The sequence below is a fragment of the Mycobacterium sp. NGS49 genome, from assembly GCF_059812565.1.
Genome location: NZ_JCALCX010000035.1, coordinates 1 through 54,909, shown reverse-complemented (window position 1 = coordinate 54,909; position 54,909 = coordinate 1). Strand labels below are relative to the sequence as shown.

Below are 54,909 nucleotides of genomic sequence, written 5' to 3'. Positions count from 1 at the left end.
TTGGTGCCGCGGCCGGGCGCGGGCCGGTCGGAGTAGTCCGTCAGAACCGTCTGCCGGTGCACGGCGGAGTCGAACCACAACATGCCACCCAGCACACCGGCGGTGGCCAGCAGCAGCAGGATCACCAGGCTCAGCGCCGTCGTGCGTACCCAGCGGCGCTTACGTCGGTTGCGGCGCAGTTTGGGCGGGGCCGGCGGCGGCGGGGCGACCGTGCGGGGCGCCGGCGCCGGCGGGGCGAGCGGTGGCTGTGGCGGATGGCCGGCACGGCGAATGACCGGCGAGGGTTCCCCTCGGCCGGGCTGCGCCGGTTGCGGTGGTGCCGGCCTGCGCAATCGGGGTGGTTCCGGTGGTCGATCGCCGTTCACCCGGCTAACTTACGTCGCGGGACCCCGCTATCGGCGTGCGCGCAACCCGTTGACGAATGGGCATCCCATCAGAATGCGGATCGCTTGGCGCAACCCGTTCATGTCGTCGACCGGCTTGTGGAACGGCAGCCGGATGTCGCGGTCGCCGTCATCGCCTTCAACGCGGAACCGCACGCCGTAGCGGTCCAGCCCGAGGGGGCGCACCTGGCCGCGGCGCAGCGCTGCCGGCAGCCGGGACACCAGGCGGGCAAGGACGTCGTCGTGTGCGGTGCTCAGGTGCCACAGCAACGTCGACTCGATTTCGCAGAAGGGGTCGGGCCGGGCTGCCAGCAGGTCTGCGACGCTGACTGGCTCGGCGCCGGTCGGGTCGGTCACCACCACGGAGTCGATCGCGAGGCGCAGCAGGGTGTAGCGGATGTCATCCTCGACCGACGGGCTCGAACTGGGTGTATCGATCTGTAGCAGCACCGGGTTCGGGTCCTCGGTGGCGATCAGATCGAGGATCTTGACCACCGCGCCAGGCGGGATCCGGTGCAACCGACCGCGCACCCACACCAGTGAGCGGACGGGCTCACGTACCGGTAGCGGCGCAGAGTCGGTGAGTTCCAGCAACGCTTGCGCGGCGCATTCCAGGCCGTCGGCGCCGGTTCGGGGAACCGCGACGGCGAAGGTGCCGTCGTGCAGCAGGTGGTGCACGGGGGTGGCCAGCGGGTCCCGGCCCTCGATCGCCAGCAGGGCGCCCGCGGGCCGCGAGCACGCGCTGCGAATCCGTTCGGCAGTCGTAGGTGTCGGATATGCGGCGGGTAGCACCGTTACCTCCCTTTGTTAGGTAAGCCTAAGATAACCTAGGGCCCGGCGGTCGAGCAAGGGCCGGTGCGGTGAGGCTGCGCCGTTAGGGTTGTGGTCGTGGCGCGCATCGCATACCTCGGCCCGGCGGGGACCTTTACCGAGGCTGCGCTGCGGGCCCTGACGGCCGACGGCCTGGTTCCCGGCCATGAGCCCCACACGCTTCAGCCGTTGCCGGTGGAAAGCACTCCCGCCGCGTTGGACGCCGTGCGGGAGGGCGTCGCGGACTACGCCTGCGCGCCGATCGAGAACTCGATCGACGGGTCACTGGCACCGACGCTGGACAGCCTGGCGCTCGGTTCGCCGCTGCAGATCTACGCCGAGACCACCCTGGACGTGGCGTTCAGCATCGTCGCCGCGCCGGGTCGCGGCCTCGCGGAGGTGCGCACACTGGCCGCCTTCCCGGTGGCCGCGGCGCAGGTGCGCCGGTGGCTGACCGCCAATCTGCCCGCCGTCGACCTGAAACCGGCGTACTCCAACGCCGACGCCGCGCAGCAGGTGGCCGACGGGCGGGTGGACGCCGCGGTCACGTCTCCGTTGGCCGCGGCACACCGGGGCCTGGCGGTGCTGGCCGACGGCGTGGTCGACGAATCCAATGCGCGCACCCGATTCGTGCTGATCGGTCGTCCCGGTCCGCCGCCGGCGCGCACCGGGGCAGACCGCACCTCGGCGGTGCTGCGGATCGAGAACCTTCCCGGCGCGCTGCTGCAGGCCCTGACCGAGTTCGGGATGCGCGGCATTGACCTGACCCGCATCGAATCCCGGCCCACCCGTACCGGGCTGGGCACCTACATGTTCTTCGTCGACTGTGTCGGCCATCTCGAGGACGACGCCGTCGCCGAGGCACTGATGGCGCTGCGCCGTCGTTGTGCCGATGTGCGGTATTTGGGTTCTTGGCCGACGGGTCAGGCTGCGGGGGTGGCGCCGCCGGCGTCGGATGAGGCGAAGAACTGGCTGGCGGGTCTGCGGAACGGGGAGATACCACGATGAGCGGCCGGTTGGTGTTGGTGCGGCACGGGCAGTCGTTCGGCAATGTCGAACGCCGGCTGGACACCCTGCCGCCCGGAGCGGCCCTGACCCCGCGGGGCCGGGACCAGGCGCGGGCATTCGCCCGCAGCGGGCATGCCCGTCCGGCCATCCTGACGCACTCGGTGGCCGTCCGCGCCTCGCAGACGGCGGGGGTGATCGGCGCGGAGCTCGCGCTGGTGCCTCAGGAGGTGACCGGCATTCACGAGGTGCAGGTCGGCGCGCTGGAAAGCCGTAACGACGACGAGGCGATCGCCGAGTTCAACGCCATCTACAAGCGGTGGCATCTGGGTGAATTGGATGTCGCGCTGCCCGGCGGCGAGACCGCCAACGACGTCCTGCAGCGGTACGTCCCCGTGCTCACCGAGCTGCGAATGCGCTACCTGGACGACCACCGCTGGGATGGCGACATCGTGGTGGTGAGCCACGGCGCGGCGATCCGGCTGGCGGCGGCGGTCCTCGCGGGTGTGGAGGGCACCTTTGTGCTCGACAACCCGCTGGACAACGCCGAATCCGTGGTGCTGGCGCCCATCACCGACGGGCGGTGGAGTTGTGTGCGCTGGGGCGCCCTGACGCCGCCGTTCTACCCGGAGGAAGCCGGCACCGCGTCGGCGCAGGACGATGCCGTCTCGTCAAGCACCGATCCCATGGGCTGACCCGGCCAGATCGGCGGACGATTGCGCGCAGGCGCAACCCACCACGTCGCAGTCGACGACGAACACATGAGTGAACAACTCGGGAGCGACGCAGTCCGGCTCAGTGCATTCCGGCCGGCCCAGCAAGTGAAGAATGACGGTGCCGTGGCAGTGATCTAAGCCTGCCCGGCACGCGCGGCAGCCTGTGCTCATAAGCCGTTCATAGCACCGGGCGCCGACAGAACCCGGCTGCCGCGCCCGAGGGCAGGTCATCAATCAGGCCCAGCCGAGCTCGTCGAGCCGCTCGTCGTCGATGCCGAAATGGTGCGCGATCTCGTGAATCACCGTGATCGCGACCTGGTCGACCACCTCGGTGTCCGAATCGCAGATGTCGAGCAGCGCTTCGCGATAGATCGTGATGGTGTCCGGCAGTGCGCCGGCGTAGTCGGTGTCACGCTCGGTCAACGCCACCCCCTCGTACAGGCCGAGCAGGTCCGGCTCCTGGGAATGGCGGTCGGCCACCAGCACCACGACGTTGTCCATGGCGGCGGTCAACTCGGCCGGGATCAGGTCGAGTGCGTCGGAGACCAATTCTTCGAACCGCTGCGGGTCCATCCGCACGGTCACCGGGTCAACTGGGCGGGGGCTCGTTGCCCGGCGCGTTGTCGGGTGCCTGCGCCGGTGGCGGCGCACCGCCGTCAGCCGGTGGCGGTGCCTGGGTGCTGGGCGGCGCCTGGGTCGCCGGGGACGAGGGCGCCCGGGTGGGCGTCACCACCGGCTGCTGGTTGGGCAGATGCTGGTTTCCGGGCGGGGCGGTGGGCTGCTGCTGCTGGGTCGGCGCCGATGGCTGCTGGGTCGGGAGCTGCACGGGGATCTGCGGGAGGGTGAGCCGCTCCTGGGGGATGTCCGGCGGCGGCACCGGCGGCTGGCCGTTGATCAGCAACGGTCCCTTGGCGCTGTTGACCAGCGTGGCCCAGCCCCCGTTGCCCAGCGTCGCGCCGATGCTGCAAGCGACCTCGCGGCTGCCCGCCGACCAGCTGGGCAGCGACACCGTGGGGTAGATCAGCGTCAGCGTGGTGGTGCGCAGCTTGATGGGCGCGAGGTAGGCGTCCGTCATCTTCGTGCAGGCGTCCTTGATGAAGCCGTCCTGCTCGGGTTCGGGCGGCATTGCGTTGGGGAACTTCTCCGCCAGGTTGACGGTGCCGGTGACCTCCATCGCGTGCGGCGCCGCACAGTCGACCGGAACGTCGACCGGCTGGTTGGTGGCCGGGTCGATGCCGAGGCAGGTGCCGGCGGGCCAGACCTTCGACTGGTCGATGTCGGCGATCTTGCCCTTGAAGGCGACCTGCTCGTTGTTCGGGCCAGGCAGCTGCAGGCCGCACAGCATGCGCCGCTCGCCGGTCTGCCGCCACGCGCGGTCACCCGACCACAGCATGCTGACGGTGAACTTGCTGTTGGGGTCGAACTTGGCGCCCAGGTACCGGCGCACGGCCGGATCGCATTGTTCGGCGTTGATCTGCTGGATGCGGGCCGCTGACGGGGGTGCGGCATTCGGGCCGTACTCAGAGCCGGGAAAGGTGCGCATGTCGACGGACTCGGCGACCTCGAACCGGTGGTCGTCGGCGCAGCTGACGATGGTGGCCGACTCGGGAGTGCCGTCCGGCCAGTTCAGGCAGTCGCCGCTGGTGGCGCGGGCGAACGCGGCGTTGCCTTTGGAACCGGTGCTGGGCACCGGGTTGCTGTCGATGTATCCGGCCAGTCGTCCCGGGATGGTGCCCACGGGCAGCGCGGTGACCAGTCCGGCGATCAGCAAGCCGCCCAGCGCTGTGAGCAGCAGGGTGCGCCGGGTCGCCGATGCCTGCAGGCCGCGCGGCCAGCGGAGCCCGCCCGACGACTCGCGCGGTTCCGTGACGCCGGCCGGCGGCTCCGGTTCACTAGACGGCTCGACGGCCTCGCCGGTGGCGGGGTCGTCGGGTACCGGTTGCTTCTCGGGCGCGTCCAACATCGGCTCCCATTCTGACAGGGCCGCCTGAGAGGCGTGAAAATCGTTGCGCATGTGAGATCCGGGCGAGACCCGCGAAGTAGTGTTGCGGCCGTGATCGACCTCAAGCTCCTCCGGGAAGAGCCCGACACCGTACGGCGCTCTCAGCAAAGCCGTGGTGAGGATCCGGACCTGGTAGACGCCCTGTTGAGCGCGGACACCGCGCGTCGCGCGGCGATCTCGGCCGCCGATTCGCTCCGCGCCGAACAGAAGGCGGCCAGCAAGAGCGTCGGTGCCGCGTCAGCGCAGGACCGTCCGGCGCTGTTGCAGCGTGCCAAGGATCTCGCAGAGCAGGTCAAGGCCGCCGAGGCGGAGCAGGGCGCCGCCGAAGCGGCGTTCACCGCCGCGCACATGGCCATCTCCAACGTCGTCGTCGACGGGGTCCCGCCCGGCGGCGAGGACGACTATGCGGTGCTCGAGGTCGTGGGTGAACCCCCGGTCCTGCCGGAGCCGAAGGATCACCTGGAGCTCGGCGAGTCGTTGGGTTTGATCGACATGCAACGCGGCGCCAAGGTCTCGGGATCGCGGTTCTACTTCCTGACCGGCCGGGGCGCGCTGCTGCAGCTTGGCCTGCTGCAACTGGCTCTGCGCGTGGCGGTGGAGAACGGGTTCATTCCGATGATCCCGCCGGTGCTGGTACGACCCGAGGTGATGGCCGGCACCGGATTCCTGGGTGCCCATGCCGACGAGGTGTACCGGCTGGAGGCCGACGACCTGTACCTGGTGGGAACTTCCGAGGTGCCGCTGGCGGGCTACCACTCCGGGGAGATTCTGGACCTGGCCGCCGGGCCGCTGCGGTACGCCGGGTGGTCGTCGTGCTTCCGCCGCGAGGCCGGCAGCTACGGCAAGGACACCCGCGGCATCATCCGGGTGCACCAGTTCGACAAGGTCGAAGGATTCGTCTACTGCCGGCCCGAGGAGGCCGAGGCCGAACACCAGCGGCTGCTGGGCTGGCAGCGCGAGATGCTGGCGCAGATCGAGGTGCCCTACCGGGTGATCGACGTGGCCGCGGGTGACCTCGGCTCGTCGGCCGCCCGCAAGTTCGACTGCGAAGCCTGGGTACCGACGCAGGCGACCTATCGCGAGCTGACGTCGACGTCCAACTGCACCACCTTCCAGGCGCGACGGCTGGCCACGCGCTACCGGGACACGAATGGCAAGCCGCAGACCGCGGCCACGCTCAACGGCACGCTGGGCACCACCCGGTGGCTGGTCTCGATTCTGGAAAACCATCAGCAGCCCGACGGCAGCGTCCGGGTGCCCGCGGCGCTGGTGCCGTATGTGGGCACCGACGTACTGGAGCCCGCCTAGGCGGCGACCTTCGGCGCCGGGGCGGCACTGGCCCGCTCGTGCCGGTGCTGACGTTCGATGGTGGCGAAGTAGAACGCGAACGCGAACGCGAAGCTGGTGAACAGGCTGCTGACGAAGAACAGCCAGGGCCGTTTGAATCCGCGCCGATAGCCGTCGGTGATCGAGAACAGGGGCAGCAGGATCACGTTCGCGATCGTGTAGTCCTGGCCGGCCGATCCCGCGGCCGGGTTGGTGAACATGAGCTGGATGTACTGCGTCCAGCTGCCCGGACCCCACAGCGGGTTGTGGGAGCCGTGTGAGTACTCCTGAACGAAGCGGATGTTGAAATACCAGCCCAGCGCGATGGACGCGACGCCGACGACGTAGTAGACGAGCTCCAGCGGTGAGAACAACGGACCGTCAGCCGGCCTGGCATAGACCCGCGGGTTGGAGGCGACGATCCAGCCGATGACAGCGAGACCCAGAACTGCGTGCGCGATGAGTGACACCATGGCGGCAGTCTCACCCCGCGCCCAAAGTTTTGTCAATATTGACAGAAGCGACGCGAGACGGCAGGTCAACGGCCTGCGGTACCGTACTGAAATGGTCAGGCCGGCACAGACGGCGCGCAGCGAGCGCACCCGGGAGGCGTTGCGTCAGGCGGCGGTGGTGCGGTTTCTGGCCCAGGGCGTGGAGAACACCTCGGCCGAGCAGATCGCGGCGGACGCCGGGGTCTCGCTGCGGACTTTCTACCGCCACTTCAGCTCCAAGCACGACCTGCTGTTTGCCGACTACACCGGCCTCAACTGGTTCCGCGCCGCCCTGGACGCCCGCCCGGTCGACGAGGCGGTCATCGACTCGGTGCAGGCCGCCGTCTTCGCCTTTCCGTACGACGTCGAGGCCGTGACGAAGATCGCGACACTGCGGGGCGGCGAACTGGATCCGGGCCGAATCGTCCGGCACATCCGGGAGGTGCAGGCCGACCTGGCGGACGCCATCCAGGCCCGGTTGCTGCGCCTGGGGTGCGCCGCGGGTCAGACACCCGATGCGGGGCTGCGCAGCATCGTGATCGCCCGCTGTATCGCCGCGGCCGTCTTCGGCGCGATGGAGGCCTGGATGCTGGGCCCGGACCGGTCGCTCGGTGAACTGGCCAGAATGAGTCAGGTGGCGCTGGAATCGCTGCGGTCCGGCGTCACCGACACCTGGCAAGTCCGCCATGTTTCGTCATAATTGACAAAACTTGGTCCCCATGCCAGCCTCCCACTCAGGAGGTCGGCATGTCTGCATCAGGAACCCAATACGACGCGATCGTCGTCGGCGCGGGCCATAACGGGTTGACCGCGGCGGTGCTGCTGCAGCGGGCGGGCCTGCGAACCGTCTGCCTGGACGGCAAGCTGTACGCCGGGGGCATGGCCTCCACCGTGGAACTGTTCGACGGCTACCACTTCGAAATTGCCGGCTCGGTGCAGTTCCCGACGTCCGCGGAAGTGATCAGCGAGCTGGGCCTGGACACCTTGCCGACAGTCGACCTCGAGGTCATGTCGGTGGCGCTGCGCGGTGTCGGCGACGATCCACTGGTCCAGTACAGCGACCCGATGAAAATGTTCGCTCACCTCAACGAGGTGCACGGCGCCGACGCCGTGGCCGGCATGGGCGGCCTGCTCATGTGGGCCCAGGCACCCACTCGCGCGCTGGGGCGCTTCGAGGCGGGCACGCTGCCCAAGACCTTCGACGAGATGTATGCGTGCGCGACCAATGAATTCGAGCGCTCCGCGATCGACGACATGCTGTTCGGTTCGGTCACCGACGTGCTGGACCGCTACTTCCCGGACCGCGAAAAGCACGGCGCCATCCGGGGGTCGATGACGGTACTGGCCGTGAACACCCTCTATCGGGGTCCGTCCACCCCGGGCAGCGCCGCCGCACTCGCCTTCGGGCTAGGCATTCCCGAGGGCGACTTCGTGCAGATGAAGAAGCTGCGCGGCGGTATCGGCGCGCTCACTGCGCACCTGGCCCGCGTCCTGCAGGACAACGGCGGCGAAGTGCGGCTGCGGTCCAAGGTGACCGAGATCCTCGTCGACGGGGGCGGGGTGACCGGAGTGCGCACCGAAGCCGGGGACACTTTGACCGCCCCGATCGTCGTCTCCTCGGTGGCCCCCGACGTCACGCTCAACGATTTGGTCGATCCCTCGGTGTTGCCGGCCGAAATCCGGGAGCGCTACGGACGCATCGACCACCGCGGCAGCTATCTGCAGATGCACTTCGCGCTGGAGGAGGCGCCGGAGTTCGCCGCGCCGTACCAGGCTCTCAACGACCCGGCCATGCAGGCATCGATCGGCATCTTCTGCACACCCGAAGAAGTCCAGCAGCAGTGGGAGGACTGCCGCCGCGGCATCGTGCCGGCCGATCCGACGCTGGTTCTGCAAATCCCGTCGGTGCATGACCCGGATCTGGCGCCCGAAGGCAAGCACGCCGGGTCGGCCTTCGCGCTGTGGTTCCCGATCGAGGGGGGTGCCGACTACGGCCGGGCCAAGGTTGAGATGGGTCAGCGGGTGATCGACAAGATCACCCGGCTGGCGCCGAATTTCGAGCGCAGCATCATCCGCCACACCACGTTCACGCCCAAGCACATGGGCGTCATGTTCGGTGCGCCCGGCGGCGACTACTGCCACGGCCTGCTGAGCTCCGACCAGATCGGGCAGAACCGCCCCGGCCCGAAAGGCTATATCGGGCAACCGATTCCCATACACGGGCTGTACCTGGGCAGTGCCGGATGCCACGGTGGGCCGGGCATCACCTTCACCCCCGGCTACAACGCCGGGCGGGCGGCGCTGGCGGACCGTTAGCCGCTACCCCTTCGCCGAGCGTGAAGGGGCGGCGAGAAAATGGCGAAAAAGTCGCCGTGAGTTCACGTTCGGCGACGGGTCAGCCGCGCTGAGCGAGCAGTTCATCCAGGCAGGCGAGGAACTCGTCCGGGCGCGCCGGCGTGAATGCGGGCTGCGACCCGGGTATGTCGAGCGTGATCAGTGTCGACTTGAGCGGCCGGTACAGGTCCAGCGGAAGCCAGCGACGCAGGTCCGGGCTGCCCCAGACGTTGAACCGGATGGTGAACAGGCCGAGTGGCTCCGCCTTGTATCCCCGGATCTGGTCCAGCCCGATCACCTTGGCCGTGCCAGAGGGAAAGTGGTAGCGGCGCAGCGTGATGGCCATTTGATCCAGCTGGACGGCGCCGTCGTCGTAGCAGAGTTCCGATACCGTGCTCATGCGCGGCAGCTCCGCAACTCGTGACCGCGGGTGGTCAGGCAGCGGCCGTCGTCCAACCGCCATTGCCAGCCGTGCAGGTTGCAGGTCAGCGTGTTGCCCTCGACCACACCGAATTTCGACAGGTCGGCCTTGAGGTGGGGGCAGCGCCGTTGAATCTCCCAGCCGTCCAGGGTGATCGACGCGGAATCGTCGTGGCTCTCGGCGAACCAGCCGTCGGCGTAGGCGATCCGTTCGTCGGTCAGGCATTTGAAGAACGTGTACAGGTATTCGTTGTAGCCACCCACGCGCCAGGCCCGGAAACGGGTCGACAAGAAGATCGTGTTGACCCAGTCCGGTTCGTTGTCGCGTAGCACCGTGCGCACCAACTCCGGCGCGATCTCGAACCCGTACCGGAACTTCTCGTCCGGGATCGCCTCCCGCACCGCTCGTTTCGGGAAGTCCAGAATGACGGTCTCGGGGCCGATCACCAGTTCCACTGGGTAGCCGATGCCGTCACAAATCTCGTTGCTCTGCAACATGATCGGTTCGAACAAGGCGCGTAACGGCTCCAGGAGCGGTTCACCGGCGGCGGGCGCCCAGCGGGCCTTCTCGGCGGCCAGTACCGGTGCCATGCGTTCGGCGTAGTCGGCGATGTAGTCGGCCTTGCCGGTGGTGAAGATCGCCTCCACTTGCTCGGTGGGCAGCGGGTGCCGCAGCGAATTCAGCTGCGAGCCGGTGAAATCGGCCACCGAGCCGGGCATCATCAACAGCCCGCGGTCGTGGCCGTGGCTGCGCATCTGATCGAGGAACACCATCTGGTCGGGGAAGATGTTGGCCGGATCGTTGCGGTCGTCGTTGAGTTGACGCAGTTCGGGGTCCAGAAAGGCGGGCGGACCGGCCGAGGGCACCACCCACGTCGCCCCGACCTGAGCGATGTACTGCCGGGCACGATCCATCCCCCGCTGCCTTTTCTGGGTGGCGAACGCCTCCTTGGCCCGGGCCGGCATGTCGTAGACCATCGGATACCAGATCGCCCCCGAATACTGCAGCAGGTGCACGTCGATGTGCCCGAAGTCGGCGGCCAGCACATCCAGGTCGACGGGACGGGCGTCGTTCATGTTGAACACCGTGGTCTCACCGTCGGAAACCACCAGTGCCGAGTCGCCGATCGGACCGTCCGCCGGTGCCCGCAGGGCGATGATCATGATGTCGAGGACGCCTTTGGGACCGGACAGCCGGTGGCTCACCGAATCGGTGGTCTCGAAGAACCGGTGAAATCCCAGCTTTTCCAACTCGTGTCGCAGGTCGGGCACCGGGAAATCGGGCAGCAGCACCACCGCGTCCTTGCTGACGTGCGAGTCCAGCAGCGTGGCGTCGAAGTGGTCTTTGTGCAGGTGTGAGACGTACAGGTAATCGCAGTCGCCGAGGGCGTCCCAGTGCAGTGCGCTGTTGTCCGGGAACGGGAACCACGACCCGAAGTACGCCGGGTTGACCCACGGGTCGCACAGGATGTTGCCCGCCCGGGTCTGGATCAGAAAGCCGGCGTGGCCGACGCTTGTTACCTGCACAAATGCCTCTCGGAGACCTTTCAACGACGCCTGGAGTTTAGCTTGCGTCAGAGTGTCGGGTCCTCCCATAAGCGTCGGTAGTAGTCGATGCGCAGCGGGTCGGGTGCGATGCCGTAGGCGGCGAAGAACTCCGCTTTCCAGTCGTGGCCGGGGTAGTTCCAGCCCAGTGACAACGTTGCTACCGCCAGGTCAGCCCACCGGTCGGCGACACCGAGATCGCCCATGTCCACGTGCCCGCAGCAGCCTCCGTCGCCGTCGATCAGCGTGTTGGGTGCGCAGGCGTCGCCGTGGCAGACCACCAGCCGATCGATCGGCGGGGGATCCTCGAGGTTCGCCCGGTGCGCGGGATGCAGCAACGGCAGCCGGCTGGCCACCGACCAGTCGAACGGACACGACGCCACCGGCAGCGTGTCGTGCAGCGTGCGCAATCCCACACCGATCGCGCGCACGGCGACCGCGGGGTTCGACCGCCACCGTGGGTGCACTGCGGACACTCCGGGCAGGCCGCGGGTGCGCAGCCAGGCTGCACCGGCACCGTCGTCGACCCCGAAATCGATGACGGGCGGCACCGGAAGGTAGGGCGCGGCCCAGCGCAGCCGGCGTGCTTCGCCGCTGAAATCAACCGAGTAGGACCCGCCCACCTTGATGAACTCGGCGCCGTCGGCCACCCGGAAAGTGACGTCACCCAGTTCATTGCGCCACACCGCGTGCACCGGCCGGCCGGCCGCGAGCCGCCACACCAGCGCGGGAACGGGTGGCGGTGACGACGGGTAGGACAACGCTGACCCCTTCCGTCTCACGTTCTGCCCACTTCGGGTATCCGGGGGCCCGGCGCACTAGGCTGAACTGCTGTGGAACCTGCATACGGCACCGCCATTACGCTCGCCCGGATGATCTTTCGCCTGCAGGGTCTCAAGATCACCGTGACCGGCGTGGAGAACCTGCCGACCAGTGGTGGCGCCGTGGTCGCGATCAACCACACCGGCTATCTCGACTTCACCCTGGCGGGTTTGCCGGCGTACCGGCAGGGGCTCGGCCGCAAAGTGCGGTTCATGGCCAAGCAGGAGGTGTTCGACCACAAGATTACCGGCCCGTTGATGCGCTCCTTCCGCCACATCCCGGTGGACCGGGAAAGCGGGGCCGCGTCATTTGCCGCGGCGGTGGAGAACCTCAAGGCCGGTGAGCTGGTGGGCGTCTACCCCGAGGCCACGATCAGCCGCAGCTTCGAGATCAAGGAGTTCAAGACCGGCGCCGCCCGGATGGCGCTGGAGGCTGGCGTGCCGATCGTTCCGCACGTCATCTGGGGTGCTCAGCGGATCTGGACCAAGGGCCACCCGAAGAAGATCTTCCGGCCCAAAGTGCCCATTCAGGTGATCGTCGGTGAACCCATTCAACCGACGCTGTCCACCACTGAACTGACCGGGCTGCTGCATTCCCGGATGCAGCACCTGCTGATTCGCGCGCAGGAGCAGTACGGGCCACATCCGGCGGGCGAATTCTGGGTGCCGCGCCGGCTGGGCGGCGGCGCGCCTTCCCTGGCGGAGGCCGCGCGCATGGACGCGGAGGAAGCGGCGGCCAAGGCTGCCCGCCGCGCCGAGCGGGCACACCCCACTGGAGCCGCGGAGCAGTGACCGATGGCGGAGCCCGTGTACCGCGCCTGCGAGATGTCGGCCCAGTTCCTGGTACGGGTGACCGGGACGCGGATCACATACCTGGGCGAGGAACACATCCCGGAGCGCGGCGGCGCCGTGGTGGCCGTCAACCACACCAGCTACGTCGATTTTCTGCCGGCCGGGCTTGCCGTGCGGCGGCGCCATCGCCGGTTGCGCTTCATGATCAAGGCGGAAATGCAGCGCGTGAAGAGCGTCAACTTCCTGATCGAGCGGAACGGGGCGATCCCGGTGGACCGGAGCTCCGGAGCCGATGCCTATGCCCGGGCGGTGCGGGCGTTGCGGGACGGCGAGCTGGTCGCGGTCTATCCCGAGGCCACCATCAGCCGCAGCTTCGAACTCAAAGACTTCAAGACGGGTGCCGCCCGGATGGCCGTCGAAGCCGAAGTCCCGATCATGCCGGTGATCGTCTGGGGTACGCAGCGCATCTGGACCAAGGGCCTGCCCAAGCGGTTGGTACGTGCCAAGATTCCGGTGACAGTGGCGGTCGGGCCGCCACTGCCGGCCGCGGACGACGTCTCGCACACCAACGAAGTGCTGCGCGAATCGATGACCTCGCTGCTCCACCAGGTGCAGCAGGATTATTCTCATCCAGCCGGCGAGCAATGGGTGCCGCGCCGGCTTGGCGGCGGGGCACCATCGCTGTTCGAAGCCGCGCGGATGGAAGCTGAGGAGACCGCGGCCAGGGCCGCGCGCCGGACATCGCATCAGTCGGGGGTGGAAGGAGAATCGAGAAATGGCTGAGCCGTTCTTCCGGTTCATGGAATTTTTCGTTCCTTCGGTTGTCGCGCTGAACGGAAACAAGATCACCTATCAGGGCCTGGAGAACATCCCCGCCCGCGGGGGCGCGATCATCGCCCTCAACCACACCAGCTACGTCGACTGGATTCCGGCATCGCTGGCCGCACTGGAACGCAAGCGGCGGCTGCGATTCATGATCAAGGCCGAGATGCAGGAGGTGAAGGCGGTCAACTACGTGATCAAGCACACCCAGCTGATCCCGGTTGATCGCAGCCTGGGCTCCGAGGCTTACGCGGTTGCCGTACAGCGGCTCAGGGACGGCGAGCTGGTCGGGCTGCACCCCGAGGCCACCATCAGCCGCAGCTTCGAGCTTCGGGAGTTCAAGACCGGGGCGGCCCGGATGGCGATCGAGGCCCAGGTGCCGCTCGTGCCGATGATCGTCTGGGGTGCGCACCGGATCTGGCCCAAAGATCACCCAAAGAAGTTGGTGCGCAACAAGGTTCCCATCAGCGTTGCGATCGGGCCGCCGCTGTGGCCGCAGGGCACCCCGGAGGAGTTCAATGCGGTGCTGCGCCAAGCCATGGAAGCGATGCTGCATTGGGTGCAGGAGCAGTATCCGCACCCCGAAGGCGAATACTGGGTACCGCGACGGCTGGGCGGCAGTGCACCGACCCCGGACGAGTCGAGGGAGTTCCGCATCGCCGAACTGGCCGAGCGGGCGCAGAAGCGGGCGCAGGGCGGGCTGACGCCGCGCAAGCGCAAGGAAGGGAACCGAGCTGACAACACCGGCCGGCCGTAAGCCTGCGCTCATCGGGTGCGACGTCGACGGCACCCTGTTCAATGACCAAGAAACCCTCAGTCCGCGTACCCGCGCGGCGGTGCATGCCGCGGTGGCAGGGGGTGCGCACTTCGTGTTGGCCACCGGACGGCCGCCGCGGTGGATCCGGCCGGTCGTAGAGGCATTGGGCTTCGCGCCGATGGCGGTCTGCGCGAACGGCGCCGTCATCTACGACCCGGAACACGACAAGGTGTTGTCGGCGCAGACCCTGTCGGTCGACACGCTGGCGGCATTGGCCGAGATCGCGCGACGGGTCATTCCCGGGGCCGGGCTGGCGGTCGAGCGGATCGGCGAGCGGGCCCACGACAGCGTCACCCCGCAGTTCATCAGCTCGCCGGGCTACGAGCACGCCTGGCTCAATCCGGATAACACCGAGGTGTCGTTCGACGACCTGCTCAGCGCGCCGGCGATAAAGCTGCTGATTCGCAAGGCCGGTGCGGTCAGCGCCGACATGGCCGCCGAGCTGGCCGGGCACCTCGGTGACGAGGGTGATCTGACCTATTCCACGAACAACGGTCTGCTCGAGATCGTGCCGCGAGGGGTCAGCAAGGCCAGTGGCCTGCGCGAGGTCGCCGAACCGCTGGGCATCACCGAGGCGCAAGTGGTGGCGTTCGGCGACATGCCCAACGATGTCCCGATGTTGTTGCGGGCCGGACTGGGCGTGGCGATGGGCAACGCCCATCCCGACGCGCTGGCCGCTGCGGACGAGGTTACGGCTCCCAACAGCGACGACGGCGTGGCACGCGTGCTGGAGCGTTGGTGGTCTTGACCGTGCAGTTCGCGATGATGTGGGAGACTGCCCGCGTGTCCAGGAATGCGGGCGGCGGTCGGAGGGGACTGGAGGACATCTAGTGGGCTCTGAATCAGACCCACCGGACGGCGGTGGGACCGATGAAACCAGGCCGGAGCCACCCAGGCCCCAACCCGGTGAACCGCGCCCGGCCGGCCCCCGCCGGAGTTCGTTCGGGGCGAACCGACCGGAGAAGGATGCCCCGGAAAAGTTGCCCGACGGGCTGATACCGCCGGTCGACCAGCCGAAGAAGGACGCCACCCCCAAGCTCAAGCCGCTGGGCAGTATCCAGTTCCAGGACGCGGCCACGACCAAGCCGCGACCGCCGACGCCGGCCGAATTGCGCGCGCGCCAGAAGTACGAAGATCAGCAGCGCGAACTGGAAGAGGCGCGGCTGGCCGCTGAGGCGAAAAAGCGGAAGCAGAAGCGCATCCTGATGGGTTCGGCGGCCGCCGTCGGAGTGGTGGGACTGGTGGCGGGCGTCGGCTATTGGTTGTTGTCGCCGCAACACGTCACGGCCCAGTGCGTGCGCGACGACCCCAGCGGCCAGCCCGTGATCGTTCCCGACAGCTACTGCACCGGTCACACGCCCGGCATGAACGGCTTTTTCTTCTGGGGCGGGCATCAGTACCGCTACTACTACGGCAGCTCCGGGTCCGTTGGCCAACGGCCGACCGGAGGCACGACGAGCATCCCCAAAGGGGCGACCGTCACCACCAAGTCGGGCACCACGATCCAGCGCGGCGGTATCGGCGGCAGCGGGGGCAAAGGCGGAGGCGGCTCGTGAAACGCCGCAGGTCCCAGCCGCGACCGAACTGGCAGTCGATCGTCGAATCGCAGGGACTTGTGTACGGGACACCGGCGCGTGACGCGGTCGGCGCCGACCGGCCGTACTGGGACGAGTCGGTTTACTACGAGTTCGAGATGGACGAGATCTTGGCGCTGGAAGCCGACGTCGAACTGCTGCATTCGATGTGCCTCAATGCCGTCGAGCAAGTGATCCTGATGGACCGGTACGCCGATTTCGGCCTGCCGGAATGGAGTTGGCCGCACGTCGCCGAATCATGGCGGCGCTCCGATCCGCATGTGTATGGGCGCTTCGACCTGCGCTACGACGGGCGACGCCCCGCGGCGCTGTTGGAGTACAACGCCGACACCCCGACCACACTGCTGGAAGCCGCCATCCTGCAATGGTATTGGCTCAAAGACACCTTCCCCGATGACGACCAGTGGAACTCGTTGCACGAACAGCTGGTCGATCGATGGAAGGCGGTGCGTGATTTGTTACCCAGCAACGAATTACACTTCGCCTGGTCGGGCGTCGAGGCCACCGGTGAAGATCAGATCACCACCACCTACATGCAGGAGACGGCGGCGGAAGCGGGTTTTCACACCGTCGGGTTGCTGATCGAGGACGTCGGCTGGGACTCTGCGCTGGAGCGATTCGTCGACCTGGAAGAGGACCCGATCGGGGCGATCTTCAAGCTGCACCCCTGGGAATGGGTGCTCGACGATCAGTTCGGCAAGTACGTGGTATCGACTCTGCCGCAAACGATGTGGATCGAGCCGTTGTGGAAGACGCTGCTGTCCAACAAGGCGATCCTGGCCGTGCTGTGGGAGATGTACCCGGGGCACCCGAACCTGTTGCCCGCCTACCTCGACGACCCGCACGAGCTCACCGAGTATGTACGCAAGCCCAAGCTCGGACGGGAAGGTGCGAACGTGACGGTCGTCGGCGCCGGCATGGAGACCGCCACCGGCGGCTTCTACGGCGAGGAGGGATTCGTCTACCAGCTTCTGGACCCGTTGCCCGAATTCGACGACATGCGGCCGGCTTTGGGGGCCTGGGTGGTCGGCGACACCGCGGCGGGCTTGGGCATCCGCGAGACGGCCGGACTCATCACCGATGATGGCGCGGCTTTCGTTCCACACCGAATTCCACTGAAATGAACGGAGTTGATCATCAATGACGACGACGATTGTGGCGTTGCATTCGGACTATTGGAGTTGGCTGGGCCGCGGCGCCGGGGCCATCGTGCTCTACTCGATCCTCGGGCTCGTGCTCATGATCATCGGCTTCTACGCGATCGACCTGACCACGCCCGGGCCGCTGCGCAAGATGGTGAACGCGGGCAAGCCGAATGCGATCCTGGTGTCTGCGGCCGGGATGATCAGTATGGCGTTCATCGTGGTGATCGCCATCTACTCGTCGTCCGGCAATCTGCGCGAGGGGCTACTGGCGTCGGCGGTCTTCGGCCTGGTCGGCATCGCAGCGCAGGTGGCGATGATGCGCATCGCGACCGTGACCATGGGCATCAACATGGAAGCGCTTTTCCATTCCGACGAATTCGGCTACCACGCCCTGATGGTGGCGGCCGCACAGTTCGCGCTCGGCGTCGTGGTGTCGGTCGCGATTCTGTGACGCGCTGCGCTACGCGGCCGGCTTGATCGCCAGGGCCAGCTGCTGTGGCACGTAGTTGATCAGCAGCGGGGCCAGTCCCATGAACGGCGTCCCGAAGACGGTCACGTTGACCGGGTCGATGATCCCGGGTAGATGAGGGTCGACGGTCGCCGTCACCGGATGGGGAGGGACCAGGATTCCGTCGACCGGCAGGTGCAGGGTGATCGTCACAGTCTGCGGTTGTAGCCCGAACGGCAGATTGGTCGGCACCTGGACCACGGTGTCGAGAATGTTTTGCGCGTTCAGGAATCCGTCCACAGCGTTGGCCGGGGCATCTACCAACGTGCCGAACGCGCCCAGCAGATTTCCGGTCGTCAGGGCCTGCTCGAACGTTTCGGCACTGGTGGCGAGCGCGTTGAGCGCGGAGAACGGCCCGCCCGCCGCCGCGTAGGTGACAACCAGCGGCAGGCCGAAGAAGGTGCTCAGTGTTCCCGGAGCGGTCAATGGCTGGCTCAGAACCACCGAAATAGTGGGCCGCGTCAGGGTATTGAGCACGTTGGTGAAGTTCTGGGCGACCTGTCGCAGCAGGGGCGGACTGATGAGATTTGTCAGGTACTGCGCTTCTTGTCCGGGCAGGTTCATGATGGTGAACAAGTCACCCAGTGGGCCGAGCAGCCTAGGGCTCAGTGCGGCGGTGAACCCGATCGGCAGATTCGCGGTGATGGTCACCGGACCGGGGTCCACGCCCGTGACCAAAAGATTCGCCATGCCGAGTCCCACGTCGGACACGGCGCCGGTGTAGTTGCCCGTGAGCAGGTCTGCGAAGGCCAGTTGGAGTTGCGAGCCGAACTTCGGCAGCCCGGCCACCAAGCCGCTGATCCCGTTGCCGGCCGAGGTGAGGAACGTCTGGGCGAAACCGGTCTGGGTGGCAATGAACTGTTGTGTGTAGAACGCGGCATCGAAGGACGCGGCCTGCTGGATGGCCGCCTGGAGACTGACCGGCAGATTGGCGAGGTTGGCGGGGAAGTTCTGGATGGCGCCCGCGACCGCGGCGGTGCTCTGCTGCGCGTAAACCTGCTGATTGGCCGCGAACTGGCGCAGGAACGGAAACGGGTCCGCGGACCAGGCGCTGCCCAACGCTTGCAGGTTGGCGGCCGTGTTGGTGGCGAGTCGCCCGTAGGCGGCGCCCGGAACGGTGTCTGCCGCGGCCGCTGAATTGCCGAGAACGGTTCCGGCATTGGCGATTTCGGCGCGCGCATAGGCCGTCGCGCCGCTGTTGAGCAACCGCACGAATGCGTCGTGGTAAGCGGCTGCCTGGGCGCTGAGCGCCTGAAACTCTCGGCCGTAGTTGGCGAACAGTCGCGAGACAGCGGCCGACACCTCGTCCGCGGCGGCAACCGCGATCCCGTCGGTGGGGCCGGCCGCCGCCGCGGTCGCCTCCTGCAGCGCTGAGCCGATACTCGCCAGGTTTCCGGCGCTAGTCGTTACCCAATCCGGTGTTGTGACCAAATACGACATCGTCGTATCCCCTCGAACGACATCCCCGCCAATTGCAGCGTAGTGTGCGGCGGCATTCGGGCGCTGAGGATTCGGCTATTTCAGCGCCGAATGAGACGCAGCGGCACCGAAACCGGCCCGCGCAACGACGGCGTGGTGCTCCATCGCACCGGGCCGGCCAGTTCGAGGCCGTCGACTTCGTCGAGCAGGGAGTCGATCGCCGTCGCCGCCTCCAGGCGGGCCAGGTGCGCGCCCAGACAGAAGTGCAACCCGTGCCCGAAAGCGAGATGTCCGGTGGTGTTGCGGCGGAGGTCGAAGCGGTCCGGGTCGGCGAACTTGGCCGGATCCCGGTTGGCTGCCGCGTAGAACAGCAACGTCCTTGCGCCTCTTGGTATTGCCGTATCGCCGATCCGGACGTCGGTGGTGGCGGTTCGAGTCACCCATTGCACCGGGGCACCCCAGCGGGCGGTCTCTTCGATGGCCGCGGGCAGCAGGGTGCGGTCAGCCTTCAATTCGGCGAACAGGTCGGGGTCTTGCGCCAGCTGTACCAGCAGCACGCCCAGCAGGTTGGTCGTCGTTTCGTTGCCGGCCACCAGCAGGACCAGCACGTAGAGAAATGCCTCGTGGTCGCTCAGTTCCCCGGCGGCGATCGCCGCCCGCAGCCGGGTCAACAGGTCGTCGGTGGGTGCGGCTGCCCGCGAACGTAGTTCGGCGTCAGCGAAGCTGCGCAACCGCAGGTACGCCTGCATCGCCGATCCCATCAGCCGCACGATCTCCGGCAGGGACCGGGGACTGAACATCTGGGCAAACCGTTCCGACACCGCCCGGAATGCCGGCCACTGGTCCCGCGGAATCCCGAGGATGCGCGCGATCACGTTGATCGGCATCGGGATGGTCAGTGCCGGGACCATGTCGATCACGTCGCCGTTGCGCAGATCCGCCATCGCCGCGTGGGCCAGCGACCGGATATCGCCCTGCCACGCCTGGACCGCACGCTTGCTGAACAGCGGCGCGACGATGTGCCGCAACCGGGTGTGGTCGGGCGGGTCGGTGAAGATCACCATGCTGGCCACGAACGAACGCAGCATGATGCCGTCCCTCGACGTGAACGACTCGCTGTCCCGGACGATGGTGTGTACGTCGTCGTAGCGCCCGAGCATCCAGACACCGAGTCGCTCGTTGACCATCACCCGGTGCTCGCGCAGGCGCCGCAGCTCGGGATACGGGTCGGCGATGTTGTGGGCAAGTGTGGGGTCGAACGCGGTGCGCGGCACCGACGCGGGCGTGGCATGCGGCCGGGGCCGACGCAGATCGCGGTACCCGCCGACGGCGACCGGACGCCAGAGGTCGGCCACCGAGCTGCGTGCGGCCGAGATGAGTGCCCTGGGTGCCGGCTTGAGCAGATCGGTTGCCATGACAACGACGGTAGGAGCGGGGCGATGCGCCGGTAATGGCCGAATCGGACAGAGATTTGATACTTTCGGACGCATGCCCGCTGCGGTGGTCCCCGCGTGGGACGTCGCGCTGTCTTCGGCCACAGCCAGGCACATCCTGGAAACCGGCCGGCGTCACGGACTCGACCCGACGGTGTGCCTTGCCGGAACCGGACTGAACGCGGCGGACGTCCAGGACCCGGCCTCCGAGGTCTACGCCGGCCAGGAGCTGACGATGATCCGCAACGTCATCGGCCGGCTCGGTGACCGGCCTGGGCTCGGCATGGAAACCGGGATGCAGTACAACCTCGCCGACACCGGGATCTTCGGCTACGCGCTCATGTCCAGCCCCACCTTCGGTGACGCCATCGACGTCGCGTGCCGCTACGCCGCCCTGACCGATTCGTACCTGTGCCTCGTCGCCCCGGAGGTGACCGCCGCCGAAGCGGTCATCGTCTTCGACGACAGCCGCATTCCGCGCGACGTCCGGCGATTCGTGATCGAACGCGATTTCGCCATCATGCTGCGGCTCTTACCGCTGCTGCTGGGAGCCAATACCAGCCCGGTGACGGCGCGCATGGAGCTGGCGGAGCTGCGGCTGCCCCTCGAGACGGTGCAGTTCGACAATCTGACGGTGGCGGTGGAAAGCGGCTCGCGCAACGCGCTGGTGATGCCGGCCGACCTGGTGAGCCGCAGCATGCCCGCCGCCGACGCGCAAACCGCGGCGGTCTGCATCCGCCAATGTGAAGAGCTGCTGAACCGGCGGCGCACGCGGCGCGGGATCTCGGCGGCCGTCCGGAACCGGCTCGTGCAGGATTCCGCGGCCATTCCGTCGATGGCGACGGTCGCCAGGGAGTTGTGCATCACCGAGCGCACTCTGCACCGCCGGTTGGCCGGCGAGGGCACCAGCTACCGGGCACTGCTCGACGAGGTGCGGGCCACCCTGGCCGGCGAGCTGCTCAAGTCCGGGCTCACCGTGGCGGAGACCGCGCGTCGACTCGGGTACTCGGAAACCGCGGCGTTCACCAGGGCACACGTCCGGTGGAATGGGCATCCGCCCACCAGGCGCCGGTGACTTAAGCCTCTGCCCGACGGCGTGGGGCCCCGTTAGCGTCGGCTCTATGACCGGTAAGCAGCGGCCGCTGCTGGGCGCCCTGATGACCGCCGGCGGCCTCGTCGGCCTCTACAACTGGGTGGGACGGCCACTGATGTACAACTGGGGTGCCACCGACGAAGAAGTCGTCGCCGAACTCCCCGGCGACGAACTGGTGCAGCCGGGCGCGTTGCGCACCACCCGGGGGATCACGATCGCCGCGCCGCCGGCGGCGATCTGGCCGTGGCTGGCCCAGATCGGTGAGGATCGCGGCGGCTTCTACAGCTACGACTGGTTGGAGCGCTTGGCGGGCACGCGGATTCACAACGCCCAGACCGTGCATCCGGAATGGCAGAGTCTGAACGTCGGCGACACCGTCTGGCTGGCCCGCCGTTATGGCCGCACCGCCGGCCAGGTGGTCGCGGCGGTCGAGCCCGAGTCGCATCTGGTGTTGATGTCGCGGCCTGACTTCGAGCGGGTGCAACGCGGCGAGAAGGCCTTCGCTTCCTGGGCGTTCTACCTACTTCCGCAGAACGGTACGACGCGCCTGCTAGCCCGTGGCACCGGAGGCATGGCCGGAATGGCCTTCTTCGACATTCCGCACTTCGCGATGGAACGTGGAATGTTGCGCGGGCTCCGCGACCGCGCCACGTCCCGGCGCTGACGAAGCGTCCCGCAGCGTTCTCGGCGGGACGGTGGCTGCGATAAGTGCGGTGGTGTCGATGGTCTGCGGCCGATACGGCAGGGTGGTCAGCCGGCCGGTCATCAGCGAAACCGGGTCCGCGACGGCATCCGAAAGGCCGGACAGAAACGCCCATTCATGCTCGTCGCTGCCGAAATACAGCACGGTGCCGAATGTTTCGCGGAAGCGCCGCCAGGACGAGACCAGCGTTTGGTTGCGCCACAGGGTCGGACAGCCCGCCTGGCCGACGACCACCCGTCCGATCGCGCGGCACCGCTGCAGAAAGGCGGTCCCGTAGAGGCGATTGTGCTGTGCCGTATCGGATCGCTCGTCGGGCAGGTCGACCACCACGATGTCGTAGGACGACGTGGACCGTTCCACGAAGTCCCAGCCGTCCCGGTAGTGCATGGTGATCGGACCGGATCCGGCTTCGGCCCTGCGCAATTCGTCCGCCGAGTAGCCGTAGGGCAGGTGGTCGGCGCACAGTCGCACCGCTTGGCGGTCGATGTCGACGTGGTCGACGTGCGTCGCTCCCGCGGCGACGGCCAGCTGACTCACCACACCTTCCCCGGAACCGATGACCAGTACCCGCTCCACGCGGCCGGCCAACAGCAGCGCGGGCACCAGCAGTGCCTCGTGGTAAACCAGCTGACTGAACTCGGTGCTCTGGCGTTCGCCGTCGCTGAACAGCGCCACACCCTGCTCGGTGCGGCCGATGACCAGCTCCTGGTACTCGGTCCGCACGTCGCAGAGCACCTCTGACAGCGTCCAACTGCGGGTGAGTCCCGGTGCCAGCGGCTCGACAATCGTCCGGCCCATCGTGCCGCCGGATCCGCAATACGTTGGCAGCGGCGCGAACCCGTTGAATTCCACGGATGCATAACTTGCGGTGTAGGCGCCGGCGTCGCGGATCTCGACCTGGTCGCCGGGCCGCAGCGTCACCGGCAGCGGATAGCACTGGTAGAGCACGTCGTCCCCGTCGCACGTCGGTCCGGCCAGCACGGCGTCCGCGCGAGGGTCAGCGTCGCGCTGCGTACGCAGGCGGTAGCGGATGTACTCGTTCTCGGTTTCCGCCAGCCCGCTGTAGCGGCCGACGTCGAGATACACCCAGCGTCGCCCGTCGGTACCGGTGCGCACCGACACGACCTCGCAGGCGATGGTGCCGGCGGAACCGACGATCACCCGGCCCGGCTCCACCGCCAATTGTGGTGCCCCAGAACCGAAATGCCGTGCCAGCGCCGACCGAATGGCAGCGGTGACCACCTCCGGGTCCGGTGCGCCGACCGCGTACGGAAGCGGGAACCCGCCGCCGGCGTTGATCGTGGTCAGATCGGCTACTTCAGCGAATATGGCAGCGGCACAACGGATTCCGAGGTCCCACGCGGACACGTCGAGCTGCTGTGAGCCGACGTGAAAGCTGACGCCCTGGGCCGTCAGCCCGAGCGAGCGCGCGTAGCGCAGCAGGGCGGCGGCCTGCCGGGGCGCACACCCGAATTTGTCGCCGAACGGGGTCACCGACGACGGAAAGGCCGGGGCTATCCGGCATTCCACCCGCGCCCCGGGGGCGTGCTCGGCCAGCACGGTCACGTCGTGCTCGGTGTCGAAGGCGAACAGGCGGACCCCGCGCGCATACGCCGCCGCCACCGCCGCCGGCTTCTTGACGGTGTTGCCGAAGGCCAGCCGATCGCCGTCGACGCCCGCGGCGAGGCAGGCACCGGCCTCACCCACCGAAGCGACGTCGAATGCCGCTCCCTCGGCAGCGAGCAACCGCAAAATCGGCGCGGCGGGGTTCGCCTTGACGGCGTAGCGGATCTCCGCGCCGGGCAGCGCGGCCTGCAGCGCGCTGAAATTGCCGCGTACCCGGTCGAGGTCGATAGTCAGGTATGGCGTGTCGGGCACAGGTCGTAGAGTAAACCGGGCCACAGCCCAGCCTCGACGCAGAGATAACGCAGGCCATACTTTGGTCGAACTTCTGGCGAAATCAAGTTTTCCAGCGATGGTCTCGCCCAAGATCATGTGAAGTCGTACTTTGCGTTGGTAGGAGTTCGCGTGGCGGTGTTGGTTGTGAAGCCGGAGACGTTGTCGGCGGCGGCTACCCATTTGGAGCGCATGGGCATGGCGCTGAGCGCGGCCAATGCGGCGGTCACGGGACCGATCACTGGCCTGGGTGCAGCCGGTTTGGACGAGGTTTCGGTAAGCATCGCGTCGGTTTTCTCCGATTTCGGCAAAGCCTATGAGTTGTTCAGTGCCCAACTGGCGAATTTTCACGCCGGGTTCGTGCAGGCCGTATCGAGTGCTGCAGAACTGTATGAGGCCGCCGAGAACGAGTTCGCCGCCTGGCTTGCAGCCAGGCAGGCAGCTCGCGCTTCCCTGCAGAGCCTTCAGCCGATCCCGAACGACACCAGCCCGGCCGGTGGCGGCGGATAGCGGGCGATATCGCGGTGCCAGCGGCCGCGGCGTCGGCCTCAGGCCGGGTGCGCCGGCAACGAGAAATGCTCGGGCGGCACGTTCGGGCCGCTCGGCGGTTGGGTGGACAGCGGTGTGGTGATCCCGTCGAGGACCTGGGTGATGTTGCCGGTGAGCCGTTCGAAGTTCAGCGTCCCGTGCTGGAAGTTCTGGGTGATCTGCAGTGGTTCTTGGATCTCGGCGCTGGTCGGCAACCCGAGCGGACCGTGCTCGTAACTCTGCGCCGCCCAGGCGTCGTAGATGGCGCCGGTGACCGGCTGCACCCCGGTGGCCGCTGACCAGTACATGGCGCCCTTGGCGAAGGTGACGAAACGCGATCCGGCCGCGCCGTCGGCCTCCGGCGAAGTCGGTGCGCCCAGCGGGCTGTTCATCCCACCCATCGCCTGCCAGTGCTCGTAAATGGCACCGCCCTCCAGCGCCTTGATCAGTTCCTCCGGCGGATCGTTGAAATGCCCGGCGATGTCCCGGATCTCGTCCATCAACGCATAGGCGGCATTACCCGGGCAGTCGGTATTGCCCACGTCACGATGGGTGAAGATGGCCGGCAGCTTCGCGATCGCGCCGCTGGGAAAGGTGGTGTAGGAGCCGCCCGCGGATTCCAGCTCCACCGTGCCTCTCGGGTCGACCTCGGCCATCCCGAGCCGCCAGCCCAGCAGCCGTCCCACCGTGCGAATCTGCACCGGGGTGGGCGGCACGTCGTCGAAATTGCCGAGCATGGCCACACCCCAGGTGTCCCGGTTGAAGCCGCCGGTGTGGAAAGCCTCCACCGGTTTGGTGAGGCCGCCGGCGCTGCCCTCGAAGACCTGGCCGTACTTGTCGACCAGCGCGTTGTACGCGATGTCGCACCAGCCCAGCGTCTTGCTGTGGTAGGTGTAAATCGCCTTGACGATCCCGGCCGATTCCAGCGGTGAGTAGTCGTTGCTGCCGGCGGTGTGGTGAACCACCGCCGCGCGCACGCCCCGGTCGTATTCGGGGCTGCCGCACCGCAGCGACTCGTCGGCGCCCCACTCCGCCCGGCTGATGATCTGCGGTGCCTGGCCAGGCATGGTGACGCCGGTCGGTGGAGTCCAGTGCGTTTCGGCGGGTGCCTGGGGTGGCGAGATCAGGATCGCGTTGATGTTCTGCCCGAACGGTTGCTCCTTGGTGGCCGGCCGGTAGCCCAGGCCGCCCTGCTGCGCCGGCGTGGGCGGCGGCTGCGTCACCGGCGCGTCGACGGGGCGGGTGACGGCGATCTGCACGCTGGTGGTGGTGCCGACGAACACCGGCTCGGTGCTGCGCGGCTCGTTGGCCGGCCCGGCCGAGGTGCCGGGGTCGGGCGCCGAAGTCTGGTACTCGGCCTGGTACCAGGGGCCCCAGGTGCCGTCGGACTTCCTGGCCCGCACGCGCGCCGAGGTGCCGGCCAGGTCCCCGGTCAGCGCGACCAGCGCGAACGGGGTCTGCTGGGTCAGTTCGCGGACGGTGACGCCGCCGCCGAGGCCGATCAGCGGTTGCTCGGCAAGTTGGGTGTCGCGTGCCGGCGGTGACGGATGGACGCCGGTGGGCGGGCGCATGAGCACCCACGACACAATGACGACGGTCGCCAGGGCGGCGGTGAGCAACATCGTGGGTGCGCGACCGCGGGACACCCGTTGATGTTACGTGTGTGTCTAATGTTTCTGGTGAGGCGACACGGCCCAGGTGCGGGTCAAGTTTTTTTGGCGAGCAGACGCGAAATCGCATCGGAGCGCATGCTCCCGCGCGATTTCGCGTCTGCTCGCGAGGGGGATGCCGAGCTGTCGACGACACCGCAGAGGAATGATGGCTGGGCGGGTTGCCGGGGCCCGGTCCAGCGCGCGCTCTGCGGTGCCGTCACGTGACAGGCTTCATAAACGGGCGGCTAGACCGGTGGCGCCTCCGCTACCACCGCCGCCACCGGTGCCGCCGGCACTGCGGCCGCAGGTGCCGCCGCCGCCGGTAACGCGGGCACGGCCGGCGCGGCCGGTGCGCCGGCTGCGGGCAATGCGGGCACGCCCGGCAGCGCGGGCACACCCGCCGCCGCGGGCACGCCGGGCAGCGCGGGCGTGGCGCCCGCCGCCGCCGGAGCTCCCGCGGCACCGCCCTGCACGCCCTGCATGATCGCCGGCATGATCAGGCCCTTCAGCAGGTCGATGGCCTGGCTGGCACCCAGCTGGTTGGCGGCCTGCATCAAGTCGCTGACCAGCCCGCCGCCACCGCTACCGCCGGTGGCCGCCGGGCTGACCGGCGACAGGCCGGTGCCGCCGCCCCCGAGTCCGGAGGTGTCACCCAGGATCGGGTACGTGCCGTCGGCGCCGGGGTCCAGGCCGACCGGCGCGCTGATCGGCACCTCACCGGTGGCGGTGGCCGGGCTCAGCGCGGACGGGCTCGTCAAACCGGGAGCCACCCCGGTGGGGCTGGTCAGTGCGGGGTTGACGCCCGTTCCCGTCGCGGCCGTCGGCGGCGTCAGGGTGGTGCCGGGCAGGGCGAGTGAGCCGGGCGTGGCCGGCGTCAGACCCGGGCTGGCCAGCCCGGGAGTGGTGCCCAATCCGGTGGTGCCCAGGCCGGGACTGGCCAGGCCCGGAGTGGTCCCCAGGCCGGTGGTGCCCAGCCCGGTGCTTGCTCCGCTGGTACCGCCGAGCGCGGGCACCGGCGGCAGGTTGACCCCGAACTGCGACAGTCCTTGCGACAGGGCGGAGATCAACTCATTCGGAAGGTCGGCGACGCTGGCCGCCCGCTTGAACTCGTGGTGCTCCACCGGCTTGGTGTCGGCGGTCGACTCGTAGACAAGGAAGTAGGCACAAGGACTTGCGACGGCCAGGGCGGCGACCGCGCTCATGGTCTTCGAGAGCTTGCGTCGGCGTCGGTTCGGCACGGAAGTCTCCTCAATCTGGATTAGTGAAGTCGGGTCGGAGACCCACATGACCGATGGTACGAGTGAGATTGGTGTGACTAGTGTGGCGATACCGAATCGTGAGGTGAGTGGGTCTCAGGTGTGACGTTCACCCGCCGGCGCGCGCCTGTTCGGGCCGGACCTGGGAAAACCCGGCCCGGGCCGACCCGCCAAGTCGGGTTTTGGCAGCAAGGTCGGATACCCTAGGCAACCGATGACCGCTCGATACGACCTCTTTGTCGTCGGCTCCGGATTTTTCGGCCTGACGATCGCCGAGCGCGTGGCCACCCAACTCGACAAGCGGGTCCTTGTTGTCGAGCGGCGCCCGCACATCGGCGGTAACGCCTATTCCGAAGCCGAACCGCAGACTGGGATCGAAGTCCACAAGTACGGCGCGCATCTCTTCCACACCTCAAATAAGAAGGTATGGGAGTACGTCCGGCAGTTCACCGACTTCACTGGCTACCAGCACCGGGTGTTCGCCATGCACAACGGGCAGGCCTACCAGTTCCCGATGGGCCTGGGCCTGGTGTCGCAGTTCTTCGGCAGGTACTTCAGCCCGGACGAGGCCCGCAAGCTGATCGCCGAGCAGGCGGCCGAGATCGACACCGCCGACGCGCAGAACCTGGAGGAGAAGGCCATCTCGCTGATCGGCCGCCCGCTGTACGAGGCTTTCGTCAAGGGTTACACCGCCAAACAGTGGCAGACCGACCCCAAGGAGTTGCCGGCGGCCAACATCACCCGCCTGCCGGTGCGCTACACCTTCGACAACCGCTACTTCAGCGACACCTACGAAGGCCTGCCGGTGGACGGTTACACCGCGTGGCTGCAGAGAATGGCCACCGATGACCGCATCGAGGTCAGGCTGGACACCGACTGGTTCGACGTGCGCGACGGGCTGCGCGCCGCCAGTCCCGAGGCCCCGGTTGTTTATACCGGGCCGCTGGACCGCTACTTCGACTACGCGGAAGGCAGGCTGGGCTGGCGGACCCTGGACTTCGAGCTGGAAGTCCTGGCCGACTGCGGTGACTTCCAGGGCACCCCGGTGATGAACTACAACGATCCCGACGTGCCCTACACCCGCATCCACGAGTTCCGCCACTTCCACCCCGAGCGCGAGTACCCGACCGACAAGACGGTGATCATGCGCGAGTACTCCCGGTTCGCCGGGGACGACGACGAGCCCTACTATCCGATCAACACCGAGGCCGACCGCGCCCTGCTGGCCGCCTACCGGGCGAGGGCGAAGTCCGAGACCGCGGCGGCGAAGGTGCTGTTCGGTGGGCGCTTGGGCACCTACCAGTATCTGGATATGCACATGGCCATTGCCAGCGCTCTGACCATGTACGAGAACCTCCTCGCGCCGCACCTGCGGGACGGCGCGCCCCTGGCTGAAGGAGCATCGGCATGAGTGCCGTAAGCCTGTTGTCGCGCATCATCCTGCCGCGTCCCGGCGAACCGCTCGACGTACGCAAGCTGTACCTCGAGGAGTCGACCACCAACTCCCGCCGCGCGCACGCCACCAGTCGGACCTCGCTGCAGATCGGCGGCGAATCCGAGGTGTCGTTTGCGACCTACTTCAACGCGTTCCCGGCCAGCTACTGGCGGCGCTGGTCGATCTGCACATCGGTGGTGCTGCGCGTCGAGCTCACCGGAAGCGGGCGCGTGGACCTGTATCGGACCAAGGCCACCGGCGCCCGGATCTTCATCGAGGGACGAGCATTCGGTGGCACCGAAGAGGCCCCGGCGGTGCTCGAGATCGAAGTGGGGTTGCAGCCGTTCGAGGATGGCGGCTGGATCTGGTTCGACATCACCACCGACACGAAGGTCACCCTGCTCAGCGGCGGCTGGTATGCCGCCGTCCCGGCGCCGGGCACCCCTAACGTCGCCGTCGGCATCCCCACCTTCAACCGTCCGTCAGATTGCGTGAACGCCCTGCGGGAGATCACCGTCGACCCATTGGTGGACGAGGTGATCGGCGCGGTGATCGTGCCCGATCAGGGCACCCGCAAGGTACGCGACCACCCTGACTTCCCGGCCGCGGCCGCCCGGCTGGGCAACCGCCTGTCCATCCACGACCAGCCCAACCTGGGCGGATCGGGCGGCTACAGCCGGGTCATGTACGAGGCGCTGAAGAACACCGACTGCCAGCAGATCCTGTTCATGGACGACGACATCCGCATCGAGCCGGACTCGATCCTGCGGGTGCTGGCGATGAGCAGGTTCGCCAAGAGTCCCATCCTGGTCGGCGGCCAGATGCTCAACCTGCAGGAGCCGTCCCACCTGCACATCATGGGCGAGGTGGTGGACCGGAACAACTTCATGTGGACGGCCGCGCCGCATACCGAGTACGACCACGACTTCGCCGAGTACCCGCTCAACGACAGCGAGGACAAGAGCAAGCTGCTGCATCGGCGCATCGACGTCGACTACAACGGCTGGTGGACCTGCATGATCCCGCGGCAGGTCGCCGAGGAGCTCGGCCAGCCACTGCCGCTGTTCATCAAGTGGGACGACGCCGACTACGGGTTGCGGGCCGCCGAGCACGGCTATCCGACCGTCACGCTGCCCGGCGCGGCCATCTGGCACATGGCCTGGAGCGACAAGGACGACGCGATCGACTGGCAGGCCTATTTCCACCTGCGCAACCGACTGGTGGTCGCCGCGATGCACTGGGACGGCCCAAAAAACATTGTCTCCGGGCTGGTCCGCAGCCATCTCAAGGCGACACTGAAACACCTTGCCTGCCTTGAGTATTCGACGGTCGAGATTCAGAACAGGGCCATCGACGACTTTCTCGCCGGTCCGGAGCACATCTTCTCCATCCTGGAATCGGCGCTGCCGGAAGTGCGGCAGATGCGCACCGCCTACCCGGACGCGGTGGTCTTGCCGGCGGCCAGCGAGCTGCCGCCGCCACTGCACAAGAACACGGTGATGAAGCCGCCGGTGAACCCGGTGGTGATCGGCTACCGGCTGGCGCGCGGCATCCTGCACAATCTCAAGGCCGCCGACCCGGCTCACCACGTGCGCCCCGAGTTCAACGTGCCGACGCAGGACGCGCGCTGGTTCCGGCTTTGCACGGTCGACGGCGTCACCGTCACCACCGCCGACGGCTGCGGCGTGGTCTACCGGCAGCGGGACCGGGCCAAGATGGTCTCCCTGCTGATGCAGTCACTGCGCCGGCAGCGCCAGCTGGCCCGCCGCTTCGACGAGATGCGGCGGGTATACCGCGAGGCGTTGCCCGTGCTGTCCAGCAAACAGAAGTGGGAGATGGTGCTGCCCATCGATTCTGTCGGCGCGGCCAGCCATGGATGAACCGGCCGACCCGCCGCGTGGTGAGGTCGCAGCGATGGTGGCCGTCCAGGCGGCGCTGACGCAGCGCCCAGGGGTGCTTCCAGTCACCCGCGCCATGTCGCATTTCGGCGAGCACAGCATCGGCTGGCTGGTCCTCGCCCTGCTGGGGGCGGTGCTGGATCCCCGCCGCCGCCGGGACTGGGTGGTGGCCGGCGCCGGCACCTTCGCCGCGCACGCCGCCGCCGTGGTGGTCAAGCGGGTGGTACGGCGCGAACGGCCGCATCATCCGGCCGTGATGGTCAACGTCGGTACGCCCAGTCGGCTCAGTTTCCCGTCGGCGCACGCCACGTCGACGACGGCCGCGGCGATCCTGCTGGGCAGAATTACGGGCCTGCCGCTGCCGGTGGTGCTGGTACCGCCGATGGCGCTGTCGCGAATACTGCTGGGTGTGCACTATCCCAGCGACGTCGCCGCCGGCGTGGCTCTCGGTGCCGGGGTTGCCGCAGCAGCCGTCCGGGTGGACAGCGCGGCCCGACAAAGGTGGGTGCGATGAGCGACGATCTGGTGGAAGTGAGTGGACCCCCGAAGAACTTGGTGACCGGGGTGATCAAGGCCATCCGGCCGCGGCAATGGGTCAAGAACGTGCTGGTGCTGGCCGCGCCGCTGGCCGCGGCGGGCAGCGGCGACCACACCCGCCCCCGCGACGCGGCCGGCCACGTCGTGTCCTACGACTGGGGCTCCATGGGCATCAAGGTCGCGATCGCCTTCGTGGTGTTCAGCCTGGCGGCCTCGGCCATCTACCTGATCAACGATGTGCGTGACGTCGAGGCCGACCGGGAGCACCCCACCAAACGCTTCCGGCCCATCGCCGCCGGGGTGGTACCCCCTTCGCTGGCCTACACATTGGCGGTGGTGCTGGGTGCCGCCTCGCTGGGCCTGTCCTGGTGGCTGACGCCGAACCTGGCGGTGGTCATGGCGGTCTATCTGGTGATGCAGCTGGGGTACTGCTACGGGCTCAAACACCAAGCGGTGATCGACATCTGCATCGTGTCGTCGGCATATCTGATCCGGGCCATCGCGGGCGGCGCGGCCACCGGCATCCCGCTCTCCCAGTGGTTCCTGCTGACGGCGGCATTCGGGTCGCTGTTCATGGTGGCCGGCAAGCGTTACGCCGAGCTGCAGCTGTCCGAACGCACCGGTGCCCAGATCCGCAAGTCGTTGGAGAGCTACACCAGCACTTATCTGCGCTTCGTCTGGACGCTGTCAGCCACCGCGGTGGTGATGTCCTACGGGCTGTGGGCGTTCGAGCGCGACCGCTACTCGGGCTCGTGGTTCGCGGTCTCGATGATCCCGTTCACCATCGCTATCCTGCGCTACGCCGTGGACGTCGACGGTGGATTGGCCGGGGAACCCGAGGACATCGCGCTGCGCGACCGCGTGCTGCAGCTGCTGGCCCTGGCGTGGATCGCAACAGTTGGTGCTGCTGTTGCTTTCGGCTAGCGAAAGGTTCAGGGCTCTCCAGGCGGCGGCGCTGAATCGGGGGGCGTGGCGGCCGGCCGTCCGGCGGGTCAAGTGGCCGGTGTTCCCCTACCACGTCAGCGTGCGGGTCAGCCTGTGGATCAGTGTGGCGGTGATTGCGCTGCTGTTCGGCTGGGGTGCCTGGCAACGCCGCTGGATCGCCGACGACGGCCTGATCGTGCTGCGCACGGTGCGAAACCTGTTGGCCGGCAACGGGCCGGTGTTCAACGCGGGCGAGCGCGTGGAGGCCAACACCTCGACCGCCTGGACCTATCTGCTGTACGTCTGCAGCTGGGTGGGCGGCCCGCTGCAGCTGGAGTACGTGGCGTTAGCCGCCGCGCTGACGCTGTCGGTGCTGGGCATAGTGCTGCTGATGCTGGGGACGGGCCGGTTGTACGCGCCCAGTCTGCGCGGCCGCCGCGCGATCATGCTGCCGGCCGGGGCGCTGGTCTACATCGCGGTGCCCCCGGCGCGGGACTTCGCGACGTCGGGCCTGGAGAGCGGGCTGGTGATGGCGTACCTGGGCCTGCTGTGGTGGATGATGGTTTGCTGGGCGCAACCCCTGCGGGTGCGCCCGGAAAGCCAGTGGTTCATCGCAGCGCTGTCCTTCGTCGCGGGCTGCAGCGTGCTGGTGCGGCCCGAGTTGGCGCTCATCGGTGGAGCCGCGCTGATCATGATGATGATCGCCGCCCGCACCTGGCGGCGCCGCGGACTGATCGTGCTGGCCGGCGGGCTGCTGCCCGTCGCCTACCAGATCTTCCGGATGGGGTACTACGGGTTGTTGGTCCCGGGCACCGCACTGGCCAAGGACGCGGCGGGAGACAAGTGGTCACAAGGCCTGACCTATCTGGCGAACTTCAATGCGCCCTACTCGCTGTGGATGCCGGTCGTTCTGCTGGTCCCGCTGGGAATCGTTTTGACGGCGACACGACGCCGGCCGTCGTTCAGTCGCCCCACGCTGGCGCCGGGATACGGCCGGCTGGCCCGGGCGGTGCAGAGCCCGCCCGCCGTGGTGACCTGGATGGTGATCAGCGGTCTGCTGCAGGCCCTGTACTGGATCCGGCAAGGCGGCGACTTCATGCATGGCCGGGTGCTGCTGACGCCTCTGTTTTGTTTGCTGGCGCCGCTGGCCGTCATCCCGGTGGTGATTCCCGACGGCAAGGATTTCGCCAAGGAGACCGGCTACTGGCTGGCCGGCGCGGTGAGCGTGCTCTGGCTGGCGGTGGCCGGGTGGTCGCTGTGGGCGGCGAACTCACCCGGCATGGGTGACGACGCCACCCACGTCAGCTACTCGGGCATCGTTGACGAACGACGCTTCTATGCGCAGGCAACCGGACGCGCACACCCGGTGACCGCCGCCGACTACCTCGACTACCCGCGGATGGCGGCCGTACTCGTGGCACTCGACAACACGCCCGAAGGTGCGCTCCTGCTGCCGTCGGGCAACTACACACAGTGGGATCTGGTGCCGATGATCCCGCCCGGCAGCCCCGGGGTGCCCGCGGACCGCAAGCCGCAGCACACGGTGTTCTTCACCAACCTGGGCATGCTGGGCATGAACGTCGGGCTGGACGTCAGGGTGATCGATCAGATCGGGCTGGCGAACCCGCTGGCGGCGCACACCGAGCGGTTGAAGCACGGCCGGATCGGACACGACAAGAACTTGTTCCCGGACTGGGTGGTGGCCGACGGGCCGTGGGTGAAATGGCCGCCGGGCATCCCGGGCTATCTCGACCCGCAGTGGGTTGCCGAGGCGGAGGCAGCGCTGCAGTGCCCGGGAACCCGGGCCGTGCTCAACTCGGTACGGGCCCCGATGACCCTGCACCGATTCTTTTCCAACCTGCTGCACGCCTACGAGTTCACCCAGTACCGGATCGACCGGGTACCGCGTAACGAACTCATCAAGTGCGGGCTCGAAATCCCGAAGGTACCGCCGGCGCCGCCGCGCGAGTGAGTGATACCCGCAACAGAATCGGCATTCGCGCGACGGTGCGGCTCAGAATTTTTTTAAGAATCCTTATTCGACGCGTCGGCGCGATCGATCTGGCCCCCGCCGAAGTTGACAGCAACATCACATGTGAGCTGTTACCAGCATGCACGCGTCGGCGGGCACATGCGGAAATGGCATTTCCGGCAGCCGATCGCCGAGCCGAAACGGTGTCGAATCGCCGTTGGAGGACGCCGTCGGTGCCGTCCCGGAGGAGAGCTGGAGCCTCAACGTGTGGTTGACTACGGATGCACTGCAGCGCCGCGTGCGTGCAGTCTGACCCAGTTCGGGACACGCCCCCAAGCACAGCGATGCTCAAGGACGTGCCCACAAAGGATGAGGATGAGGAAGCAAGGATGAAGCTTGTTGACAGGTTTCGTGGCGCCGTGACAGGTATGCCGCGCCGCCTGATGGTAGGTGCCGTTGGTGCGGCGCTGCTCTCGGGTCTGGTCGGCTTCGTCGGCGGCTCCGCGACCGCGAGTGCGTTCTCGCGTCCGGGACTGCCGGTGGAATACCTGCAGGTGCCTTCGGCGGCGATGGGCCGCAACATCAAGGTCCAGTTCCAAAGCGGTGGAGCCAACTCGCCGGCGCTGTACCTGCTCGACGGCATGCGTGCGCAGGACGACTACAACGGCTGGGACATCAACACCCCCGCGTTCGAGTGGTACAACCAGTCGGGCATCTCCGTGGTGATGCCGGTCGGTGGCCAGTCCAGCTTCTACAGCGACTGGTACAACCCGGCCTGCGGCAAGGCCGGCTGCACCACCTACAAGTGGGAGACCTTCCTGACCAGCGAGCTGCCCGCGTACCTGGCCAGCAGCAAGCAGGTCAAGCCGACCGGCAGCGCCGCGGTTGGCCTGTCGATGGCCGGCTCGTCGGCCCTGATCCTGGCGGCCTACCACCCGGCGCAGTTCATCTACGCCGGCTCGCTCTCGGCGCTGCTGGACCCGTCGCAGGCGATGGGGCCCTCCCTGATCGGCCTGGCCATGGGTGACGCCGGCGGTTACAAGTCGTCCGACATGTGGGGTCCCAAGGACGACCCGGCGTGGCAGCGCAACGACCCGTCGCTGCAGGTCGGCAAGCTGGTGGCCAACAACACCCGGCTGTGGATCTACTGCGGTGACGGCAAGCCGTCGGACCTCGGTGGCAACAACCTGCCCGCCAAGTTCCTCGAGGGCTTCGTGCGGACCAGCAACCTGAAGTTCCAGGAGGCCTACAACGGCGCCGGTGGACACAACGCGGTGTTCAACTTCGACGCCAACGGCACGCACGACTGGCCGTACTGGGGCGCGCAGCTCAACGCCATGAAGGGTGACCTGCAGAGCACGCTGGGTGCGACGCCCGGCGCTGGTCCTGCCACCGCCGCTGCGGTTGGTGTGAACCAGGGCACTGGCACCTAAGCCGCGCTCGCGATAAACAACCGCCTGACGGCGGCGACCCACTCGGGTCGCCGCCGTCAGCGTTATCTCCCCTTTATCCCGCTGCGGCGGGTGTGGTTAGCTACCTGCGGGCTAGGTCTTGTCGTGCACAGCGTCACACCATGGAGGGTGGACATGAGGGGTCTGTCGGTAGTGCTACGGCTGTTCTGCGTTGCCGTGCTGTCAGTGGCGTTGGGGGGTGTGACGGCATCGCTGGGATCAGCGGGCACCGCCACGGCGGCCCCGTACGAGACCCTGATGGTGCCCTCGGGCGCCATGGGCCGCGACATCCCGGTCGCCTTCCTGGCGGGCGGGCCACACGCGGTGTACCTGCTGGACGCCGCCGACGCCAATCCGGACGTCAGCAACTGGGTCACCGCAGGCAACGCGATGAACACTCTCGCCGGCAAGGGGATCTCGGTGGTGGCCCCGGCCGGTGGCGCCTTCAGTATGTACACCAACTGGGAGCAGGACGGCAGCAAGCAGTGGGACACCTTCCTGTCCAGCGAACTACCTGACTGGCTGGCCGCCAACAAGGGCCTGGCGCCCGGCGGGCACGGTGTCGTCGGCGCCTCCCAGGGCGGCTACGGCGCGATGGCGCTGGCCACGTTCCACCCCGACCGCTTCGGCTTCGCCGGCTCGCTGTCGGGCTTCCTGTACCCGTCGAGCACGGCCACCAACGGCGCGATCCTGGCCGGGTTGCAGCAATTCGGCGGTGTGGACGGCAACGGAATGTGGGGAGCCCCACAGCTCGGCCGGTGGAAGTGGCACGACCCGTGGGTGCACGAGGCGTTGCTGGCCCAGAACAACACCCGTATCTGGGTGTGGAGCCCGACCGCCGGGGGATCCAGCAACCCCGCCGCCATGCTCGGCGCCGCGGATGCCGCGATGGGTGACAGCCGGAATTTCTACCAGCACTACCGCGACGTGGGCGGCCACAACGGCCACTTCGACTTCCCGGGCGGCGGCGACAACGGCTGGGGCTCGTGGGCCGGGCAGCTGGGCGCCATGTCGGGCGACCTGGTCGGCGCCATTCGCTAGCGGTGATCGCAGGCGCGGCGCAGCGCGGCGAGCCGGGCGGCCAATTCGATGGGCCGGGCCGGTGCCAACGGCCGGTACCCTCTAGGGAGTGCAGCAGAGCGCGGTATGTCCGCATCACCACGCTGCGCGGGTGAGTAGGGCGCGACGGTGCGTTACCTGGTGAGGCGCTTGCCCGACCCATTCGCCGGGACCCAACGAGGGTCCTACCGGACTCTGTGAGCGGGAGAACATGGCCAAAAGCAGCGCGCGGCGCAAACGCCACCGACGGCTTGCCTGGTTGGCGGCCGCGTCGATGGCTCTGGTGGTGGCTCTGGTCATCATCGGCGGAGTGATGCTGTTACGTCATCGCGACGTTCCGCCCAGCGCGGTTCCGCCGGGCGTGTTGCCTACCGGGCCGACGACGTCGCACCCGAAGAAACCGCGGCCGGCCTCCCAGGATGCCTCCTGCCCCGACGTGCAGTTGATCTCGGTGCCGGGTACCTGGGAATCCTGGCCGACGGACGACCCGCTGAACCCGACGCAGTTTCCGAAGGCGTTGTTGCTCAACGTGACCGGGCCGATCGGCCAGCAGTTCGCCCCTGGCCGCGTGCAGACATACACCGTTCCCTACACGGCGCAGTTCCGCAATCCGCTCAGCGCCGACGGTCAGATGACCTACAACGAGAGCCGCGCGGAAGGCACCCGGGCCACCGTCAAGGCCCTGACCGACATGAACAACCGGTGCCCGCTGACCAGCTACGTGATCGTCGGGTTCTCGCAGGGTGCGGTGATCGCCGGCGACGTCGCCAGCGATATCGGTGCGGGCCTCGGTCCCGTCGACGAGGACCTGGTGCTGGGTGTGACGTTGATCGCCGACGGCCGCCGCCAGGAGGGTGTCGGCAACAACGTTCCGCCGACCCCGCCGGGCGTGGGTGCCGAGATCACCCTGCACGAGGTGCCGGTGCTGGCCGGGCTCGGCCTGACGATGACAGGTGCACGCCCCGGCGGCTTCGGCGATCTGGACAGCCGAACCAACGAGATCTGCGCCGAGGGCGACTTGATCTGCGCCGCGCCGAAAGAGGCGTTCAGTCCCGCCAACCTGCCGACCACGCTGAACACCTTGGCCGGAGGTGCCGGGCAGCCCATCCACGCGATGTATGCCACCACCGACTTCTGGAACGCGGGCGGCATGTCCGCCACCCAGTGGACCTTGAACTGGGCCCAGGGAGTGCTGGACAAGGCGCCGCATCCCAAGCACAGCTGAGCGGCTCGTCGTACTCCGGGACCGCGGCGCAGGATCCGCCTTGACACCAGGCGACATCGGGATGGCTTGGCAGGGCGGGCTCGACAAGGTCGTAGCTCACGCCTCCGATGGCACCACGGGCCGCTCCCGGCATCGCCGCCGGCTCCACCGACACCGCCCAACGGGGCCTGCCGCGACCGACACGAATTGTCAGTTTGGGCGCCGCGACACCGTTGCATACTGTGCGCTTGTGGGCACTGCGGCGTCCGATTCATCCATTATTGCCGGGGCTTCCATTGCCACCTTTGGTCCCACCGGGCGTTCCGCCCGCACCGCCGAATCCGCCGGACCCGCCGACGCCGCCCGCTGTGCCACCGTTGCCCCCATTGCCGCCGAAACCGCCATTTCCTCCCACGGCAAAGCGACTGCCGCTACCACCGACGCCGCCGTTGCCGCCACCGCCGCCATTGCCGCCGACGCCCCCGCCATCTGCTTTGCCGCCGTTTCCGCCGGCTGCTCCGCCGCCACCGCCGCCACCATTGCCGCCGCGGACCTGACCATTGCCCCCGACGCCACCTTCGCCGCCACTCCCGCCGCTGCCGCCAGCGCCACCGTCACCGCCGCCGATCGCGAGACCACCAAACCCGCCCAGGCCGCCGGTGCCGCCGATTCCGCCGTTACCTCCGACACCTGTTAGGAAGGTTGCGCCGCCACCAGCCCCCCCCAAACCTCCCAAACCGCCACCACCACCGCGACCTCCATTTCCGCCACCAGCTGCGGTACCCCCGAACCCGCCGGCGCCACCGAAGCCGCCGCTGCCGCCGGTACCGCCGGCTACCCGCCCTGTTCCACCGGTGTTGCCCTGCCCGCCGGTCCCGCCGGTCCCGCCGACACCGCCATTGCCGCCGCCGTCGGCCTGCCCGCCTGCCCCTCCGCCACCCCCATCGCCGCCCTGACCGGCACTCCCGCCGGCCCCGCCGTCAAAAGCGGCTAAACCGCCTGCGCCGGAGCGACCGCCGGATCCGCCAAGACCACCTGCGCCTCCATCGCCACCATCTGTCGCGGACCCGCCGGCTCCGGCGTCTCCTCCGTCTCCGCCCCTACCCCCGCCGCCCCCGTTTGTGGTCGCGTTGCCCGATCCGCCACCACCACCTTCGCCCCCGGCGCCGCCAGCACCGCCGCCGCCGCCGGCACCGCCGTTGACGCCGCCGATGCCGGCGCCACCGGCGCCACCCTTTCCGCCGTCGCCGCCGTCGAAGCCAGCGCCTCCGGTGCCGCCGCCGGCACTGCCGACCGCCCCCTGATCCCCGGCCCCGCCGCTGCCCCCGACACCGCCGGTCCCGCCGGTGCCCGCGGCGCCGATCATTCCGCCGCCGCCCCCGGTACCGGCCGCCCCGCCAGCTCCCGCGGCGCCACCAGCACCGCCGTCGCCGCCGTCGCCGCCGGCTACACCGGCCCTCACACCGGAACCTCCGGCCGCGCCTGCCCCGCCTTCACCGCCGCCGCCGCCGGCCCCGCCGGACCCGTTGAGCCCGCCGACACTACTGTTGCCGCCAGTCCCACCTGTGCCGCCGGCCCCACCGGCGCCTCCGTCCCCGCCGTCACTGCCCGGACCGCCGACACCGCCGCCCCCGCCGGCGCCGCCCGATCCGCCGGCGCCGCCGTTGCCGCTGGCTGCGCCGGCTCCCGGACCACTGCCGGCACCGCCGCCACCGCCGCCGTTGCCGCCGAGCCCGCCGGCGCCGCCGTTCTGGAGGGCCGCGCCGGTACCGCCCGTGCCGCCGGTGCCGCCGGTGCCGCCGGTGCCGCCGGAGCCGTTGATGCCGCCGGGGCCGGCGGCGCCGCCCTGCCCGCCTTGGCCTCCGGTGCCGCCGGTGAAGCCGGTGCCGCCCGGGCTGGTGCTGGCCGCTCCGGTGCCGCCGGTGCCGCCGGTGCCGCCGGTGCCGCCGGTGCCGGCGTTCCCGGTCTTGCCCCCGGCCGCGCCTGCTCCGGTCCCGGCCGCCCCGCCCGCCCCGGCGGCTCCGCCGGTGCCGCCGGTGCCGCCGACCTTGCCGTCGCCGCCTGCCACCGACGCGCCGGTGCCTCCGGTGCCGCCGGTTCCGCCATTGCCACCCAGACCCCCGGAACCGTTGATTCCGCCGGCGCCGGCGGCGCCGCCCTGCCCGCCTTGGCCTCCGGCGCCGCCGGTGAAGCCGGTGCCACCCGGGTTGGTGTTGGCGGCTCCGTTGCCGCCGTTGCCTCCGGTGCCTCCGGTGCCGCCGGTGCCCGCGTTACCGGTCTTGCCCCCGGCCGCGCCTGGGCCGCTGCCCGCGGCACCGCCCGCTCCGGCGGCTCCGCCGGTGCCGCCGGTGCCGCCGACCTGGCCCAGCGCGCCAGCGCTGGCACCGGCGCCGCCGAGACCGCCGTCACCGCCAGTCCCGCCCGCGCCATTAATGCCGCCGACTTGCGCGGTGCCTCCCGTCCCACCCTGCCCGCCTGCACCGCCCGGGGCGCCCGAGTTGCCAGTGCCGGGCGCACCCGACCCGCCAATGCCACCGGTTCCGCCCTGGCCACCAGCCCCTCCGGCGCCTGCTTGGCCGCCGCTACCGACCAAGCCGGCGGATCCGCCAGCCCCGCCGGTGCCGCCGGCTCCACCCAACCCGCCGGCCGTGGCTGGGCTGAAGACGATATCGGGGAATCCCTTGCCGCCGGTCCCGCCTGCGCCGCCGACTCCGCCCGCGCCGCCGGACCCGCTGAGCCCGCCTGGACCTGCCGCATTGCCGCCGGCTCCGCCGGCCCCTCCCTCGCCGCCAGTCCCACCGGTGCTGCCGGTATTGCCGGCAACGGTGACCTGAGGGTTGCCGCCCGCCCCGCCCGCGCCACCCTGTCCGCCGGTTCCACCGGCCCCCAGGCTGCCACCGATACCCCCGCTGCCGAGCGTGCCGCCGGTGCCGCCGTTGCCGCCGATTCCACCCCTGCCGCCGGTGCCAGCGGTACCAAAGGTCACACTGTCGCTACCCGCCCCCCCGGCGCCACCGGCTCCCCCGGTGCCGCCGGCCCCGCCGGAGCCGTTGATGCCGCCGCTCACCGCGTTCCCGCCCGTCCCCCCGGCCCCGCCGGAGCCACCGGCGAAGCCGGCTCCGCCTGGGGTGATGCTGGCGGCTCCGGTGCCGCCCGCGCCGCCGGTACCGCCGGTGCCGCCGGTGCCGCCGGTGCCGAGTTGCCCAGCCGCGGCGAACACACCGCTGGCCGAGCCGCCGGCACCACCTAGACCCGCAGTCCCACCGCCCCCGCCTATGCCGCCGTCGCCACCCGCGACGCCGAAGCCCACGCCGGTGCCGCCGGCCCCGCCGGCCCCGCCAGGTCCCCCGGCTCCGCCCACCCCACCAGCACCGCCGGTGCCCCACAGCAACGCCTGGCTAGCGCCACCAACTCCACCCGGTCCACCCAATCCACCGGAACCGCCGGCCCCGCCGGTGCCGTTGAGAGCGCCGCCACCCGCGATACCTGGGCTGCCGACCGTGCCGGCGCCTCCCTGCCCGCCGGCCCCGCCAACGCCGCCTGCCCAACCGATCAGTGCCTTATTCACCCCCCCGGTGCCGCCCACGCCGCCGGTACCCGGTGTTCCGGACAAGGCGGGGCCACCGGTACCGCCTGCGCCGCCGGCACCGGGAACACCACCGAAAAATCCGTTGCTGCCACCAACCCCGCCGGAGCCGCCGGCGAAGCCAGTGGCACCTTGCCCACCAACGCCGCCAGTCCCGCCAGCCCCAAACAACAGGCCGCCGGCCCCACCCCCTCCGCCGCTACCACCGGCGCCGGCAACACCCGTCCCGCCCGCGCCGCCAGCACCGCCGGTGCCGACCAATCCCGCAGCACCGCCTGCTCCGCCGTTGCCGCCGGGGACACCCGAGCCGCCGCCGCCACCATTACCGATTAATAACCCGCCCGGCCCACCCGGCAGACCGGTGCCTGGGGTGCCGTTGACCCCGTTGCCGATCAGCGGGCGGCCCAGTAACAGCTGGGTTGGGGCATTGACCACCGCCAGCACGTTTTGTTCCAGGATCGCCAGTGGTGACGCGTTAGCCGCCTCGGCGGCCCCATACTGTCCGGCGCCCGACTGCAAGGCGTGAACCAGCGCGGTGTGAAACGTCTCCGCACTGGCGCTCACCGCCAGGTAGGCCCGGCCATGGGCACCAAACAGCGCCGCGATCTGGACCGAAACCTCGTCGGCAGCCGCTGCCATCAGCTGCGTTGTCTCTGTGGCCGCCGCCGAATTCGCCGCCCGAACGGCCGACCCGATTTGCAAGATATCGGCCGCCGCTTCCTGCACGAAGCCCGGAGCAACCAACACAAACGACATTTGCGACCACCTCTCAGCCGCCCCCGTCAATCCCGGTACTCAAGCTTCCCCTGGCGACCCGGCCGTTGCAGCAACTTCACATGTACTTCACATGCAGCGACGGTAAACCCGCGCAGTGACCCAGCTGCGGATCGCTGACCACCGAATACACGCCCCGACGTTCGGGTTCACTCACAACGGGCGAGGAACATTCGCGAAACTAGCGCGAGCACGCAGATGGTAGCTGTAATCAGCGGTACCGTGTGATTTGGTCCGTCGCGCCCCGGCCCTTAACATTAAGAGGAATTTAAGAGGATGTTGACGACCTGATCGGGTCCAGGGCTCGCGACGATCGGCCTGCGCATGTGCGCGAAACGATCTGGGGCCGCAACGCAATAAGGATTAGCCGTCGGCCGAGCCGACCACGAAGACAACGCCACCGGCTCACGCCGAGCTGTGTTGTGACAGGAGAGGGCGATATGGCGTACCACAACCCGTTCATCGTGAACGGCAAGATCCGGTTCCCGGCCAACACCAACCTGGTTCGTCACGTCGAGAAGTGGGCGAAGGTGCGCGGCGACAAGCTGGCGTACCGCTTCCTGGACTACTCCACCGAGCGCGACGGTATCGAGCGCGACATCTTGTGGTCGGAGTTCAGCGCCCGTAACCGCGCCGTGGGCGCCCGCCTTCAGCAGGTCACCCAACCGGGTGACCGCATCGCCATCCTCTGCCCGCAGAACCTGGACTACATGGTGTCCTTCTTCGGTGCCCTGTACTCCGGCCGGATCGCGGTCCCGCTGTTCGACCCCTCCGAGCCCGGCCACGTCGGCCGGCTGCACGCCGTCCTCGACGACTGCACCCCGTCGACGATCCTGACCACCACCGAATCCGCCGAGGGTGTCCGCAAGTTCATCCGCGCGCGTTCGGCCAAGGAACGTCCCCGCGTCATCGCCGTCGACGCCGTGCCCACCGAGGTCGCTTCCACCTGGGTAGAGCCCGACGCCGGCGAAAGCACCACCGCCTACCTGCAGTACACCTCCGGGTCCACCCGCACCCCGACCGGTGTGCAGATCACCCACCTGAACCTGCCCACCAACGTGGTGCAGGTGCTCAACGCCCTGGAAGGCCAGGAAGGCGACCGCGGCGTCAGCTGGCTGCCGTTCTTCCACGACATGGGGCTCATCACGGTGTTGCTGACGTCGGTGCTCGGCCAGAGCTTCACCTTCATGACGCCCGCCGCGTTCGTGCGCCGTCCCGGCCGCTGGATCCGCGAACTGGCGCGTAAGCCCGGCGAGACCGGCGGCACGTTCTCCGCAGCACCCAACTTCGCCTTCGAGCACGCTGCGGTGCGCGGTCTGCCACGCGACGACGAGCCGCCCCTGGACCTGAGCAACGTCAAGGGCATCCTCAACGGCAGCGAGCCCGTCTCGCCGGCGTCCCTGCGCAAGTTCTTCAAGGCCTTCGAGCCCTACGGCCTGCGTCCGACCGCCGTGAAACCGTCCTACGGTCTGGCGGAGGCGACGCTGTTCGTCTCGACCACCCCGATGGACGAGTCGCCCACCGTCATCCACGTCGACCGCGACGAACTGAACAAGCAGCGCTTCGTCGAGGTGGCCGCCGACTCACCGAAGGCTGTCGCGCAGGTCTCCGCCGGCAAGGTCGGTGTCGACGAGTGGGCCGTCATCGTCGATCCCGAGACGGCCAGCGAGCTCCCGGACGGGCAGATCGGCGAGATCTGGTTGCACGGCAACAACCTGGGCGTCGGCTACTGGGACAAGGAAGAAGAGACCGCCAACATCTTCAAGAACATCCTGAAGTCCCGGGTCAGCGAGTCACGCGCCGAAGGGGCCGCCGACGACGGTTTCTGGGTGCGCACCGGTGACTACGGCACCTATCACAACGGGCACCTCTATATCGCGGGCCGGATCAAGGACCTGGTCATCATCGACGGCCGCAACCACTACCCGCAGGACCTCGAGTTCACGGCGCAGGAATCCACCAAGGCGCTGCGGGTGGGCTACGTCGCGGCGTTCTCGGTGCCGGCCAACGAACTGCCGCAGAAGGTCTTCGACGACCCGCACGCCGGCCTCAAGTTCGACGCGGAAGACACCTCCGAGCAACTGGTGATCGTCGGCGAGCGTGCCGCCGGAACCCACAAGCTCGAATACCAGCCGATCGCCGACGACATCCGCGCGGCCATCGCCGTCGGGCACGGAGTGACCGTGCGCGACGTGCTGCTGGTGCAGGCCGGTTCGATCCCGCGAACCTCCAGTGGCAAGATCGGCCGCCGCGCCTGCCGGGCGGCCTACCTCGACGGCAGTTTGCGCAGTGGCGTCAACTCCGCGACCAGCTTCGCCACATCTGAATGATCGACTGAACAAGGTAGCTGATGTCTGACATAAGCCAGGAGAACACGCCCTCGCCCGAGAACAAGACTCCGATGACGGTCCCCGAAATGCGCAAATGGCTGCGCGAGTGGGTGGGCAAGGCCGTCGGAAAGTCACCGGACTCCATCGACGAGTCGGTGCCGATGGTGGAGCTGGGTCTGGCTTCCCGGGACGCGGTTGCGATGGCCGCCGACATCGAGGACCTCACCGGCGTCACGCTGTCGGTGGCCGTGGCGTTCCAGCACCCGACCATCGAGTCGCTGGCCACCCGGATCATCGAGGGCGAACCCGAGAGGCCCGAGGACGACGGTTCCGACGCCGCCGACTGGTCCCGCAATGGCCCGGCCGAGCGGGTGGACATCGCGATCGTGGGCATGTCCACCCGGCTGCCCGGCGACATGAACACCCCCGACGAGACGTGGGCGGCGCTGATGGAAGGCCGCGACGCGATCACCGACTTGCCCGAGGGGCGCTGGTCGGAATTCCTGGAAGAGCCACGGCTGGCCGAGCGGGTCGCCAAGGCCCGCACCCGCGGCGGCTACCTCAAGGACATCAAGGGCTTTGACTCCGAGTTCTTCGCGGTGGCCAAGACCGAGGCCGACAACATCGACCCGCAGCAGCGGATGGCGCTGGAGCTGACCTGGGAAGCGCTCGAGTACGCCCGCATCCCGGCGTCCAGCCTGCGCGGCGAATCGGTCGGCGTCTTCGTCGGCGTGACCAACAACGACTACGGATTCCTGGCCATCTCCGACCCGACGGTCGCGCACCCGTACGCGATCACCGGGAACTCGGGTGCGGTCATCGCCAACCGGGTGTCGTACTTCTTCGATTTCCGCGGCCCCTCGGTCATGGTCGACACCGCGTGCTCGAGTTCGCTGGTGGCTATCCACCAGGGCGTGCAGGCGCTGCGTAACGGCGAGGCCGACGTGGTCGTGGCCGGAGGCGTCAACGCGCTGGTCACCCCCGCGGTGACGCTCGGGTTCGACGAGATCGGCGCGGTACTGGCGCCGGACGGCCGGATCAAGTCCTTCTCCGCCGACGCCGACGGCTACACGCGCTCCGAGGGCGCCGGCATGCTGGTGCTCAAGCGCGTCGACGACGCCCGCCGCGACGGCGACCAGATCCTGGCCGTCATTGCCGGCACCGCGGTCAACCACGACGGCCGCTCCAACGGCCTGATCGCGCCGAACCAGGACGCCCAGGCCGACGTGCTGCGGCGGGCTTACAAGGACGCCGGCATCGACCCGCGCAATGTCGACTACATCGAGGCGCACGGCACCGGCACCATCCTGGGTGACCCGATCGAGGCCGAGGCGCTGGGCCGCGTCATCGGGAAGGGCCGTCCGGCCGACCGCCCGGCGCTGTTGGGTGCGATCAAGACCAACGTCGGGCACCTGGAATCGGCGGCCGGCGCGGCGAGCATGGCCAAGGTGGTGCTGGCACTGCAGCACGACAAGCTGCCGCCCTCGATCAACTTCGCGGGCCCCAGCCCCTACATCGACTTCGACGCCATGCGCCTGAAGGTGATCACCGAGCCGACCGATTGGCCTCGCTACGGCGGCTACGCGCTGGCCGGCGTGTCCAGCTTCGGCTTCGGCGGCGCCAACGCGCATGTGGTGGTGCGCGAGGTGTTGCCGCGCGACGTCATCGAGCGGGAACCCGAGGAGCCGGCCGCGGCGCCGCAGGCTGCGGTGGTATCCGCCGGTGGTGAGCTGACCGAAGGAGTGGGTCACTCGCTGCGTTTCGACGAGTACGGCGAGATCATCGACGACGACGCTCCGGCCGCCGCCGCGGACGAGTACGAACTGCCGGGTGTCACCGAAGAGGCGCTGCAGTTGAAGGCCGCCGCTTTGGAAGAGCTTGCGACACAAGAACTCGCACCTGATTTTCCCAAACCGACTGTTCCCTTAGTGATCTCGGCGTTCCTGACCTCGCGCAAGAAGGCCGCCGCCGCCGAACTCGCGGACTGGATGGAAAGCCCCGAGGGGCAGGCGTCGTCGCTGGAGTCGATCGGCCGCTCGCTGTCGCGGCGCAACCACGGCCGCTCGCGCGCGGTGGTGCTGGCCCACGACCACGAAGAAGCCATCAAGGGCCTGCGCGCGATCGCCGAGGGCAAGCAGCGGCCGAATGTGTTCAGCACCGACGGCCCGGTGACCAACGGCCCGGTCTGGGTGCTCGCCGGTTTCGGTGCCCAGCATCGCAAGATGGGCAAGAGCCTGTACCTACGCAACCCCGTCTTCGCCGAGTGGATCGAGAAGGTCGACGCGCTGGTCCAGGACGAACTGGGCTATTCGGTGCTCGAGCTGATCCTCGACGACTCGCAGGACTACGGCATCGAGACCACCCAGGTCACCATCTTCGCGATCCAGATCGCCCTCGGTGAGCTGCTCAAGCACCACGGCGCCAAGCCCGCCGCGGTGGTCGGACAGTCGCTGGGCGAGGCTGCGTCGGCGTACTTCGCCGGCGGTCTGTCCCTGCAAGACGCCACCCGCACCATCTGCTCGCGTTCGCACCTGATGGGTGAGGGCGAAGCGATGCTGTTCGGCGAGTACATCCGGCTGATGGCGCTGGTGGAGTACTCCGCCGACGAGATCAAGACGGTGTTCTCCGACTTCCCCGATCTGGAGGTGTGCGTCTACGCCGCACCCACCCAGACCGTCATCGGCGGTCCACCCGAGCAGGTGGACGCGATCATCGCCCGCGCCGAATCCGAGGGCAAGTTCGCCCGCAAGTTCCAGACCAAGGGCGCCAGCCACACCCAGCAGATGGATCCGCTGCTCGGTGAGCTGGCCGCGGAGTTGCAGGGCATCAAGCCGATGCGCCCCACCTGCGGCATTTACTCCACGGTGCACGAGGGCCGCTACATCAAGCCCGGCAGTGAGCCGATCCACGACGTCGACTACTGGAAGAAGGGGCTGCGGCACAGCGTCTACTTCACCCACGGCATCCGCAACGCCGTCGACAGCGGGCACACCACCTTCCTCGAACTCGCCCCCAACCCGGTGGCGCTGATGCAGGTGGGCCTGACCACCGCCTCCGCCGGTCTGCATGACGCCCAGCTGATCCCGACACTGGCGCGTAAGCAGGACGAGGTCGAGTCGATGATCTCGACCATGGCGCAGCTGTACGTACACGGCCACGACCTGGACGTACGCACCCTGTTCACCCGTGCATCTGGGCCAGAGGATTACGCGAACATCCCGCCGACCCGGTTCAAGCGCAAGGAACACTGGCTGGACGCGCATTTCGCCGGGGATGGCTCGATATTGATGCCGGGCGCCCACGTTGCTCTGCCAGACGGTCGCCATGTGTGGGAGTACGCGCCCCGGGAGAGGACGCCCGATCTTGCGGCACTGGTCAAAGCCGCCGCCGCGGCGGTCCTGCCGGACGCGACGCTGACGGCGGCCGAGAAGCGCGCGGTGCCCGGCGAGGGCGCGCGATTGGTGACGACGCTGACCCGCCATCCCGGCGGCGCTTCGGTGCAGGTGCACGCCCGCATCGACGAGTCCTTCACGCTGGTCTATGACGCCCTGGTGGCGCGTGGCGGTTCGGAAGCGGTACTGCCGGTCGCGGTCGGCGCCGGCACGGCGATCACGGCCGAATCGGCCGTGCCCGCGGCTGCCGTCGAGGAGCCCGACGCCGAGACGCTGACGGACAGCCTGACCAACCGCTACCTGCCCTCAGACGTCGGCCGCTGGTCTCCGGACTCCGGCGAGACCATCGCCGACCGCCTGGGCACCATCGTGGCGGCGGCCATGGGTTACGAGCCCGAGGACCTGCCCTGGGAGGTGCCGCTGATCGAGTTGGGCCTGGACTCGCTGATGGCGGTGCGGATCAAGAACCGCGTCGAGTACGACTTCGACCTGCCCCCGATCCAGCTGACCGCCGTGCGCGACGCCAACCTCTACGCCGTGGAGAAGCTGATCGAGTACGCGATCGAGCACCGCGACGAGGTCGAGCAGCTTCACGAGTACCAGAAGACGCAGACCGCCGAGGAGATCGCCCGGGCGCAGGCCGAGTTGCTCAGCGGCGCCTCGCCGGCCAGCCTGGTGGCGCCGGCGCCCGACCCGCAAGCCGAGCCGCAGACGCAGTCGGAACCCGAAGCGCAGGCCGAACCTGCAGCGCCGGCCGCGCCGCCGTCGGACGTGCCGATTCCGCCGCCACCGACCGATCCGGCCGGCCCCGGCTTCAACGGTGCCGCCGGTAACGGCGAGAAGCCCACGGCTGGTGCGTTGAGTCAGGAGGCCGTCGCCAAGGCGCTGAACTCCGACGTCCCGCCCCGGGACGCCGCCGAGCGTGTCGTCTTCGCGACCTGGGCCGTCGTGACCGGCAAGTCCGCGGGCGGCATCTTCAACCCGCTGCCCAAGCTGGACGACGAGAAGGCCGCCAAGATGGCGCAGCGGCTCTCCGAGCGTGCGGACGGTGCGATCACCGTCGAGGACGTGCAGAGCTCGGAGACCATCGAGGCGCTGGCCGACAAGGTGCGCAACTACCTGGAGGCCGGCGTGATCGACGGCTTCGTGCGCACGTTGCGGGCGCGGCCCGAGGGCAGTTCGCGGACACCGGTGTTCGTGTTCCACCCGGCCGGCGGCTCGACGGTGGTGTACGAGCCGCTGCTCAAGCGGTTGCCTGCGGACACGCCGATGTACGGATTCGAACGAGTCGAGGGGTCGATCGAAGAACGTGCCGCGCAGTACGTCCCGAAGCTGATCGAGATGCAGGGCGACGGACCCTACATTCTGGCCGGCTGGTCGTTGGGCGGGGTGTTGGCCTACGCGTGCGCGATCGGGCTGAAGCGCCTGGGCAAGGACGTCAAGTGGGTCGGCCTGATCGACGCCGTGCGCGCCGGCGAGGAGATTCCGCAGACCAAGGAGGAGGTCCGCAAGCGCTGGGACCGCTACGCCAAGTTCGCGGAGAAGACGTTCAACGTCACCATCCCGGCGATCCCGTACGAGCAGCTCGAGGAACTCGACGACGATGGCCAGGTCCGGTTCGTGCTGGAAGCGGTGAGCCAGAGCGGCGTGCAGATCCCGGCCGGAATCATCGAGCACCAGCGGACGTCGTACCTGGACAACCGGGCCATCGACACCGCCGAGATCCAGCCGTTCGATGGCCACGTCACGCTCTACATGGCCGATCGATACCATGACGACGCGATCATGTTCGAACCGCGGTACGGCATCCGCAAGCCGGACGGCGGCTGGGGTGAGTACGTCGCCGACCTCGAGGTTGTGCCGATCGGTGGTGAGCACATCCAGGCCATCGACGAGCCGATCATCGCCAAGGTGGGCGAACACATGAGCCGCGCGCTGGACAACATCGAGGCCGAACTGACGAGCGAGATAGGCAAGTAGTGACCGAATTAGCTCCGGAACCAGCTCCCGTCATCCATTCCACCGCCGAGAAGCTGGCCGAGCTACGCGCTCGTCTGGAGCTGGCCAAGGAGCCGGGCGGCGAGAAAGCGGCCGCCAAGCGGGACAAGAAGGGCATCCCGAGCGCCCGGTCCCGCGTGCACGCGCTGGTCGACCCGGGCACCTTTTTCGAGGTCGGGGCGCTGTGCAAGACCCCGGGCGATCCCAACGCGCTCTACGGCGACGGCGTGGTCACCGGCCACGCCATGATCGACGGCCGCCCGGTCGGGGTGTTCTCGCACGACCAGACCGTCTTTCAGGGCACGGTCGGCGAGATGTTCGGCCGCAAGGTCGCCCGGCTGATGGAGTGGTGCGCGATGGTCGGCTGCCCGATCATCGGTATCCAGGACTCCGGTGGAGCCCGGATCCAGGACGCGGTCACCTCGCTCGCGTGGTACGCGGAGCTGGGCCAACGTCACGAGGCGCTGTCCGGCGTGGTGCCGCAGATCTCGCTGATCTTCGGCAAGTGCGCCGGGGGAGCGGTCTATTCGCCGATTCAGGACGACCTGCTCGTTTCGGTGCGCGACCAGGGCTACTTCTTCGTCACCGGTCCCGACGTGATCCGCGAGGTCACCGGCGAAGAGGTCACCCTCGACGAACTCGGCGGCTCCGATGCGCAGGCCCGCTACGGCAACATCCACCAGGTGGTGAACTCCGAGGCCGAGGCGTTCCAGTACGTGCGCGAGTTCCTGTCGTTCCTGCCGTCCAACTGCTTCGGCAAGCCCCCGGTCATCAATCCCGGTCTGGAACCGGAGATCACGCCGACCGACCTGGAGCTGGACTCGATCGTGCCGGACTCCGACAATGCGGCCTACGACATGCATGAGATCCTGCTGCGGATCTTCGACGACGGCGACTTCCTGGACGTCGCCGCGCAGCACGGGCCGGCCATCATCACCGGATACGCCCGGGTCGACGGGCGACCGGTGGGCGTGATCGCCAACCAGCCCATGTACCTGTCCGGGGCCATCGACAACGAGGCTTCCGACAAGGCGGCGCGGTTCATCAGGTTCTGCGACTCGTTCCAGATTCCGCTGGTGTTCGTCGTGGACACCCCCGGGTTCCTGCCCGGCGCCGAGGAGGAGAAGCGGGGCATCATCAAGCGCGGCGGCCGGTTCCTCTACTCCGTCGTCGAGGCCGACGTGCCGAAGGTGACGATCACCATCCGCAAGTCCTACGGCGGCGCGTACGCCGTGATGGGCTCGCGGCAGCTGACCGCCGACTTCAACTTCGCCTGGCCCACCGCGCGCATCGCCGTGATCGGCGCGGAGGGGGCCGCGCAGTTGCTGATGAAGCGCTTCCCGGACCCCACCACGCCCGAGGCGCAGCAGATCAAGAAGGACTTCATCGAGGGCTACAACCTCAACATGGCGATCCCGTGGACCGCCGCCGAGCGCGGCTTCATCGACGCGGTGATCGACCCGCACCAGACCCGCCTGCTGCTGCGCAGGTCGATGCACCTGCTGCGGGACAAGCAGAACTGGTCGCGGTTGGCGCGTAAGCACGGGCTCATTCCGGTCTAATAGGTGGCTCGCGGGTCGGCGGGCGGGGCTAGCGGGCGCCCGGCTCAGATGATGTGGCCGTCGGTGCCGTCGACCCCATCAATCCCGGGGCCGCCGGAGGTGCCTCCCGGCGTACCCCCAGTGCCGCCGTTGCCGTGCAGGTTGCCGGCGCCGCCACCGCCTCCGGACAGCCCGCCGTCGCCGCCGTCCCCGCCATCGCCGCCGTCGCCCCCTGTGCCGCCGGTACCACCCGTCCCGCCATTGTTGCCGTTGCCACCGGTGCCGCCGGTGTTGCCGAGGCCGCCGACCCCGCCGCTGCCGCCGCTGCCGAGGTCTGCGTCGCCGCCGCGGCCGCCAGTGCCGCCGCTGCCGCCGGTGCCGCCATTGCCGCCGTTGCCCGTGTAGCTGTACTGGGGGCCGCTGCCGCCGTCCCCACCGACCCCGCTGTTGCCACCGTTGCCGCCGCTACCGCCGTTGCCACCGCCGGTTGCGATGCCGCCGATGCCCCCGACCCCGCCGTTGCCGCCGTGGCCTCCGGTACCGCCGGAGGCGGTGCCGACACCGGTACCGCCACCACCGCCGGCCGATCCGATACCGCCGGTGCCGGCGTCGCCGCCGTCACCGCCGCCCGTTGCCGCGCCCCCGGCACCGCCGGCGCCGCCGGCGCCGGCATCTCCGCCATCACCTGCGGGATTGACGTTCAGGGCGGTGCCGCCCAGGCCCCCTACGCCGCTCATACCGCCGTTGCCTCCGATGCCACCGTCGCCGCCCCCGGAAGCGGCCCCACCCGCGCCCCCGCCGCCGCCGTCACCGCCGGTGCCTCCGTTGGTCGCGGTGGAACGACTTGGGCCGCCGGTACCGCCGTCTCCGCCGCTACCGCCGGTGCCCCCGTTACCCCCGTTACCGCCATCGGTTGCTGCGCCGCCGACCCCACCGCTACCACCGGTGCCGCCGTCCCCGCTGAATCCGGCAGTGCTGAACACGTCGCCAGTGCCGCCGTCGCCACCCTTGCCCGCGTTACCGCCGCCGCCACCGTTGCCGCCGTTGCCGCCGCCGGTCGCGGCACCGCCGTTGCCGCCGCCGCCGCCATCACCGCCGTCGCCGGCGTTCCCGCCGGTGCCGTTGTCGCTGTAGATGCCGGCGTAGCCGCCGTTGCCGCCGGTTCCGGCGTTGCCGCCGTTGCCGCCGTTGCCGCCGTTACCGCCGTTGTGTGCGGCGCCACCGGTGCCGCCCTCGCCGCCGGCACCTCCTATGCCGCCGTTACCAGCGACGTCGGCAGGGCCGAAACCGCCCGTGCTGCCGCCACCGATGCCGCCGTTTCCGGCACTGCCGCCGTTGCCTGCGTTGCCGCCGGTGCCGCCGTTCGTTGCGGTGCCGCCGTTGCCGCCGGTGCCGCCGCTACCCCCAGCGCCGCCGGCGCCACCCTGAGTGGTGCCGCCGCCGCCGATACCACCGTTGTTGCCGGCCCCGCCCATGCCCCCGGTGCCGGCCAGGCCGATGTCGGCGTTTCCGCCGGCGCCGCCCATGCCGCCATTGCCACCGGCACCGCCTTTCCCGCCGGTGGTGGGGCTGAATTGGAGGCTGGCGCCGCCGCCATTGCCTGCGGCGCCGCCGACGCCACCGCCGCCGCCCGTGCCACCGCTACCGCCACCGAGTGCGGCGCCGCCGCTGCCGCCGATCCCGCCGCTTCCGCCGTCGCCGCCGTTGCCGCCGTTGGTGAACAGGGGCCCACTGCCGCCGTCGCCGCCGTCGCCGGCGTTGCCCCCACTGCCGCCGTTGCCCCCGCTGCCGCCGTTGGTTGCAGCGCCACCATTGCCGCCGGCGCCACCTCCGCCGCCGATTCCGCCATTGCCGGCTGTGCCGAATGCGATGCCGCCGGTGACGTCCCCGCCGTTGCCGCCTGTGCCACCGGTGCCACCGTTGCCGGCATTGCCGCCGTGGCCGGTGGTGCTGCTGGTGCCACCTGCGCCGCCGTTGCCGCCGTTGCCCCCGGCGAGTCCGGGACCGCCGGCGGCGCTGCCGGCGGCGGGCGCGCCATTGTCGCCTGCGCCGCCTGCGCCGCCGGTGCCGCCATGACCGCCAAAGCCTTCGCTGCCCGCTATACCGCCGGCGCCACCGATGCCGGCTTGACCGCCGGCACCTGCGTTGCCACCCCCGCCGCCGAGGCCGCCGTTGCCGCCGGCGAGTTGGAGGCCGACGCCGGAACCACCGTTGCCGCCGTTGCCGCCGGTTCCGCCACTGCCACCGGTGCCGCCGCTGCCATTGGTGCCGAACCCAACTCCGGCGCCGCCTACGCCGCCGACACCTCCGCCACCACCCGCGAAGCCGATGCCGCCGGTGCCGCCAGCGCCACCACCGACGCCAAGGGCGCCGTCATCACCGGTGCCGCCGGTGCCGCCGGTGCCGCCACTGCCGCCGACGCCACCGAGACCTTCGGCCCCGCCGGTACCGCCGGATCCGGCCGAACCACCGAGCCCGGCGGCGCCGCCGGTCCCGCCTGTGCCGCCGGTTCCGCCGGCCAGGAGTAAGCCGACGCCGGAACGGCCGGTGCCTCCGACACCTCCCGTGCCGCCGGTCCCGCCGTCGCCGCCGTCGCCGTTAACGCCGCTGGCACCGCTGTTGCCCCCCGACCCGCCCTTGCCGCCGGCGCCGCCCGCGAAGCCGGAGCCGCCGGGACCACTGCCGGTGCCGGGATCGCCCATGTCACCGTTGCCGCCGGTACCGCCTTTTCCGCCGGTGCCGCCGGCGCCGGCGTGGCCGTCGCTGCCACCCGTACCCCCGGCCCCGGCGAGACCGCCAGCCCCGGCGCCGCCGCCGTCGCCGCCTATGCCGCCATCGCCACCGACACGGACGGCGCCGCTGCCGGAACCGCCCGTGCCGCCCATGCCGCCGCCGCCGCCCTTGCCGCCGCTCCCGCCGCTGCCATTGATGCCGCCGGTACCGCTGCTGCCGCCGGTACCGCCGTCGCCACCCCTGCCGCCCGCCGAGCCGCTCCCGCCGGTGCTGCCGGCGGCGCCGGTGCCGCCATCGCCGCCAAGCCCGCCATTGCCGCCGTTGCCGCCAAGGCCGCCAGTGCCGTAATTGCCGTCCTGGCCTCCGATACCCCCGGCGCCGACTGTGCCCCCAGCCCCGGCATTGCCACCGGCTCCGCCGGTGCCGCCGGCACCGCCGACATCTTGTAAGCCGGCACCGGAACCGCCGTCGCCGCCGCCGCCGCCGCGGCCGCCGCGGCCGCCGCCGCCGCCGCTGCCGTTTGTGCCGCCGGCTCCGCTGTAGCCGCCACTGCCGCCGTCCCC

Annotated in this window: 40 protein-coding genes and 2 pseudogenes; 26 read left to right on the top strand and 16 right to left on the bottom strand. The window is 69.1% G+C overall.

Features of this window, described 5'->3' with window-relative positions; all coding sequences use genetic code 11:
* Together AC5Y7D_RS26280 and AC5Y7D_RS26275 are read right to left on the bottom strand one after the other, a co-directional pair.
* Positions 1-365 (bottom strand): annotated as a pseudogene (locus AC5Y7D_RS26280) (LCP family protein); the annotation flags it as partial.
* 27 nt (positions 366-392) lie between these two features.
* Entirely contained in the window at positions 393-1,175 is a 783-nt protein-coding gene (locus tag AC5Y7D_RS26275) for a DUF2470 domain-containing protein (protein WP_499928699.1), read from the bottom strand.
* 96 nt (positions 1,176-1,271) lie between these two features.
* On the opposite strand from AC5Y7D_RS26275, the gene pheA reads away from it, so the two are divergent.
* Together pheA and AC5Y7D_RS26265 are read left to right on the top strand one after the other, a co-directional pair.
* Positions 1,272-2,201 (top strand): prephenate dehydratase, encoded by a 930-nt coding sequence (gene pheA / locus AC5Y7D_RS26270; protein ID WP_499928698.1) that lies wholly within the window; start codon positions 1,272-1,274, stop codon positions 2,199-2,201.
* Entirely contained in the window at positions 2,198-2,893 is a 696-nt protein-coding gene (locus AC5Y7D_RS26265; protein WP_499928697.1) for a histidine phosphatase family protein, read from the top strand. Before pheA ends, AC5Y7D_RS26265 begins: the two co-directional genes overlap by 4 nt.
* Here AC5Y7D_RS26265 and AC5Y7D_RS26260 read toward each other — a convergent pair.
* The 3 genes and pseudogenes from AC5Y7D_RS26260 to AC5Y7D_RS26250 form a co-directional block, all read right to left on the bottom strand.
* Positions 2,870-3,085, bottom strand: coding sequence for a hypothetical protein (locus AC5Y7D_RS26260; protein WP_499928696.1), 216 nt, complete (start codon positions 3,083-3,085; stop codon positions 2,870-2,872). The two genes, AC5Y7D_RS26265 and AC5Y7D_RS26260, sit on opposite strands and share 24 nt — an antisense overlap.
* A pseudogene (locus AC5Y7D_RS26255) lies at positions 3,082-3,499 on the bottom strand (metallopeptidase family protein). The gene AC5Y7D_RS26260 and the pseudogene AC5Y7D_RS26255 overlap by 4 nt, the downstream one beginning before the upstream one ends.
* A 4-nt stretch (positions 3,500-3,503) precedes the next feature.
* Positions 3,504-4,877 (bottom strand): septum formation family protein, encoded by a 1,374-nt coding sequence (locus AC5Y7D_RS26250; RefSeq protein ID WP_499928695.1) that lies wholly within the window; start codon positions 4,875-4,877, stop codon positions 3,504-3,506.
* A gap of 90 nt (positions 4,878-4,967) precedes the next feature.
* On the opposite strand from AC5Y7D_RS26250, the gene serS reads away from it, so the two are divergent.
* Positions 4,968-6,224 carry a serine--tRNA ligase gene (gene serS / locus AC5Y7D_RS26245; protein WP_499928694.1) on the top strand — a complete coding sequence of 419 codons (1,257 nt, stop codon included), beginning with the start codon at positions 4,968-4,970 and terminating at the stop codon, positions 6,222-6,224.
* Here the strand turns inward: serS and AC5Y7D_RS26240 are convergent.
* On the bottom strand, positions 6,221-6,715 hold the full coding sequence (locus AC5Y7D_RS26240) for a DUF2834 domain-containing protein (RefSeq protein ID WP_499928693.1): 495 nt from the start codon (positions 6,713-6,715) through the stop codon (positions 6,221-6,223). The genes serS and AC5Y7D_RS26240 overlap by 4 nt on opposite strands.
* A gap of 91 nt (positions 6,716-6,806) precedes the next feature.
* Here AC5Y7D_RS26240 and AC5Y7D_RS26235 point away from each other — a divergent pair, with 91 nt between their 5' ends.
* The gene (locus AC5Y7D_RS26235; protein ID WP_499928692.1) at positions 6,807-7,433 is read left to right on the top strand and encodes a TetR/AcrR family transcriptional regulator; all 627 of its coding nucleotides are present in this window, start codon (positions 6,807-6,809) and stop codon (positions 7,431-7,433) included.
* Positions 7,434-7,480: 47 nt separating this feature from the next.
* Positions 7,481-9,049 (top strand): phytoene desaturase family protein, encoded by a 1,569-nt coding sequence (locus AC5Y7D_RS26230; protein ID WP_499928691.1) that lies wholly within the window; start codon positions 7,481-7,483, stop codon positions 9,047-9,049.
* Positions 9,050-9,128: 79 nt separating this feature from the next.
* Here the strand turns inward: AC5Y7D_RS26230 and AC5Y7D_RS26225 are convergent, their stop codons facing one another.
* Genes AC5Y7D_RS26225 through AC5Y7D_RS26215 form a run of 3 tightly spaced genes read right to left on the bottom strand, consistent with a single transcriptional unit; the run spans position 9,129 to position 11,793 of the window.
* Entirely contained in the window at positions 9,129-9,467 is a 339-nt protein-coding gene (locus tag AC5Y7D_RS26225; RefSeq protein ID WP_499928690.1) for a hypothetical protein, read from the bottom strand.
* Positions 9,464-11,014: a Rieske 2Fe-2S domain-containing protein gene (locus AC5Y7D_RS26220; protein ID WP_499928689.1), complete on the bottom strand. Its 1,551-nt coding sequence runs from the start codon at positions 11,012-11,014 to the stop codon at positions 9,464-9,466. The genes AC5Y7D_RS26225 and AC5Y7D_RS26220 overlap by 4 nt, the downstream gene beginning before the upstream one ends.
* A gap of 47 nt (positions 11,015-11,061) precedes the next feature.
* Positions 11,062-11,793: a phosphotransferase gene (locus AC5Y7D_RS26215; RefSeq protein ID WP_499928703.1), complete on the bottom strand. Its 732-nt coding sequence runs from the start codon at positions 11,791-11,793 to the stop codon at positions 11,062-11,064.
* Between the two features lie 72 nt (positions 11,794-11,865).
* Between AC5Y7D_RS26215 and AC5Y7D_RS26210 the strand changes: the two genes are divergently transcribed.
* The 7 genes from AC5Y7D_RS26210 (at position 11,866) to AC5Y7D_RS26180 (ending at position 17,475) form a co-directional block, all read left to right on the top strand.
* Positions 11,866-12,645: a lysophospholipid acyltransferase family protein gene (locus AC5Y7D_RS26210; RefSeq protein WP_499928688.1), complete on the top strand. Its 780-nt coding sequence runs from the start codon at positions 11,866-11,868 to the stop codon at positions 12,643-12,645.
* Between the two features lie 3 nt (positions 12,646-12,648).
* A complete protein-coding gene (locus tag AC5Y7D_RS26205; RefSeq protein WP_499928687.1) occupies positions 12,649-13,428 on the top strand; it encodes a lysophospholipid acyltransferase family protein in 780 nt (259 codons plus the stop codon).
* A complete protein-coding gene (locus tag AC5Y7D_RS26200; protein WP_499928686.1) occupies positions 13,421-14,224 on the top strand; it encodes a lysophospholipid acyltransferase family protein in 804 nt (267 codons plus the stop codon). The genes AC5Y7D_RS26205 and AC5Y7D_RS26200 overlap by 8 nt, the downstream gene beginning before the upstream one ends.
* On the top strand, positions 14,202-15,032 hold the full coding sequence (locus AC5Y7D_RS26195) for an HAD family hydrolase (RefSeq protein WP_499928702.1): 831 nt from the start codon (positions 14,202-14,204) through the stop codon (positions 15,030-15,032). Before AC5Y7D_RS26200 ends, AC5Y7D_RS26195 begins: the two co-directional genes overlap by 23 nt.
* Positions 15,033-15,114: 82 nt before the next feature.
* The gene (locus tag AC5Y7D_RS26190) at positions 15,115-15,840 is read left to right on the top strand and encodes a hypothetical protein (RefSeq protein WP_499928685.1); all 726 of its coding nucleotides are present in this window, start codon (positions 15,115-15,117) and stop codon (positions 15,838-15,840) included.
* The gene (locus AC5Y7D_RS26185; protein ID WP_499928684.1) at positions 15,837-17,003 is read left to right on the top strand and encodes a glutathionylspermidine synthase family protein; all 1,167 of its coding nucleotides are present in this window, start codon (positions 15,837-15,839) and stop codon (positions 17,001-17,003) included. Before AC5Y7D_RS26190 ends, AC5Y7D_RS26185 begins: the two co-directional genes overlap by 4 nt.
* A 16-nt stretch (positions 17,004-17,019) precedes the next feature.
* The gene (locus AC5Y7D_RS26180; RefSeq protein ID WP_499928683.1) at positions 17,020-17,475 is read left to right on the top strand and encodes a DUF350 domain-containing protein; all 456 of its coding nucleotides are present in this window, start codon (positions 17,020-17,022) and stop codon (positions 17,473-17,475) included.
* Between the two features lie 9 nt (positions 17,476-17,484).
* On the opposite strand, the gene AC5Y7D_RS26175 is transcribed toward AC5Y7D_RS26180, so the two are convergent.
* Together AC5Y7D_RS26175 and AC5Y7D_RS26170 are read right to left on the bottom strand one after the other, a co-directional pair.
* The gene (locus tag AC5Y7D_RS26175; RefSeq protein WP_499928682.1) at positions 17,485-18,972 is read right to left on the bottom strand and encodes a PE family protein; all 1,488 of its coding nucleotides are present in this window, start codon (positions 18,970-18,972) and stop codon (positions 17,485-17,487) included.
* An 80-nt stretch (positions 18,973-19,052) separates the two neighbouring features.
* Positions 19,053-20,366 carry a cytochrome P450 gene (locus tag AC5Y7D_RS26170; RefSeq protein ID WP_499928681.1) on the bottom strand — a complete coding sequence of 438 codons (1,314 nt, stop codon included), beginning with the start codon at positions 20,364-20,366 and terminating at the stop codon, positions 19,053-19,055.
* 73 nt (positions 20,367-20,439) lie between these two features.
* On the opposite strand from AC5Y7D_RS26170, the gene AC5Y7D_RS26165 reads away from it, so the two are divergent.
* The gene (locus AC5Y7D_RS26165) at positions 20,440-21,459 is read left to right on the top strand and encodes an AraC family transcriptional regulator (protein WP_499928680.1); all 1,020 of its coding nucleotides are present in this window, start codon (positions 20,440-20,442) and stop codon (positions 21,457-21,459) included.
* Positions 21,460-21,505: 46 nt separating this feature from the next.
* Positions 21,506-22,141, top strand: a complete 636-nt coding sequence (locus AC5Y7D_RS26160; protein ID WP_499928679.1) for a hypothetical protein — start codon at positions 21,506-21,508, stop codon at positions 22,139-22,141.
* Here AC5Y7D_RS26160 and AC5Y7D_RS26155 read toward each other — a convergent pair.
* Positions 22,028-24,058 carry a spermine/spermidine synthase domain-containing protein gene (locus tag AC5Y7D_RS26155; RefSeq protein ID WP_499928678.1) on the bottom strand — a complete coding sequence of 677 codons (2,031 nt, stop codon included), beginning with the start codon at positions 24,056-24,058 and terminating at the stop codon, positions 22,028-22,030. The two genes, AC5Y7D_RS26160 and AC5Y7D_RS26155, sit on opposite strands and share 114 nt — an antisense overlap.
* A gap of 150 nt (positions 24,059-24,208) precedes the next feature.
* Here AC5Y7D_RS26155 and AC5Y7D_RS26150 point away from each other — a divergent pair, with 150 nt between their 5' ends.
* Complete coding sequence (locus tag AC5Y7D_RS26150) at positions 24,209-24,586, top strand: PE family protein (protein WP_499928677.1); 378 nt, start codon at positions 24,209-24,211, stop codon at positions 24,584-24,586.
* 38 nt (positions 24,587-24,624) lie between these two features.
* Here AC5Y7D_RS26150 and AC5Y7D_RS26145 read toward each other — a convergent pair whose 3' ends face one another.
* Together AC5Y7D_RS26145 and AC5Y7D_RS26140 are read right to left on the bottom strand one after the other, a co-directional pair.
* Positions 24,625-26,226, bottom strand: a complete 1,602-nt coding sequence (locus tag AC5Y7D_RS26145; RefSeq protein WP_499928701.1) for an N-acetylmuramoyl-L-alanine amidase — start codon at positions 26,224-26,226, stop codon at positions 24,625-24,627.
* Between the two features lie 275 nt (positions 26,227-26,501).
* Positions 26,502-27,494: a hypothetical protein gene (locus tag AC5Y7D_RS26140; RefSeq protein ID WP_499928676.1), complete on the bottom strand. Its 993-nt coding sequence runs from the start codon at positions 27,492-27,494 to the stop codon at positions 26,502-26,504.
* 232 nt (positions 27,495-27,726) lie between these two features.
* Between AC5Y7D_RS26140 and glf the strand changes: the two genes are divergently transcribed.
* The 8 genes from glf (at position 27,727) to culp6 (ending at position 38,013) form a co-directional block, all read left to right on the top strand.
* Positions 27,727-28,923 carry a UDP-galactopyranose mutase gene (glf, locus tag AC5Y7D_RS26135; RefSeq protein ID WP_499928675.1) on the top strand — a complete coding sequence of 399 codons (1,197 nt, stop codon included), beginning with the start codon at positions 27,727-27,729 and terminating at the stop codon, positions 28,921-28,923.
* A complete protein-coding gene (locus AC5Y7D_RS26130; RefSeq protein ID WP_499928674.1) occupies positions 28,920-30,827 on the top strand; it encodes a glycosyltransferase in 1,908 nt (635 codons plus the stop codon). The genes glf and AC5Y7D_RS26130 overlap by 4 nt, the downstream gene beginning before the upstream one ends.
* Complete coding sequence (locus AC5Y7D_RS26125; RefSeq protein ID WP_499928673.1) at positions 30,820-31,359, top strand: phosphatase PAP2 family protein; 540 nt, start codon at positions 30,820-30,822, stop codon at positions 31,357-31,359. The genes AC5Y7D_RS26130 and AC5Y7D_RS26125 overlap by 8 nt, the downstream gene beginning before the upstream one ends.
* The gene (locus AC5Y7D_RS26120; protein WP_499928672.1) at positions 31,356-32,306 is read left to right on the top strand and encodes a decaprenyl-phosphate phosphoribosyltransferase; all 951 of its coding nucleotides are present in this window, start codon (positions 31,356-31,358) and stop codon (positions 32,304-32,306) included. Before AC5Y7D_RS26125 ends, AC5Y7D_RS26120 begins: the two co-directional genes overlap by 4 nt.
* A gap of 31 nt (positions 32,307-32,337) precedes the next feature.
* Positions 32,338-34,278: a terminal beta-(1->2)-arabinofuranosyltransferase gene (aftB, locus tag AC5Y7D_RS26115; RefSeq protein WP_499928700.1), complete on the top strand. Its 1,941-nt coding sequence runs from the start codon at positions 32,338-32,340 to the stop codon at positions 34,276-34,278.
* Positions 34,279-34,667: 389 nt separating this feature from the next.
* Entirely contained in the window at positions 34,668-35,711 is a 1,044-nt protein-coding gene (gene ag85A, locus AC5Y7D_RS26110) for a diacylglycerol acyltransferase/mycolyltransferase Ag85A (RefSeq protein WP_499928671.1), read from the top strand.
* Positions 35,712-35,864: 153 nt separating this feature from the next.
* Entirely contained in the window at positions 35,865-36,770 is a 906-nt protein-coding gene (locus AC5Y7D_RS26105) for an esterase family protein (protein ID WP_499928670.1), read from the top strand.
* Positions 36,771-36,999: 229 nt separating this feature from the next.
* Positions 37,000-38,013 carry a carboxylesterase Culp6 gene (gene culp6, locus AC5Y7D_RS26100; protein WP_499928669.1) on the top strand — a complete coding sequence of 338 codons (1,014 nt, stop codon included), beginning with the start codon at positions 37,000-37,002 and terminating at the stop codon, positions 38,011-38,013.
* Between the two features lie 250 nt (positions 38,014-38,263).
* Here the strand turns inward: culp6 and AC5Y7D_RS26095 are convergent, their stop codons facing one another.
* A complete protein-coding gene (locus AC5Y7D_RS26095; RefSeq protein ID WP_499928668.1) occupies positions 38,264-42,334 on the bottom strand; it encodes a PE family protein in 4,071 nt (1,356 codons plus the stop codon).
* Between the two features lie 458 nt (positions 42,335-42,792).
* On the opposite strand from AC5Y7D_RS26095, the gene fadD32 reads away from it, so the two are divergent.
* Genes fadD32 through AC5Y7D_RS26080 form a run of 3 tightly spaced genes read left to right on the top strand, consistent with a single transcriptional unit; the run spans position 42,793 to position 51,634 of the window.
* Entirely contained in the window at positions 42,793-44,682 is a 1,890-nt protein-coding gene (fadD32, locus tag AC5Y7D_RS26090) for a long-chain-fatty-acid--AMP ligase FadD32 (protein ID WP_499928667.1), read from the top strand.
* A 20-nt stretch (positions 44,683-44,702) separates the two neighbouring features.
* Positions 44,703-50,054 carry a polyketide synthase Pks13 gene (gene pks13, locus AC5Y7D_RS26085; protein WP_499928666.1) on the top strand — a complete coding sequence of 1,784 codons (5,352 nt, stop codon included), beginning with the start codon at positions 44,703-44,705 and terminating at the stop codon, positions 50,052-50,054.
* On the top strand, positions 50,054-51,634 hold the full coding sequence (locus tag AC5Y7D_RS26080; protein WP_499928665.1) for an acyl-CoA carboxylase subunit beta: 1,581 nt from the start codon (positions 50,054-50,056) through the stop codon (positions 51,632-51,634). Before pks13 ends, AC5Y7D_RS26080 begins: the two co-directional genes overlap by 1 nt.
* A gap of 44 nt (positions 51,635-51,678) precedes the next feature.
* Here AC5Y7D_RS26080 and AC5Y7D_RS26075 read toward each other — a convergent pair.
* The coding region (locus tag AC5Y7D_RS26075; protein WP_499928664.1) for a hypothetical protein at positions 51,679-54,909 on the bottom strand (3,231 nt) is incomplete at its 5' end.

Excerpts from the sequence above, each read along its gene's own strand:
- AC5Y7D_RS26265 (WP_499928697.1), top strand. The coding sequence starts at position 2,198 with ATGAGCGGCCGGTTGGTGTTGGTGCGGCACGGGCAGTCGTTCGGCAAT.
- AC5Y7D_RS26260 (WP_499928696.1), bottom strand. The coding sequence starts at position 3,085 with ATGAGCACAGGCTGCCGCGCGTGCCGGGCAGGCTTAGATCACTGCCAC.
- AC5Y7D_RS26250 (WP_499928695.1), bottom strand. The coding sequence starts at position 4,877 with ATGTTGGACGCGCCCGAGAAGCAACCGGTACCCGACGACCCCGCCACC.
- AC5Y7D_RS26240 (WP_499928693.1), bottom strand. The coding sequence starts at position 6,715 with ATGGTGTCACTCATCGCGCACGCAGTTCTGGGTCTCGCTGTCATCGGC.
- AC5Y7D_RS26235 (WP_499928692.1), top strand. The coding sequence starts at position 6,807 with ATGGTCAGGCCGGCACAGACGGCGCGCAGCGAGCGCACCCGGGAGGCG.
- AC5Y7D_RS26230 (WP_499928691.1), top strand. The coding sequence starts at position 7,481 with ATGTCTGCATCAGGAACCCAATACGACGCGATCGTCGTCGGCGCGGGC.
- AC5Y7D_RS26225 (WP_499928690.1), bottom strand. The coding sequence starts at position 9,467 with ATGAGCACGGTATCGGAACTCTGCTACGACGACGGCGCCGTCCAGCTG.
- AC5Y7D_RS26205 (WP_499928687.1), top strand. The coding sequence starts at position 12,649 with ATGGCGGAGCCCGTGTACCGCGCCTGCGAGATGTCGGCCCAGTTCCTG.
- AC5Y7D_RS26200 (WP_499928686.1), top strand. The coding sequence starts at position 13,421 with ATGGCTGAGCCGTTCTTCCGGTTCATGGAATTTTTCGTTCCTTCGGTT.
- AC5Y7D_RS26180 (WP_499928683.1), top strand. The coding sequence starts at position 17,020 with ATGACGACGACGATTGTGGCGTTGCATTCGGACTATTGGAGTTGGCTG.
- AC5Y7D_RS26175 (WP_499928682.1), bottom strand. The coding sequence starts at position 18,972 with ATGTCGTATTTGGTCACAACACCGGATTGGGTAACGACTAGCGCCGGA.
- AC5Y7D_RS26170 (WP_499928681.1), bottom strand. The coding sequence starts at position 20,366 with ATGGCAACCGATCTGCTCAAGCCGGCACCCAGGGCACTCATCTCGGCC.
- AC5Y7D_RS26165 (WP_499928680.1), top strand. The coding sequence starts at position 20,440 with ATGCCCGCTGCGGTGGTCCCCGCGTGGGACGTCGCGCTGTCTTCGGCC.
- AC5Y7D_RS26160 (WP_499928679.1), top strand. The coding sequence starts at position 21,506 with ATGACCGGTAAGCAGCGGCCGCTGCTGGGCGCCCTGATGACCGCCGGC.
- AC5Y7D_RS26145 (WP_499928701.1), bottom strand. The coding sequence starts at position 26,226 with ATGTTGCTCACCGCCGCCCTGGCGACCGTCGTCATTGTGTCGTGGGTG.
- glf (WP_499928675.1), top strand. The coding sequence starts at position 27,727 with ATGACCGCTCGATACGACCTCTTTGTCGTCGGCTCCGGATTTTTCGGC.
- AC5Y7D_RS26130 (WP_499928674.1), top strand. The coding sequence starts at position 28,920 with ATGAGTGCCGTAAGCCTGTTGTCGCGCATCATCCTGCCGCGTCCCGGC.
- AC5Y7D_RS26125 (WP_499928673.1), top strand. The coding sequence starts at position 30,820 with ATGGATGAACCGGCCGACCCGCCGCGTGGTGAGGTCGCAGCGATGGTG.
- AC5Y7D_RS26120 (WP_499928672.1), top strand. The coding sequence starts at position 31,356 with ATGAGCGACGATCTGGTGGAAGTGAGTGGACCCCCGAAGAACTTGGTG.
- ag85A (WP_499928671.1), top strand. The coding sequence starts at position 34,668 with ATGAAGCTTGTTGACAGGTTTCGTGGCGCCGTGACAGGTATGCCGCGC.
- AC5Y7D_RS26105 (WP_499928670.1), top strand. The coding sequence starts at position 35,865 with ATGAGGGGTCTGTCGGTAGTGCTACGGCTGTTCTGCGTTGCCGTGCTG.
- culp6 (WP_499928669.1), top strand. The coding sequence starts at position 37,000 with ATGGCCAAAAGCAGCGCGCGGCGCAAACGCCACCGACGGCTTGCCTGG.
- AC5Y7D_RS26095 (WP_499928668.1), bottom strand. The coding sequence starts at position 42,334 with ATGTCGTTTGTGTTGGTTGCTCCGGGCTTCGTGCAGGAAGCGGCGGCC.
- fadD32 (WP_499928667.1), top strand. The coding sequence starts at position 42,793 with ATGGCGTACCACAACCCGTTCATCGTGAACGGCAAGATCCGGTTCCCG.
- pks13 (WP_499928666.1), top strand. The coding sequence starts at position 44,703 with ATGTCTGACATAAGCCAGGAGAACACGCCCTCGCCCGAGAACAAGACT.